The sequence below is a fragment of the Streptomyces sp. CAI-85 genome (genome assembly GCF_013363615.1).
GTDB classification, from domain to species: domain Bacteria; phylum Actinomycetota; class Actinomycetes; order Streptomycetales; family Streptomycetaceae; genus Streptomyces; species Streptomyces antibioticus_B.
Genome location: NZ_JAANNX010000046.1, coordinates 1 through 40,371 on the forward strand (window position 1 = coordinate 1; position 40,371 = coordinate 40,371).

General features: G+C 71.8%; 35 protein-coding genes, 1 pseudogene and 1 riboswitch. Of the genes and pseudogenes, 19 read left to right on the forward strand and 17 right to left on the reverse strand.

Annotation, left to right across the window (positions count from 1 at the left end; genetic code table 11):
* Together G6W55_RS29320 and G6W55_RS29325 are read right to left on the reverse strand one after the other, a co-directional pair.
* On the reverse strand, positions 1 to 568 hold a 568-nt coding region (locus tag G6W55_RS29320; RefSeq protein WP_175523787.1), incomplete at its 3' end, for a HAMP domain-containing protein.
* 5 nt (positions 569 to 573) lie between these two features.
* Positions 574 to 1,227 (reverse strand): response regulator transcription factor, encoded by a 654-nt coding sequence (locus G6W55_RS29325; protein ID WP_003993508.1) that lies wholly within the window; start codon positions 1,225 to 1,227, stop codon positions 574 to 576.
* A gap of 421 nt (positions 1,228 to 1,648) precedes the next feature.
* Between G6W55_RS29325 and G6W55_RS29330 the strand changes: the two genes are divergently transcribed.
* Positions 1,649 to 1,822: a hypothetical protein gene (locus G6W55_RS29330; RefSeq protein WP_167797272.1), complete on the forward strand. Its 174-nt coding sequence runs from the start codon at positions 1,649 to 1,651 to the stop codon at positions 1,820 to 1,822.
* Between the two features lie 94 nt (positions 1,823 to 1,916).
* On the opposite strand, the gene G6W55_RS29335 is transcribed toward G6W55_RS29330, so the two are convergent.
* Together G6W55_RS29335 and G6W55_RS29340 are read right to left on the reverse strand one after the other, a co-directional pair.
* A complete protein-coding gene (locus tag G6W55_RS29335) occupies positions 1,917 to 2,732 on the reverse strand; it encodes an inositol monophosphatase family protein (protein ID WP_175523812.1) in 816 nt (271 codons plus the stop codon).
* Positions 2,733 to 2,740: 8 nt separating this feature from the next.
* Positions 2,741 to 3,868 carry a ferrochelatase gene (locus tag G6W55_RS29340; RefSeq protein ID WP_175523788.1) on the reverse strand — a complete coding sequence of 376 codons (1,128 nt, stop codon included), beginning with the start codon at positions 3,866 to 3,868 and terminating at the stop codon, positions 2,741 to 2,743.
* A 231-nt stretch (positions 3,869 to 4,099) separates the two neighbouring features.
* On the opposite strand from G6W55_RS29340, the gene G6W55_RS29345 reads away from it, so the two are divergent.
* The 3 genes from G6W55_RS29345 (at position 4,100) to sepH (ending at position 8,073) form a co-directional block, all read left to right on the forward strand.
* On the forward strand, positions 4,100 to 5,338 hold the full coding sequence (locus G6W55_RS29345) for an MFS transporter (protein WP_175523789.1): 1,239 nt from the start codon (positions 4,100 to 4,102) through the stop codon (positions 5,336 to 5,338).
* Positions 5,298 to 6,617 carry a D-arabinono-1,4-lactone oxidase gene (locus G6W55_RS29350; protein ID WP_175523790.1) on the forward strand — a complete coding sequence of 440 codons (1,320 nt, stop codon included), beginning with the start codon at positions 5,298 to 5,300 and terminating at the stop codon, positions 6,615 to 6,617. The genes G6W55_RS29345 and G6W55_RS29350 overlap by 41 nt, the downstream gene beginning before the upstream one ends.
* Positions 6,618 to 7,032: 415 nt before the next feature.
* Entirely contained in the window at positions 7,033 to 8,073 is a 1,041-nt protein-coding gene (gene sepH / locus G6W55_RS29355; protein ID WP_175523791.1) for a septation protein SepH, read from the forward strand.
* Between the two features lie 125 nt (positions 8,074 to 8,198).
* Here sepH and G6W55_RS29360 read toward each other — a convergent pair whose 3' ends face one another.
* The gene (locus tag G6W55_RS29360; RefSeq protein WP_175523792.1) at positions 8,199 to 9,050 is read right to left on the reverse strand and encodes a sulfurtransferase; all 852 of its coding nucleotides are present in this window, start codon (positions 9,048 to 9,050) and stop codon (positions 8,199 to 8,201) included.
* A gap of 218 nt (positions 9,051 to 9,268) precedes the next feature.
* Here G6W55_RS29360 and G6W55_RS29365 point away from each other — a divergent pair, with 218 nt between their 5' ends.
* Positions 9,269 to 10,066, forward strand: a complete 798-nt coding sequence (locus G6W55_RS29365) for a VOC family protein (RefSeq protein WP_175523793.1) — start codon at positions 9,269 to 9,271, stop codon at positions 10,064 to 10,066.
* 191 nt (positions 10,067 to 10,257) lie between these two features.
* A complete protein-coding gene (locus G6W55_RS29370) occupies positions 10,258 to 11,502 on the forward strand; it encodes a PQQ-binding-like beta-propeller repeat protein (RefSeq protein ID WP_175523794.1) in 1,245 nt (414 codons plus the stop codon).
* Positions 11,503 to 11,518: 16 nt separating this feature from the next.
* Here the strand turns inward: G6W55_RS29370 and G6W55_RS29375 are convergent, their stop codons facing one another.
* From G6W55_RS29375 to G6W55_RS29395, 5 genes are all read right to left on the reverse strand, one after another.
* Positions 11,519 to 12,166 (reverse strand): thymidine kinase, encoded by a 648-nt coding sequence (locus tag G6W55_RS29375; protein ID WP_030789964.1) that lies wholly within the window; start codon positions 12,164 to 12,166, stop codon positions 11,519 to 11,521.
* 47 nt (positions 12,167 to 12,213) lie between these two features.
* Positions 12,214 to 13,401: an alkaline phosphatase family protein gene (locus G6W55_RS29380; protein WP_175523795.1), complete on the reverse strand. Its 1,188-nt coding sequence runs from the start codon at positions 13,399 to 13,401 to the stop codon at positions 12,214 to 12,216.
* Positions 13,401 to 13,997 (reverse strand): DUF5998 family protein, encoded by a 597-nt coding sequence (locus tag G6W55_RS29385; RefSeq protein WP_030789970.1) that lies wholly within the window; start codon positions 13,995 to 13,997, stop codon positions 13,401 to 13,403. The genes G6W55_RS29380 and G6W55_RS29385 overlap by 1 nt, the downstream gene beginning before the upstream one ends.
* A 73-nt stretch (positions 13,998 to 14,070) precedes the next feature.
* Positions 14,071 to 14,496, reverse strand: a complete 426-nt coding sequence (locus G6W55_RS29390) for a hypothetical protein (protein ID WP_175523796.1) — start codon at positions 14,494 to 14,496, stop codon at positions 14,071 to 14,073.
* 9 nt (positions 14,497 to 14,505) lie between these two features.
* Positions 14,506 to 17,322, reverse strand: a complete 2,817-nt coding sequence (locus tag G6W55_RS29395) for a bifunctional GNAT family N-acetyltransferase/acetate--CoA ligase family protein (RefSeq protein ID WP_175523797.1) — start codon at positions 17,320 to 17,322, stop codon at positions 14,506 to 14,508.
* A gap of 177 nt (positions 17,323 to 17,499) precedes the next feature.
* On the opposite strand from G6W55_RS29395, the gene G6W55_RS29400 reads away from it, so the two are divergent.
* Positions 17,500 to 17,781: an HPr family phosphocarrier protein gene (locus G6W55_RS29400; protein ID WP_030789975.1), complete on the forward strand. Its 282-nt coding sequence runs from the start codon at positions 17,500 to 17,502 to the stop codon at positions 17,779 to 17,781.
* A gap of 241 nt (positions 17,782 to 18,022) precedes the next feature.
* On the opposite strand, the gene G6W55_RS29405 is transcribed toward G6W55_RS29400, so the two are convergent.
* The 4 genes from G6W55_RS29405 to G6W55_RS29420 form a co-directional block, all read right to left on the reverse strand.
* Positions 18,023 to 18,718, reverse strand: coding sequence for a GntR family transcriptional regulator (locus G6W55_RS29405; RefSeq protein ID WP_175523798.1), 696 nt, complete (start codon positions 18,716 to 18,718; stop codon positions 18,023 to 18,025).
* Between the two features lie 207 nt (positions 18,719 to 18,925).
* Entirely contained in the window at positions 18,926 to 19,678 is a 753-nt protein-coding gene (locus G6W55_RS29410; RefSeq protein WP_078635179.1) for a M23 family metallopeptidase, read from the reverse strand.
* A 14-nt stretch (positions 19,679 to 19,692) separates the two neighbouring features.
* Positions 19,693 to 19,859: riboswitch (cyclic di-AMP (ydaO/yuaA leader) on the reverse strand.
* Positions 19,860 to 20,144: 285 nt separating this feature from the next.
* A complete protein-coding gene (locus G6W55_RS29415) occupies positions 20,145 to 21,533 on the reverse strand; it encodes a pitrilysin family protein (protein WP_175523799.1) in 1,389 nt (462 codons plus the stop codon).
* A complete protein-coding gene (locus G6W55_RS29420) occupies positions 21,530 to 22,879 on the reverse strand; it encodes a pitrilysin family protein (protein WP_175523800.1) in 1,350 nt (449 codons plus the stop codon). The genes G6W55_RS29415 and G6W55_RS29420 overlap by 4 nt, the downstream gene beginning before the upstream one ends.
* A 642-nt stretch (positions 22,880 to 23,521) precedes the next feature.
* Between G6W55_RS29420 and G6W55_RS29425 the strand changes: the two genes are divergently transcribed.
* Positions 23,522 to 25,978 (forward strand): DNA topoisomerase (ATP-hydrolyzing) subunit A, encoded by a 2,457-nt coding sequence (locus G6W55_RS29425; protein WP_175523801.1) that lies wholly within the window; start codon positions 23,522 to 23,524, stop codon positions 25,976 to 25,978.
* Here G6W55_RS29425 and G6W55_RS29430 read toward each other — a convergent pair.
* Entirely contained in the window at positions 25,975 to 27,087 is a 1,113-nt protein-coding gene (locus G6W55_RS29430) for a GTP-binding protein (protein ID WP_309243843.1), read from the reverse strand. The genes G6W55_RS29425 and G6W55_RS29430 overlap by 4 nt on opposite strands.
* Positions 27,088 to 27,481: 394 nt before the next feature.
* On the opposite strand from G6W55_RS29430, the gene G6W55_RS29435 reads away from it, so the two are divergent.
* The 9 genes and pseudogenes from G6W55_RS29435 to G6W55_RS29475 all read left to right on the forward strand — a co-directional run bounded on the left by G6W55_RS29435 (position 27,482) and on the right by G6W55_RS29475 (position 36,217).
* The gene (locus tag G6W55_RS29435; RefSeq protein ID WP_175523802.1) at positions 27,482 to 28,039 is read left to right on the forward strand and encodes a DUF6082 family protein; all 558 of its coding nucleotides are present in this window, start codon (positions 27,482 to 27,484) and stop codon (positions 28,037 to 28,039) included.
* Positions 28,040 to 28,233: 194 nt separating this feature from the next.
* Positions 28,234 to 28,473 carry a hypothetical protein gene (locus tag G6W55_RS29440; protein ID WP_175523803.1) on the forward strand — a complete coding sequence of 80 codons (240 nt, stop codon included), beginning with the start codon at positions 28,234 to 28,236 and terminating at the stop codon, positions 28,471 to 28,473.
* Between the two features lie 237 nt (positions 28,474 to 28,710).
* Positions 28,711 to 29,319 (forward strand): DUF6082 family protein, encoded by a 609-nt coding sequence (locus G6W55_RS29445; protein WP_309243844.1) that lies wholly within the window; start codon positions 28,711 to 28,713, stop codon positions 29,317 to 29,319.
* 180 nt (positions 29,320 to 29,499) lie between these two features.
* Positions 29,500 to 30,120: a hypothetical protein gene (locus tag G6W55_RS39025; protein WP_375372483.1), complete on the forward strand. Its 621-nt coding sequence runs from the start codon at positions 29,500 to 29,502 to the stop codon at positions 30,118 to 30,120.
* Between the two features lie 242 nt (positions 30,121 to 30,362).
* Positions 30,363 to 31,307, forward strand: a complete 945-nt coding sequence (locus G6W55_RS29455) for a sucrase ferredoxin (RefSeq protein WP_175523805.1) — start codon at positions 30,363 to 30,365, stop codon at positions 31,305 to 31,307.
* Between the two features lie 84 nt (positions 31,308 to 31,391).
* Positions 31,392 to 32,360 (forward strand): annotated as a pseudogene (locus G6W55_RS29460) (histidine kinase); the annotation flags it as partial.
* Positions 32,361 to 32,511: 151 nt separating this feature from the next.
* Positions 32,512 to 33,633 carry a site-specific integrase gene (locus G6W55_RS29465; protein ID WP_309243845.1) on the forward strand — a complete coding sequence of 374 codons (1,122 nt, stop codon included), beginning with the start codon at positions 32,512 to 32,514 and terminating at the stop codon, positions 33,631 to 33,633.
* Positions 33,630 to 33,953: a helix-turn-helix transcriptional regulator gene (locus tag G6W55_RS29470; protein ID WP_030587639.1), complete on the forward strand. Its 324-nt coding sequence runs from the start codon at positions 33,630 to 33,632 to the stop codon at positions 33,951 to 33,953. The genes G6W55_RS29465 and G6W55_RS29470 overlap by 4 nt, the downstream gene beginning before the upstream one ends.
* A gap of 992 nt (positions 33,954 to 34,945) precedes the next feature.
* Complete coding sequence (locus G6W55_RS29475; protein ID WP_175523807.1) at positions 34,946 to 36,217, forward strand: hypothetical protein; 1,272 nt, start codon at positions 34,946 to 34,948, stop codon at positions 36,215 to 36,217.
* Here the strand turns inward: G6W55_RS29475 and G6W55_RS29480 are convergent.
* Complete coding sequence (locus tag G6W55_RS29480; protein WP_175523808.1) at positions 36,185 to 37,480, reverse strand: MFS transporter; 1,296 nt, start codon at positions 37,478 to 37,480, stop codon at positions 36,185 to 36,187. The two genes, G6W55_RS29475 and G6W55_RS29480, sit on opposite strands and share 33 nt — an antisense overlap.
* Complete coding sequence (locus G6W55_RS29485) at positions 37,477 to 38,883, reverse strand: NAD(P)-binding domain-containing protein (protein ID WP_175523809.1); 1,407 nt, start codon at positions 38,881 to 38,883, stop codon at positions 37,477 to 37,479. The genes G6W55_RS29480 and G6W55_RS29485 overlap by 4 nt, the downstream gene beginning before the upstream one ends.
* 110 nt (positions 38,884 to 38,993) lie before the next feature.
* Here G6W55_RS29485 and G6W55_RS29490 point away from each other — a divergent pair, with 110 nt between their 5' ends.
* Both G6W55_RS29490 and G6W55_RS29495 read left to right on the forward strand, forming a co-directional pair.
* Complete coding sequence (locus G6W55_RS29490; protein WP_175523810.1) at positions 38,994 to 40,052, forward strand: NAD(P)/FAD-dependent oxidoreductase; 1,059 nt, start codon at positions 38,994 to 38,996, stop codon at positions 40,050 to 40,052.
* 42 nt (positions 40,053 to 40,094) lie between these two features.
* On the forward strand, positions 40,095 to 40,371 hold a 277-nt coding region (locus G6W55_RS29495), incomplete at its 3' end, for a helix-turn-helix transcriptional regulator (RefSeq protein ID WP_175523811.1).

Here is a 40,371-nt window from a genome sequence, read left to right on the forward strand (position 1 = left end):
CGAAGGTGTCGGCCAGCTCCTTCAGCTCGTCGTCCGGGCCGTCCAGCTCGATCCGGCGGGAGAGGTCCGAGCCCGCCACCGCGCGCGCGGTGCGGGTGATCCGGCCGAGCGGGGACAGCACGCGTCCCGCCATCGCGTAGCCGAACGCGAAGGCGATCACGGCGAGGCCGAGCAGGGCCAGCAGCGAGCGGCTGAGCAGGTTGTCCAGCGCGACCTGGCGCTGATGGTCGATGCAGGCGCTGATCGCGGTGTTGAACTGGGTGAGCGTGAGGCTGGTGGCGTTGGCCTGGTTGACCGCGGGACAGTCGGCGCTGGCGACCTTGATCTCGTCGCTGACACCGAGGTTCACGATCTTGAACGGCGGCTGGTTGCCGGTGCTGATGGCCTGCGCGGCGAGCAGATAGATGATCGACAGCAGCAGGATGCCGGCGATCAGGAACATGCCGCCGTACAGCAGGGTGAGGCGTATCCGGATGGTCGGGCGCAGCCAGGGGAGGTTGGGCTGCGGTCTGCGGGGGTCCCAGGTGGGCTTCGGAGGCGCTTGCGGCGGCGCGGGCGTGGCGGCCACCGGGATCAGATCCGGTAGCCGGAGCCGGGCACCGTGACGATCACCGGGGGTTCGCCCAGCTTGCGGCGGAGCGTCATGACGGTCACGCGGACGACGTTGGTGAAGGGATCCGTGTTCTCGTCCCACGCCTTCTCCAGGAGCTGTTCGGCGGAGACGACGGCGCCCTCGCTGCGCATCAGCACCTCCAGGACGGCGAACTCCTTGGGGGCGAGCTGGACCTCCTTGCCGTCACGGAAGACCTCGCGGCGGTTGGGGTCGAGCTTGATGCCGGCCCGCTCCAGGACGGGCGGCAGCGGCACGCTGGTGCGGCGGCCGAGGGCACGCACGCGTGCGATCAGCTCGCTGAAGGCGAAGGGCTTGGGGAGATAGTCGTCGGCGCCGATCTCCAGGCCCTCGACGCGGTCGCTGACGTCGCCGGACGCCGTGAGCATCAGCACACGCGTGGGCATGCCGAGTTCGACGATCTTGCGGCAGACGTCGTCGCCGTGGACGAGGGGCAGGTCGCGGTCGAGGACGACCACGTCGTAGTCGTTGACCCCGATGCGCTCCAGGGCGGCCGCGCCGTCGTACACGACGTCGACGGCCATGGCCTCCCGGCGCAGTCCGGTGGCCACCGCATCGGCGAGCAGTTGCTCGTCCTCGACGACGAGTACGCGCACGGCGCTTGTCCTTCCTGTGTCCACCCGCGTAGCGCTCCACGGGAGCGCGCGGGCAGGGGTGCTGGTGAGTGTGCGTCCCATCCTGCCCTTTTCGGCCATAAGTCGGCGGTAAGACGGGTGAGGGCGCACGAAGGACGGGTGCGGGGCCCGGGAATGCGAGATTTTCTCGTGCGGTTGAGGTTTCCGCGGAAGGGAGCGGGGGGAGGACGGCTTTACACCCCGCGATCACGCTCCGCATGTGCCGCAGCACCATGTGGTACCTCGCGGTCCGCTTGCCGCAGAGCGGGCGTGGGTGTCCGGCACCGTCGCCGCCCGGCAGGGGGGTGGGCCGGGCATCCGCCGGAGACGTGATCGCCCTTTCCTTCCCGACGGCACACCCCCGTGCCACCGACCCACCGACCCAAGGACGAGGGGGCGCAGCATGGACGCATTCACCGCAGGACTTCTGCAGCGCATAAGGGCGACCGAGTCCGACCTGACCCGGGCTCAGGACGAGGGCGACGACTTCCTCGCCGATGTCGAGCAGGCAGAGCTGGAGGATCTCCGCCGCCTCGCCGCCGAACACGGCGTGGAGGTCGGCGCGACGAGCGTCTGAGCGGTCGCGCGACAACGTTCGCGCGGCAGGAAGGGCCCCGGCGAATCCAGCGCCGGGGCCCTTTCGCATGCGCGGTGTTCCGGGGCGCCGGCGCTCAGTCGTGCCAGGCGCCGAAGTCCTCCAGGAGCCGCTGGAGGGGCTCGAAGACTGCCGGGGTGGCGGCGATCGCCAGATCGCGTGCCGGGCGCTCTCCGGGCCGCCCACCCGTCAGCGCGCCCGCCTCCCGGGCGATGAGGTCGCCCGCCGCGAGGTCCCAGGGGTGCAGCCCGCGCTCGTAGTAGCCGTCGAGCCGGCCGGCGGCCACGTCGCACAGGTCGACGGCGGCCGAGCCGCCGCGCCGGATGTCGCGCAGCAGCGGGATCAGCCGCCGGGCCACGTCGGCCTGGTGGTCGCGGACCTCGGTGACGTAGTTGAAGCCGGTGGAGACCAGCGCCTGGTCCAGCGGCGCCGGGGGACGGCAGGCCAGGACCCGCTCGCCCTCCCAGGCGCCGGTCGCCCGGGCCCCGCCGCCGCGCACCGCGTGGTACGTCTCGCCGCGCATCGGGATCTCGACGACGCCGACGACGGTCTCGCCGTCCTGCTCGGCCGCGACGGAGACGGACCAGGTGGGCAGCCCGTACAGGTAGTTCACCGTGCCGTCGAGCGGGTCGATCACCCAGCGGACGCCGGTGCTGCCCTCGCTGGAGGCGCCCTCCTCGCCGAGGAAGCCGTCGTCGGGGCGGTGCTCGGAGATCAGGCCGGTGATCAGCTTCTCGGCGGCGATGTCCATCTCGGTGACCACGTCGATGGGGCTCGACTTGGTGGCGGCCACCGCGAGGTCGGCCGGGCGGCCGTCGCGCAGCAGTTCGGCGGCCCGGCGGGCGGCCTCCCGGGCGAGGGCGAGCAGGTCCGTGTGGAAGGGGTCGGTCACGGTGTTCCTCACGCGTAGGGGCTGTCGGCGCCCGCGGCGGCGGGCCGGGGTGCCCGCGCGGGGCAGCAGCCGACGGGGCAGAGGTCGTGGCTCGCGCCGAGCGTGCCCAGGGCGCAGGGGGTGACGGGCCGGCCGCTCTCGGCGGCGGCGCGCTCCAGGATCAGCTCGCGGACGGCGGCGGCGAAGCGGGGGTCGGCGCCGACGGTGGCCGAGCGGCGCACCGGCAGGCCCAGCTCCCCCGCCCTGGCCGTCGCCTCGGTGTCGAGGTCGTAGAGGACCTCCATGTGGTCGGAGACGAAGCCGATCGGGGCCATCACGACCGCCGGGGCGCCGGCCGCGTGCCGCTCCTCCAGGTGGTCGCAGATGTCGGGCTCCAGCCAGGGGATGTGCGGGGCGCCGGAGCGGGACTGGTAGACGAGCTGCCAGGGGTGGTCGACGCCGGTGCGCTCGCGGACGGCGTCGGCGATCAGCGCGGCGACGTCCAGGTGCTGGCGTACGTACGCGCCGCCGTCGCCGTGGTCCTCGACGGGTCCCGAGGTGTCGGCCGCGGCGGTGGGGATCGAGTGGGTGGTGAAGGCGATGTGGGCGCCGTCTCGCACGTCCTCGGGGAGGTCGGCGAGGGCGCGCAGGACGCCGTCGGTCATCGGCTCCACGAAGCCGGGGTGGTTGAAGTAGTGCCGCAGCTTGTCGATCCCCGGCAGCGGCAGGCCCTCGGCGTCCAGGGCGGCCAGCGCGTCGGCGAGGTTCTCGCGGTACTGGCGGCAGCCCGAGTAGGAGGCGTAGGCGCTGGTGGCGAGGACCAGGATGCGGCGGTGCCCGGCGGTGACCATCTCGCGCAGGGTGTCCGTGAGGTACGGGGCCCAGTTGCGGTTGCCCCAGTGGACCGGCAGGTCGAGGCCGTGGTCGGCGAAGTCCTTGCGCAGGGCGTCCAGCAGGGCGCGGTTCTGCTCGTTGATGGGGCTGACCCCGCCGAACAGGAAGTAGTGCTGCCCGACCTCCTTGAGGCGTTCCGTGGGGATGCCGCGCCCTCGCGTCACGTTCTCCAGGAAGGGGACCACGTCGTCCGGGCCTTCCGGGCCGCCGAAGGAGAGCAGGAGCAGGGCGTCGTAGGGGGTGGCTTCGAGCGCGTCTGGCATGGGTCCGATCCTGCCACCCGGCACCGACGGCCGGGAAACGGCGGGGTGTCGACGGCGGCCTCGCGGCCCGCGGCGGACGGTGCCCGGACCGGTGCGTTAGGGTGACCTCACTCGTAAGCTGTATAGGCCACCTTTACGCCTTACCCGGCGTGACCGTGACCCCACGAGCCACCCTTCCTTCATGCCGCGCGAAGCCGCACGCGCGCGTGACCGGACTTCCGGAGAGCCGCCGTGCCCAGCCCCTACCGCGCCCTGTTCGACGCCCCCGGCTCCAAGGGCTTCGCCGCCGCGGGGTTCCTCGGCCGGATGCCGCTGTCGATGATGGGCATCGGCGTGGTCACGATGATCTCCCAGCTCACCGGGCGCTACGGCCTCGCGGGCGCCCTGTCGGCGACCATCGCGCTGTCGGCCGCGCTCGTCGGACCGCAGATCTCCCGCATGGTCGACCAGTACGGGCAGCGCCGGGTGCTGCGCCCCGCCACGCTGGTGGCGCTGACGGCGGCGGCCGGGCTGCTGCTGACCGCGCACTTCCGGTGGCCGGACTGGCTGCTGTTCGTGTGCTCCGCGGGCATCGGCGCCGTCCCGAGCCTCGGCGCGATGGTCCGGGCCCGCTGGGCCGCCCTGTACCGGGGCACCCCGAAACTGCACACCGCGTACTCGTTCGAGTCGGTGGTGGACGAGGTCTGCTTCATCTTCGGTCCGATCGTGTCGATCGGTCTGTCGACCGCCTGGTTCCCGGAGGCGGGGCCACTGCTGGCGGGCTGCTTCCTCGCGGCCGGTGTGTTCTGGCTGACCGCCCAGCGCGGCACCGAGCCCGTCCCGCACCCGCGCGAGCGGCGCGGCACCGGCAGCGCGCTGCGCTCCCCCGGTCTCCAGGTCCTGGTGGTCACCTTCGTAGCTACGGGAACGATCTTCGGGGCGGTCGACGTCGTCACCGTCGCGTTCGCCGACGAGCAGGGCCACAAGGGCGCCGCGAGCGTCGTCCTCGCGCTCTACGCGGCCGGCTCCTGTCTCGCCGGACTGGTGTTCGGACTGCTGCGTCCGCGGGGTGTGCCGGAGCGGCGCTGGCTGCTGGGTGTGTTCCTGATGGCCGTGAGTATGATCCCCCTCCTACTGGTCGGAAACTTGCCGTTTCTGGCCGTGGCGCTGTTCGTTGCGGGACTGGCCATCGCTCCGACGATGATCACCACCATGTCCCTCATCGAAGAGCACGTACCACGCGCACAGCTCACCGAGGGCATGACCTGGATCAGCACCGGGCTCGCGGTCGGGGTGGCGCTCGGCTCCTCCATCGCCGGCTGGGTCATCGACGCGGCCGGGGCACGGGCCGGGTACGGGGTTCCGGCGGTCGCCGGTGCCGTCGCGGTCGCGGTCGGATTCCTGGGGTACCGCCGGCTCGTCAGGCCGGCGCCGGGTCGGGGAGGCACCGTTGAGCAGCACAACGAGCGCGAAGAACGGCACGTGGCGTAACTGGGGCGGCAATGTGACCGCCCGTCCCGCGCGGGAGGTCACGCCCGCCTCCGTCGACGAGCTGGCGGAGGCCGTGCGCCGGGCCGCCGAGGACGGGCTGAAGGTGAAGGCGGTCGGCACCGGCCACTCCTTCACGTCGATCGCCGCGACGGACGGGGTGCTGGTCCGCCCTCAGCTCCTGACCGGCATCCGTGACATCGACCGGGACGCCATGACCGTCACGGTGGAGGCCGGCACCCCGCTCAAGCGCCTCAATCTCGCACTCGCGCGGGAGGGCCTGTCGCTCACCAACATGGGCGACATCATGGAGCAGACGGTGTCGGGGGCCACCAGCACCGGCACCCACGGCACGGGCCGTGAGTCCGCCTCGATCGCCGCGCAGATCAAGGGCCTGGAGCTGGTCACGGCCGACGGCTCGGTGCTCACCTGCTCGGAGAAGGAGAACCCCGAGGTCTTCGCGGCCGCCCGGATAGGACTCGGCGCGCTGGGCATCGTCACCGCGATCACCTTCGCCGTGGAGCCGCTGTTCCTGCTCACCGCGCGCGAGGAGCCGATGCCGTTCGACCGGGTGCTCGCCGACTTCGACGAACTCTGGGCCGAGAACGAGCACTTCGAGTTCTACTGGTTCCCGCACACCGGCAGCACCAACACCAAGCGCAACAACCGCAGCGCGGGGCCGCGCCGCCCGGTGGGCCGGGCGGCGGGCTGGATCGAGGACGAGTTCCTCTCCAACGGCGTCTTCCAGGTGGCCCAGTGGGTCGGCCGTGCGGCGCCCGCGACGGTCCCGACGATCGCGCGCGTCTCCAGCAAGGCGCTCTCCGCGCGCACCTACACGGACATCCCCTTCAAGGTCTTCACCTCCCCGCGCCGGGTGCGGTTCGTGGAGATGGAGTACGCGGTCCCGCGCGCGGCCGTCACCGAGACGCTGCGTGAACTGCGGACGACGATCGAGCGGTCCGGGCTGCGGATCAGTTTCCCGGTGGAGGTGCGCACCGCGCCGGCCGACGACATCACCCTGTCGACCGCCTCGGGCCGGGACAGCGCGTACATAGCCGTACACATGGTCAGGGGGACGCCCTTTCAGGCGTACTTCACCGCCGCCGAGCGCATCTTCACCGCGCACGAGGGACGGCCGCACTGGGGCAAGGTGCACACGCGGGACGCCGAGTACTTCGCCGGGGTCTACCCGCGGTTCGGCGAGTTCACCGCGCTGCGGGACCGGCTGGACCCCGACCGGCGGTTCCAGAACGACTACCTGCGCAGGGTGTTGGGGTCGTAGCGGACACTCGGGTGATTCCGGAGAAAGGGTGAAGCGGGGGGTGAAGTGCGCCACTTACACGATCACCGGAAGCCCTTCAGCACGGCCAAGTCGCGGTTCTTGCCAGAAGTTGGGCGGCGTGCCAATCCACGCACGTGGCCCAAATGGAGTACTGTTGCGAGCCCTGGGCCCGGCCTCCCTTCGGGGTGTCCGGGGCCATGCTGGACCGCCGGGAGGGGCTCGTTGCACAGGGTGACGATGTTGGTGACTTAGCGTGGCGAAATAGGTAACCGTGCCATAACGGCGATCCCGGGCCCGTGCCCGACACGCCGGGCAACTCGGCAAGGTTGTGGCAGGCTGCACCCGGGCAGGCCACACTCGACTAGCGGAAGCAGCGACGCACGTGACGTCGGCAGGCACCACCCGGGAGGTCCCCATGCCCGAACTGCGTGTCGTGGCCGTCTCGAATGACGGCACACGGCTGGTGCTGAAGGCTGCGGACAGCACGGAGTACACGCTTCCGATCGATGAGCGTCTGCGCGCCGCCGTTCGCGGCGACCGTCCCCGCCTCGGCCAGATCGAGATCGAGGTGGAGAGCCATCTCCGCCCCCGTGACATCCAGGCGCGTATACGTGCCGGCGCGACCGCGGAAGAGGTCGCCCAGATGGCGGGCATCCCCGTCGACCGCGTACGCCGGTTCGAGGGCCCCGTGCTGGCCGAGCGCGCCTTCATGGCCGAGCGCGCCCGCAAGACACCCGTCCGCCGCCCCGGTGAGAACGCCGCGGGTCCCCAGCTCGGCGAGGCCGTCCAGGAGCGACTGCTGCTGCGCGGCGCCGAGAAGGACACCGTGCAGTGGGACTCCTGGCGCCGTGACGACGGCACCTGGGAGGTCCTGCTCGTCTACCGGGTCGCGGGCGAACCGCACTCCGCGAGCTGGACGTACGACCCGCCCCGCCGGCTCGTCCAGGCCGTCGACGACGAGGCGCGCTCGCTGATCGGCGAGTCCGACGACCTCGCCGTGCCGGAGCCCAGCTTTCCGTTCGTCCCCCGGATCGCCCGGCTGCCGCGCGACCGTTCGATGGACCGGGCGCTGGAGCGGCCGAGCCTGCCCGCCCAGCCGTCCGAGCCGCCCGAGGAGACCATCGGGGAGCGCGAGCGGGACTCGCTGACCAGCCTGCTGGAGGCGGTGCCGAGCTTCCGGGGCGACCTGGTGGTCCCGGAGCGCCCGGTGGAGACCCCCGAGGAGCCCGAGGAGCAGGAGCCCGAGGCCGAGGAGCCGCCGGCGCCGGCCGCCTCCGCGGGTTCCGCCTACGCGGACGTCCTCATGCCGCGCTCGGTGGGCAGCCACCGGGACCGGCTGATCGGTGCCACCGACCGTCAGGCCGAGGCGGACGGCGTCCGTCCCGGCCGCCGCGCCGCGGTGCCGAGCTGGGACGAGATCGTCTTCGGCACCCGGCGCAAGAAGTCCCAGGAGTAACGGGAGTCGTAAGGCGGCTCGGCACAGGAGCCGCCCGAGGAGAACGCTTCGCACGCCCCTCTATACGTACGGGAGGGCCGCACCTGTTCGGTGCGGCCCTCCCGTACGCGCGTGTGCGAGGAAGGTCACTGCGGGTCGGGACCGACGGCCACCGGCCGGGACGGGTCCGAGGACCACTCCGACCAGGACCCCACGTACAGGGCGGCCGGGATGCCCGCCACGGCCAGCGCCAGCACCTCGTGGGCGCCCGAGACGCCCGAACCGCAGTACACGCCCACCTCGGCGCCGTCGGACGCCCCCAGCGCCTTGAAACGGTCGTGCAGTTCCTCCGCCGGCAGGAACCGGCCGTCCGGGCCCACGTTCTCGTTCGTCGGCGCGGAGACGGCGCCCGGGATGTGCCCGCCGACCCGGTCGATCGGCTCGACCTCGCCTCGGTACCGCTCCCCCGCGCGCGCGTCGAACAGCACACCGGAGCGGGCCAGCGCCGCGGCGGCGTCCGCGTCGAGCACACCGTCGGCACCCGGAACCGGCTCGAAGTCGCCCTCCCCGCGCGCGGGTACGTCGGTCGACAGGGCGCCGGTCCACTGCGGCAGCCCGCCGTCCAGGACCCGCACGTCCGGGTGGCCCGCCCAGCGCAGCAGCCACCAGGCGCGGGCCGCGGCCCAGCCCTGACCGCCGTCGTAGACGACGACCGGGCGGGCCGCCGAGACGCCCGCGCGGCGCATCGCGGCGCCGAACTCCGCGAGGCCGGGCAGCGGATGACGGCCGGCGGCACCGGCCGCGCCCGCCAGTTCACGGTCCAGGTCGACGTAGACCGCGCCGGGCACGTGCCCGGCCTCGTAGGCGGCCCGGCCGTCGAACGGCGGCTCGCCCGCCGCCTTGGCCACGCTGAGCTGCCAGCGGACGTCGAGCACCACCGGCGGGCGCTCTCCCGCCAGTTCGCTCGCGAGTTCGGATGCGGAGATGATGGCGTTCATGCCCCCCATCCTCGCGCACGGGGTGGCCCCCACGTCCATGTCCGGCTACTCTGCTCCGCCGGACAGCCTCGGTCACGAGGCGTACGGGTTCGAGCACATGCCGTACAGGCGATCGACATACGGCGACAACCGCGCGTGAACCGACGAGAACCCTCCACCAGGCATCCTCCGAGGGCGGAAGCGACACGGCCACCACCAGGGCCGAGGAGAAGGTGACGATGACCGAGGCACGTGGGTCGGCCGGCTCGGGAGGAAGGGCGCACACCCGGTACGCGTCCGGCACACCCTGCTGGGTGAGTCTGATGGCGCACGGGTTGACGGCGACGCAGGACTTCTACAGCGCGTTGTTCGGCTGGGAGTTCCGACCCGGTCCGCACCAGCTCGGTCCCTACGCGCGTGCCCTGCTCCACGGCGAGGAGGTCGCCGGAATCGGCCAACTTCCGCCCGACCGGCACCTCCCGGTCGCCTGGACGCCGTATCTCGCCTCGGACGACGTCGACTCCACCGCCGAATCGGTGCGGCTGTGCGGCGGCACGATCGGCGTCGGCCCGCTGGACGCCGGGGACGCCGGACGCCTGGCGATCGGCTCGGACCCCGCCGGAGCGGTCTTCGGCCTCTGGCAGGCGGCGCGCCACCTCGGCACGGGCGTCACCGGCGTCCCCGGCACACCCGCGTGGAACGAACTGCGGACCTTCGAGGCCGCCGGTGTCGTCAAGTTCTACGAGACGGTGTTCGGCCACGAGCGCGACACCGGCGCCGACGCCGACCGCATCACCCTGAAGCTCGCCGGACGCCCGGTGGCCGGCATCCGGGGCATGGGCAACACCCTTCCCCGGGACCGGGGTTCGCACTGGCTGACGTCCTTCCAGGTGGCCGACGCCGACGACGCGCTGCGCCGGGTCCGCGACCTCGGCGGCCGGATCCTGACACCCGTCCAGGACGACCCGCGCGGGCGCGTGGCGACGGTGGCGGATCCGGAGGGCGCGGTCTTCTCGGTGGTCGAGCTGCGCGGCTGACGGGGTCCGCCCGACCGCCGGTCATACCGTCGCGATCAATGTCTCGGTTGGTTCACGGTGCTGTCCCGGTCGGATGCCCGCCGCTCTTCCCGTCGGCTGTGGTGGCTAAGGTGCCTGGTCGCAGGGGGTGCACATCAGCGCGATCACCTGCCGAGCCTTCCACCGACGCGACTTCACGGGGGTACGACGACATGGCCCAGGGGACCACCTCGACGACCGGCAGAACGTCCCGGCGACACCTGCTGCGACTGACCGGCGGCGCGCTCGCACTCGGCGCGCTCGCGGCCGGGGCGACCGGCTGCCGCAACGACACGCAGGACACCACCGGCGGCACGGGCAAGGGCAAGGGCGGCGCGGACACCGGCGGCAAGGGATCCGGCGGCGCGACCGACGCGGGGGGCGCGCCGAAGCCGCTGTGGACCAAGTCCGTCTCCGCCGAGACCTACGGCAACAACGACGAACTCGTGGCCGTCGCCGGTGTGGTGATCGCGAGCGGCGCGCCGCTGGACGCCCTCGACGGCAAAACCGGCCGGCCGCGCTGGACGCTGAAGAACGGCGCCACCCCCGGTGCCCCGCTCCTCATCGGCGACGACACGCTGTACCTGGCCAGCAGCGCCTACGACGGCACCGTCAGCGGGCACGACCCCGCCACCGGCAAGGAGACCTGGCGCGGCCGTCTCGGCAAGGAGTACCGGCAGCCGCGGCCGGTCGCGGTGGACGACAAGCAGGTGTACGTCATCGCCGAGATCCTGGAGGCGGACGGCTCCTCGCACACCAACGTGATCGCCGCGCTGGACAGCGGCACGGGCCGGGTGGCCTGGAAGGAACAGCGGGACCTCGGCACCGAGCAGACCGGTGTGCACACCGCAGTGCGGGATCGTTTCCTCGTCTACACCGACCTCAAGAAGAACCTCACCGTCCGTGACACCGCCACCGGCCGCCAGGTGTGGACCCACAAGACGACCAGCACCAACTACGGCGTCTTCGCCCTGCACGGCGACCTGGTGATCGTCCCGCAGGGGCGGGTCCTCCAGGCGTTCGCCCTGGCCGACGGCGCCGAGAAGTGGTCCCTGAAGACGGACGAGTTCGCCACCTTCAAGGAGCCGACCGTCCTGGGCGACACGCTGTACATCGCGGACAGCGACCGCACGCTCCGGTCCGTCGACCCGCGGACCGGCAAGGAGAACTGGCGCTCCGAGGACCTCTCGAAGAAGGGTGCCCAGCCGCCCCGGCAGTTCCTGGAGGCGGGCGGCACGCTCTACGGCGCGACGGCCCTGGACGAGGGCGGTGGCATCCACGCCTTCGACCCGAAGACCGGCACCCTGCGCTGGACGTTCAACGACAAGTCCGGCGACTTCCACGCCTGGCTGATGGCCACCGACGGCACGCACGTCTTCGCCCTGCACGGCACGAAGCTGCACGCGCTGCCGGCCTAGGGCAGCACAGCGCGTCCTACGCCGGCGGGACCGGCAGGACGTCCGGGGAGAGGGCCGCCGCACGGGCCGTCGCCGCTGTCATGCGGCGGCGGTGGTGGCGGCGGCACAGGACCTCGTAGCCGATGGTGTCGGCCTGGTCGACGTCGCCGACGACGACCTGCGCGCCCTCCACGACCATGACGCCGCCCACCGTGCGGGCGTTGTGCGTGGCGCGCGCCCCGCACCAGCACAGGGCCTCGACCTGGAGGACCTCGACCCGGTCGGCGAGTTCCACGAGCCGCTGGGAGCCGGGGAACAGCTTGGAGCGGAAGTCGGTGGTGATCCCGAAGGCGTAGACGTCGATGTCGAGATCGTCGACCACGCGCGCGAGCTGGTCGATCTGGTCCTCGGCGAGGAACTGTGCCTCGTCCGCGATCACATAGTCCGCGCGGCCGCCCTGGGAGAGGTGGTCGACCAGGTAGGCGTACAGATCCTGCCCGTCCTCGACCTCGACCGCGTCGGTGACCAGGCCGAGGCGGGAGGAGAGCTTCCCCTCGCCGGCGCGGTCGTCACGGGTGAAGATCATGCCCTGGAGGCCGCGCGCGGAGCGGTTGTGCTCGATCTGGAGAGCCAGTGTCGACTTCCCGCAGTCCATGGTTCCGGAGAAGAACACCAGCTCGGGCATGGGGAGTTGAGCACCTTTCGGTGGAGAGTCGGAGAGAGGGCGGGGCGTCAGGAGCGTACTTCGAGCAGCGGGACGAGCTGCTCGGCAGGGGTCATGGAACCGTGGTTGCCGACCATCAGCGACTCCTTGGGCTCCCGCTCCGAGGCGATGAGCAGGACGTCGTCCCGGGCCGCCGCGATCACGTCGCCGAGCCGGTCGTACACCCGCTCGTCGATCCGGGGCCCGAACCAGCCCGCGGCGATCGCCTCGTCGCGCGAGGCCACCCAGAACTGCTCGCCGAGGACCTCGCGCCAGCAGGTCAGGACGTCGTCCGCGGCACCCGGTACGGCGTAGACGTGGCGCGCGCGGCCCTCGCCGCCCAGCAGGGCGACCCCGGCACGCAGCTCCCAGTCCTCGTCGAAGTCGATGCGGTGCTCCTCGTCGAAGGGCACGTCGACCATGCCGTGGTCGGCGGTGACGTACAGCGCGCTGCGCGGCGGCAGTTGCTCGGCGAGGCGCTGGACGAGCCGGTCGACGTACATGAGCTGGCCGCGCCAGGTGTCGGAGGCGACGCCGTAGCGGTGGCCGGCGCCGTCGAGTTCGGCGTAGTACGTGTAGACCAGGGAGCGGTCGCCTGCGGCGAGCTGCTCGGCGGCGAGGTCCATGCGTTCCTCGCCGGTCAGCCGCCCGTGGAAGGTGCCGCCGCTGAGCGCCACCTTGGTCAGCGGGGTGTTCTGGAAGGTGGGCGAGGACACCTGGGCGGCGTGCACGCCCGCCCGGTCGGCGAGCTGGAAGATCGTGGGGTACGGCTGCCAGGCGCCGGGCGAGGTCCAGGGCTGCCAGCGGAGCTGGTTCATCAGCTCGCCGGTGGCCGGGTTGCGCACGGTGTAGCCGGGCAGGCCGTGGGCGCCGGGCGGGAGGCCGGTGCCGACGGAGGCGAGGGAGGTCGCGGTGGTCGCCGGGTAGCCGGCGGTGAGGGGGCGTCCGGTGCCGCCGCGGGAGCCGGCGAGGAGGGCGTGGAGGTAGGGCGCCTCGTCCGCGTGGTCCTTGATCTGCTCCCAGCCGAGGCCGTCGATCAGGAAGACGCAGTTGCGGTCGGCCGGGGCCAGCTCGGGGATCGCCGCGGTGGTGCCGGGGACGCCCATGCCCGCGGCCAGGGTGGGCAGCAGGTCGGCGAGGGAGCCGCTGCCGTACTCGGGTACGGGTGCGGAGTCGACGGTGAGGGGCTCGGGGTGGTCCCAGGCTGGCTGCGCCATCAGCGGGTCAGATCCGCGGTGGCCTCGGAGAGCGACTGGGCGAAGGCGAGCGCCTGGCGCACGGTCTCCGGGCCGTCGCCCGCCTCGCTGACGCGCAGGCTGAGGTCGTCCGCCGTCGAGTTGCCGGTGTAGCCGTGGTCGGCGTCGCAGTTGGGGTCGCCGCAGGCGGCGGGCTCCAGGTCGATGCGGGAGACGGCGCCCCAGCCGATGGTCAGCACGACCTCGCGGGGCAGGGTGCCCGGGGTGTACGACTCGGGGTTGGCGACCACCCGGCTGACCACGACCGACGAGATCCGGCCGAGCTTCACGGACTCGGTGGAGGTGGTGGCGTACGGCGTCGGGGAGGTGGTGTCGGCGGCCTGCTCGTCGGTGTGGCTGACGATGAAGCGGTTGCCGGTGAGGACCAGCACCGTCACATGCCGGCGGACCTCGTTCTGGTCGAACGTGGTCTCCTGGTGGACCAGGAACGACGTGATGGGCTCGCCGCCCACGGCGGCCTCCACCGCCTCGGCCACGAGGGCCGGGTAGTAGCCGCTGCGCTCGATCGCCGCGCGCAGCCCCTGGGTCGTCGTACTGGTCTTGGCCATGCCGTCCATCCTAATCCGTGGGTAAGGGCGGTCCGGGCCAGTCAAGGGCAACCCCGCCCCTCACGACAGGCCCGAACCCCTCTCACCTCCCCGGAGGCCCCACCCAGGGCGCGAATCGCCGCCCGGGCGCCAGGTCCCCGCTCCAGTACCGCAGCACCTGCCCTTGAACGACTTCCAGCCGCTGGGCGGCGACGAGGCACGGCGCGGGTTCGGTGCCGCCGGCGTCGGCCTCGAAGGCGATCACGACGGGCGGTGCCTCGCCGAGCCGGCGGGCCAACGCCCGCAGCTCGTCGGGGGTGGGGACCCGGAAGACCGGGTCCTGGAAGGCGGCCGGGCACCGGACGAAGGCGGGATCGCCGAAGACCAGTTCGAGGCCGTGGTGGTAGGTGAGGTCGTGGCCGGCCGCCAGCCGGAGTTCCGCCGGGTTCCAGGCGATCACGTCCCAGTCCCACCAGGAGCCGTCGGGCAGCGTGAGAGGGCCGGGCGCCTCAAGGTCGGGAGGGTTCACCGCAGCCCCTCAGTAGGCCGGGAGCGTGCGGGGGCCGAGGTCGTCTCGGGCCGGGGGTGGGGCCAGGCGGACCGAGGCGCCGAGGACGCTCAGGCCCTGGGGGGCGACGACGACCGGTTCCAGGGTGACGGCGACGACCTCGGGGTGGTCGTCGACCAGCCGGGAGACGCGCAGCAGCAGCTCCTCCAGCGCCGGGGTGTCGACAGGCGTCGAGCCGCGCCAGCCGAAGAGCAGGGGTGCCGTGCGGATCGAGCGGATCAGTGAGGTCGCGTCGCGGTCGGTGACCGGGACCAGGCGGTGCGCCATGTCGCCGAGGAGCTGGGAGGCGGCCCCGGCGAGCCCGAAGGACAGCACCGCCCCGGCGGCCGGGTCGATGACCGCGCGGACGACCGTGTCGACCCCGCGCGGGGCCATCGCCTGGACGACCGGACGCACCTCCTCCGGATTGCCGAACTGGTCGGTCAACTCGGCGTACGAGCGTCGCAGTTGCTCCTCGTCGGCGAGGTCGAGGCGGACGCCGCCCAGGTCGGCGCGGTGACGCAGATGCGGGGCGGTGGCCTTGAGGGCGACGGGGTAACCGAGGGCGGCGGCCGCCGCGGCCGCTTCGTCGGGGGTGGGCGCGGGGATCGCGCGGCGGGGGTGGATGCCGTAGCGGCCGAGCAGCTCGCATGTGTCGTCGGGGCCCAGGGTGAGGCCCTGTCCGCGCGCGAGGAGGCCCTCGATGAGCCGGGCGGCGCCCTTCTCGTCGATGTCGTCGTACTCGGGGACCCGCCCGGGTTCGGCGACCTCGCGGCGCCACTGGGCGTACTTCACGACCTCGGCGAGGGCCCGCACCGCGCGTTCGGCGGCGGGGTAGGCCGGGATGAGGTGGGCGCCCTCGGGGGCCGCGGCGGCGGGCGGGCGGGGGCCGCCGTCCTCCGACGCGGCGGCACGCGCGCGGGCGGCCGCTTCCGGGCGGGGCGGCGCGGTGCTGGTGGCGGCCGACAGGGCGGCGGCGAGGCCGCCGAGTTCCACGTGGACGACGAGGACCGGCTTCGCGGGCGCCGCGGCCGCGGCGGAGCGCAGCGCCTCGGCCAGCGCCGCGTCCCCGGTGGACGTCTCCCCGATCGCCGGTATCGCCGTCACCACGACCGCGTCGCACGAGGCGTCGTCCAGCGCGCGGGCGAGGGCGGCGTGGAAGTCCTCGGCCGAGGCTTCCGTCGTGAGGTCCAGCGGGGGCAGCGGCCGCAGCCCCTCGGCGAGGCACGCGTCGTAGGTCAGCAGCCCGAGGGACTCGGAGTTGCCGAGGATGGCCACGCGGGCGCCGGTCGGCAGCGGCTGGCGGGCCAGCAGCAGCCCCGTGTCGACCAGTTCGGTGATGGTGTCGACGCGGATCACCCCGGCCTGGCGCAGCAGCGCGGAGACCGTGGCGTGCGGGAGCCGGGTCGCGCGGACCGCGTGTCCCTGCGGGGCGGATCCGGCGCCCTGGACGACCACCAGCGGCTTGGCGGCGGCCGTGCGCCGTGCGAGCCGGGTGAACTTGCGGGGGTTGCCGATGGACTCCAGGTACATCAGGACGACGTCGGTGTCGGGGTCGTCGTACCAGTACTGGAGGACGTCGTTGCCGGAGACGTCCGCGCGGTTGCCGGAGGCGACGAAGGTGGAGACGCCGGTGACCCCGGTGACGCCGCCGCCGCGCCGGTGCAGCCGGGAGAGCAGGGCGATGCCGATGGCGCCCGACTGGGCGAACAGGCCGATCCGGCCGGGGCGGGGCATCTCGGGGGCGAGGGAGGCGTTGAGCCGCACCTGCGGGGAGGTGTTGACGACGCCGAATGCGTTCGGGCCGATGATCCGCATGCCGTACGCGCGTGCCTGGCGGACCAGCGCGCGCTGGCGTTCGCGCCCCTCGGGGCCGCTCTCCGCGTAGCCGGCGGACAGTACGACGAGCCCTTGGACGCCGTGTTCACCGCACTCGGTGACGACCTCGGGCACATGGTCGGCGGGGACGGCGACCACCACGAGGTCGACGGGTTCGGCGATCTCGCGGACGGAGCGGTGCGCGGGCACGCCGTCGAGGTGCTTGAGGTCCTCGGGGAACGCCTTGTTGACGGCGTACAGGGAGCCCGTGAAGCCGGCCTCGCGCAGGTTGTCCAGGACGCTGCGGCCCACGCCGCCCGGGGTGCGTCCGGCGCCGACGACGGCGACCGAGCCGGGCACCAGCAGACGCCGCACCGAGTGGGCCTCGGCGCGCTGCTCCCGCGCGCGCTGCACGGCCAGGGAGCGTTCGGTGGGTTCGAGGCCGAACTCCAGGTGGACGACGCCGTCCTCGAAGCTGCGCTTCTGGGTGTAGCCGGCGTCCGTGAACACCTTGATCATCTTGTTGTTGGCGGGGAGCACCTCGGCGGCGAAGCGGCGGATGCCGCGCTCGCGCGCGACGGCCGCGATGTGTTCGAGGAGCGTGGAGGCGACGCCGCGGCCCTGGTGGGCGTCCTGCACGAGGAAGGCGACCTCGGCCTCGTCGGCCGGGGCGGAGGCGGCCATGCCGTCGGCGCCGATGCGGTCGTAGCGTACGGTGGCGATGAACTCGCCGCCGACCGTGGCCGCGAGTCCCACCCTGTCCACGAAGTCGTGGTGCGTGAAGCGGTGGACGTCCTTCGCGGACAGACGCGGGTAGGGCGCGAAGAAGCGGTAGTACTTCGACTCGTCCGACACCTGCTCGTAGAAGCTGACCAGGCGCTCGGCGTCATCGACGGTGATGGGGCGGATGCGCGCGGTGCCGCCGTCGCGCAGCACCACGTCGGCTTCCCAGTGGGCGGGGTACTCGTGCCGGTCCGAGGCGCTCTGCATGGGGCCCAGAGTACGGCTCGCGTACGACAACGGCGCGAGGCAGTCTGTGGAGGACGGAGGTCGGATCGAGGCCGCGATCCGACAGCCGCACGGGAACGGGACGCATGACCCGTTCCTCCCGTGCTTCACGTGTGGAACACTGGTCTAGACAACCTGAGAACCGAAGGGCAGCAACACATGGCTGAGCGCCGCGTCAACGTCGGCTGGGCCGAGGGCCTCCACGCCCGCCCCGCTTCCATCTTCGTCCGAGCCGCCACGGCCGCAGGCGTGCCCGTGACGATCGCCAAGGCCGACGGCAAGCCCGTCAACGCGGCCTCCATGCTGGCCGTCCTCGGCCTCGGCGCCCAGGGTGGCGAGGAGATCGTCCTCGCCACGGACGCCGAGGGTGCGGACGCCGCCCTCGACCGGCTGGCGAAGCTGGTCGCCGAGGGTCTCGAGGAGCTTCCCGAGACCGTCTGACGTCCGGTCACCGCGGTACGCGAGCCGCGTCGCCCTCCGGGGCGGCGCGGCTCCGCCGTTTCCGGCCTTTTCCGGGCGGCCGTACTCGCCCGCCCCACGGCAGAGGAATTACCGACGACACACCCGGAAAACATGTCCGGGCATACGAAGGGCTCGACACCGGAATTTCCGGGCGCGCGATGAAAAGGGCAGCGGAAATACAGCTCCGCCGAATACCTCTTCTTTGTATACGGCCACCGTGTTAATGCCGCAGACCCGTGATGTTTACGGGAGGTTGCGAAGTCCTCACACGATCGGCGCGCTCGGTCCCGCCGGAGAATCGCAGCCGGTGCGCGGCCGTCGCGCGCTCGGTGTGCAGCGCCGTGAGCGCCCGCGCGCGGTCTCCGTCGCCGCGCGCCACCGCGTCCACGATCGCGCCGTGCTGGACCCAGGACTCCACCGGGTCGGCCGGGGCGTCCACCGCGTACATCCAGGCGATCTTGTGCCGGAGCTGGGTGAGCATCGAGGTCAGGGCCTGGCTCCCGGAGGCCTGGGCGAGCGTCTCGTGGAACCAGCCGCCCAGGGAGCGCAGATCCTCGCTGTTGCCCCTCCTGGCGCGCTCCTGGCCCAGCCGGACGAGTCCGCGCAGCACCTTCAGATGGGCCTCGGTGCGGCGCTGGGCGGCGCGGGCGGCGCCGAGCGGTTCGAGGAGCATCCGCATCTCCAGCAGGTCGGCCGCCTCGTGCTCGGTGGGCTCGGCCACGCACGCGCCCGCGTGCCGGCGTGTGACCACGAAGCCCTCGGCCTCCAGGGTGCGCAGCGCCTCGCGGACGGGGACCCGGGAAACTCCGTAGCGGCGGGCGAGGAGTTCCTCGGTGAGGCGGCTGCCGCGCTCGTAGACACCGGCGACGATGTCGTCCCGGATCGCCGTGCACACCGAATGCGCCGGAATACGCATGACCGACCTCCGCCTTAATCCCCGTGAAACGTCGACGATTGACGTGTGTTCCGTGACTCTATTGCAATGAGCCGGAATTTCCGACGGCAGGCCGGAATCCAGGGATATTTTTTGGACAGCGGGTGCCCGAAAACGACGAAAGCCCCGGCCGTGGGGCCGGGGCCGGACGATGTGTCGCCGTCCGCCGTCAGAAGCTGTCGTGCGTCGTCAGAGGTTCACGCCGTGCGAGCGGAGGTAGGCGACCGGGTCCAGGTCGGAGCCGTACTCCGCCGTGGTGCGGGCCTCGAAGTGCAGGTGCGCGCCGGTGACGTTGCCGGTCGCGCCGGACAGGCCGATCTGCTGGCCCGGGGTGACCTGCTGGCCGACCGAGACACCGATGGAGGACAGGTGACCGTACTGGGTGTACGTGCCGTCGTTCATCTTGATGACGATCTGGTTGCCGTACGCGCCGCCCCAGCCGGCCTCCACGACGGTGCCCATGCCGACCGCGTGCACCGGGGTGCCGCTGGAGGCGTGGAAGTCGACGCCGGTGTGGCTGCCGGAGGACCACAGAGAGCTGCTGGCCTGGTAGCCGGTGGAGACGTAGGAGCCGCTGATCGGCATCACGAAGGTGTTGAGGCGCTTGCGCTCGGCCTCACGGGCGGCACGCGCGCGTGCCTCGCGCTCCTCGGCGGCCTTCTTGGCGGCGGCCTCGCGGGCGGCCTCCTCGAAGGCGGCTTCCTTCTGCGCCATGACCTGGTTGTCGATCTGGTCGGCGACGTCGTCGCCGGTGACCACGGGGATCAGCGCGGTCTGCGCGGGGGCGGGTTCCGCGGCGAAGGCCGGGGAGGAGGCGACAGTGGCCATCACGCCGGTGGTGGTGAGAGCCGCGACGCCGGCCGCGCGGGCGCTGGTGCGCTGCATCCGGCTGGGGCGACGGTGCTTCCCGGCCGGCTTCCCGGCGGCGTAGGTGAACGCCATGAAGTTGGGCGGTCCTTTCCTTCCTTCTCGCCTACCGGGTTAGCTGACGGGTTCGGAGCAGGAAGGTCTCCTACGGGCCCCCTCGCGTACGCGCGGGCGTCCGATTCACCCCAGGGACTGCACAGAGTGGGTCCCCGGCTCCCCTGGCTCGCGCCGTACGGGGACTCGGCGATGACTGTCCGGTGCCGCGGATGCGGCGCACTGCCTGACGAACAGCCCGACTGACGCTATGCGGCGCCGCTTTCAATCCTCAAACGGATCACGGTTTTTGTAGCGCACGCCACAGGGCAGACAGGCAGCCTCCGCATCAATTCGGACATCTGGCGGCCCTGGTGACGCTTCCGTCGCCCAGGGCCGCCCGACGCGTGTGGCGGACGTACGCGCGTACGCGGCCGCGCAGTTGTCCGTTTGCCGGCTACTCGGCGTGTCCGGCTACTCGGCGTGTCCGGCTACGCGGTGTGTCCGGCTACTCGGCCGCGACGACCGTCACCTCGCCGATCCCGAGGGCCGCCACGGCGTCCCGGATCTGCGAGGCGTCGCCCACGAGGACCGTGACCAGGCGGTCCACCGGGAAGGCGTTCACGGCCGCCGCGGTGGCCTCCACGGTGCCGGTCGCGGCCAACTGCTGGTACAGCGTGGCCTGGTAGTCGTCGGGCAGGTGCTGCTCGACCTGGTCGGCGAGCGTGCCCGCGACGGCGGCGGCGGTCTCGTACTTCAGCGGCGCCACACCGACGAGGTTCTGCACCGCGACGTCGCGCTCGGCGTCGGTGAGCCCCTCGGCCGCGAGGGTGCGCAGCACCTTCCACAGGTCGTCCAGGGCCGGCCCGGTGTTCGGGGTGTCCACGGAGCCGCTGATGGCGAGCAGCGCGGCGCCCGAGCCGTCCGGGGCGGAACGCAGGACCTGGCCGAACGCCCGCACGCCGTAGGTGTAGCCCTTCTCCTCGCGCAGGACGCGGTCCAGACGGGAGGTGAGGGTGCCGCCGAGGCAGTAGGTGCCGAGCACCTGCGCGGCCCACACGCGGTCGTGCCGGTCGGCGCCGATCCGGCCGATCAGGAGCTGCGTCTGGACGGCACCCGGGCGGTCCACGATGACGACCCGGCCGGCGTCGTCGGCGGTCACCGGAGCGACCGGCAGGGGCTGGGCCTGGGAACCCGTCCAGGCGCCCAGGGTGTCGCCGAGCAGCGCCTCCAGGTCGACACCGGTGAGGTCGCCGACGACCACGGCGGAGGCGGTGGCGGGCCGGACGTGCTTCTCGTAGAAGGCACGGACGGCCGCCGAGTCGATGTTCTCGACGGTCTCCGCGGTGCCCTGGCGGGGGCGCGACATGCGCGCGGTGGCCGGGAACAGCTCCTTGGACAGTTCCTTGGCCGCGCGGCGGGAGGGGTTGGCCAGCTCGTGCGGGATCTCGTCCAGGCGGTTGCGGACCAGGCGTTCGACCTCGCTGTCGGCGAACGCGGGCGCGCGCAGGGCGTCGGCGACCAGGCCGAGCGCCTTCGGCAGCCGGGAGACGGGCACCTCCAGGCTCAGCCGGACGCCGGGGTGGTCGGCGTGTGCGTCGAGGGTGGCGCCGCAGCGCTCCAGCTCGGCGGCGAACTCCTCGGCGGAGTGCTTGTCGGTGCCCTCGGAGAAGGCGCGCGCCATGATCGTGGCGACGCCGTCCAGACCGGCCGGCTCGGCGTCCAGGGGCGCGTCGAGGATGATCTCGACGGCGACGACCTGCTGGCCGGGGCGGTGGCAGTGCAGCACGGTGAGGCCGTTGGCCAGCGTGCCGCGCGCGGGTGCCGGGAAGGCCCACGGGGTGGCCTCGCCGGCCTGGGGCTGGGGGTGGAACTCCATCGCGGCGAGCTCGCTCACTGGGCCGCCTCCTCGTTCTCGTCCTGGTCGGCGGTGGCTTCGGGGGCGGCGGGCTCGTAGACGAGGACCGCGCGGTTGTCGGGCCGCAGGCGCGCTTCGGCGACCTGCCGCACCTCCTCCGGGGTGATGTCCAGCACGCGCTGTACGGCGGTCAGGGCGAGCTGCGGGTCGCCGAACAGGACGGCGAAGCGGCACAGTTCGTCCGCGCGCCCGGCGACCGTGCCGAGCCGGTCCAGCCACTCGCGCTCCAACTGGGCCTGGGCGCGCTCCATTTCCTCGTCCGTGGGGCCGTCCGCGGCGAACCGGGCGAGTTCCTCGTCGATGGCGGCCTCGATGACGGGCACCTCGACGTCCCCGGACGTCTTCACGTCCAGCCAGCCCAGGGAGGGTGCCCCGGCGAGCCGCAGCAGTCCGAAGCCGGCGGCGACGGCCGTACGGTCGCGGCGCACCAGCCGGTTGTAGAGGCGGGAGGACTCGCCGCCGCCGAGGACGGTGAGCGCGAGGTCGGCCGCGTCGCTCTCGCGCGTGCCGTCGTGCGGGAGCCGGTAGGCGGCCATCAGGGCGCGGGACGGCACCTCCTCCTCGATGACCTCGCGCAGCTCCTCGCCGATGACCTCGGGCAGCGCGCCGTCACGTGGGGTGGGCTTGCCGTCGTGGGCGGGGATGGAGCCGAAGTACTTCTCGATCCAGGCGAGCGTGCGCTCCGGGTCGATGTCGCCGACGACCGACAGCACGGCGTTGTTCGGCGCGTAGTACGTGCGGAAGAACGCGCGCGCGTCCTCCAGCGTCGCCGCGTCCAGGTCGGCCATCGAGCCGATCGGCGTGTGGTGGTAGGGGTGGCCGTCCGGGTAGGCGAGCGCGGTCAGCCGCTCGAACGCGGTGCCGTAGGGGACGTTGTCGTAGCGCTGGCGGCGTTCGTTCTTCACCACGTCGCGCTGGTTCTCCATGGACTCCTCGTCCAGGGCGGCCAGCAGGGAGCCCATGCGGTCGGCCTCCAGCCAGAGGGCGAGCTCGAGCTGGTGGGCGGGCATGGTCTCGAAGTAGTTGGTGCGCTCGAAGCTGGTGGTGCCGTTGAGCGAGCCGCCGGCGCCCTGGACCAGCTCGAAGTGGCCGTTGCCCTTGACCTGGCCGGAGCCCTGGAACATCAGGTGCTCGAAGAGGTGAGCCAGGCCGGTGCGGCCCTTGACTTCATGGCGCGAACCGACGTCGTACCAGAGGCACACCGCCGCGACAGGGGTCAGGTGGTCCTCGGAGAGCACCACCCGCAGCCCGTTCGCCAGGCGGTGCTCGGTCGCTGTCAGGCCCCCGGTGCCTGCCTGGTCTGTGGCCGTGTGACCCATGGGCATGTACGTCCTTCCGATCGCGGACGCGGTCGTGCGAACCGCGCGCTTCCTGCCGGTCCTGTCACTGTATGCAACCGCACGCTCGGGCGACGAAGTTCCCGGAGGACGTACGCCGAGAGCGAGATGTGGGGGGCGGGGGGTTGGTGGGGTGCGGGCGCGGGAGTGAGCCGGATCGGGTGTGGAAGGCGAGACGGGGAGCGAGAGCCGGATCGCGCGCGGGAGCGCAGCTCGGGACGAACGCCGGACGGGGTGCGGAAGCCGAGCCGGCACACGCGTCGGATCCGGCGCGGACGGCTAGCCGGGTTCAGCGCAGAACCGGGCGCGGAGGCCGAACCAGGATGGGCACGGATCTCGCGCACAGGACGAGTCGGACCGGACGCGGGGCTGAGCCGCACCGGACGCGGAACTGAGTCGCACCGAGCACCGGGCCGGGCACGGAAGGCGAGTCGGGGCCAGCTCAGGAAAGGGGTGGTCCGTGGGATGGCGTAGCCTGCGGGCAACCGTGGCAGGTGCGGTGACTTGCGTGGCGGGGCCCGGCACGGCGTCCCTCCGTGCGCACCGGGTCCTGGCCCGCCCTGTCAGTGCCACGGTCCACAATGGTCCGCGTCAGATCCCGTCACACGCCCCAGCAAGGAGCCGGCAGCGATGGCCCGCCGCAGCACGAAGACCCCGCCGCCCGACGACTCGTACGAGGAGCGGATCCTCGACATCGACGTCGTCGACGAGATGCAGGGCTCCTTCCTCGAGTACGCGTACTCGGTCATCTACTCCCGCGCCCTGCCGGACGCCCGTGACGGCCTCAAGCCGGTGCACCGCCGCATCGTCTACCAGATGAACGAGATGGGCCTGCGCCCCGACCGCGGCTATGTGAAGTGCGCGCGCGTGGTCGGCGAGGTGATGGGCAAGCTGCATCCGCACGGCGACGCGTCGATCTACGACGCCCTGGTGCGGATGGCCCAGCCCTTCTCCATGCGCGTGCCGCTGGTCGACGGCCACGGCAACTTCGGCTCGCTCGGCAACGACGACCCGCCCGCCGCCATGCGGTACACCGAGTGCCGTCAGGCCGAGGCGACGAGCCTGATGACGGAGTCGATCGACGAGGACACGGTCGACTTCGCCCCCAACTACGACGGCCAGGAGCGGGAGCCGGTCGCGCTGCCCGCCGCCTTCCCGAACCTGCTGGTCAACGGCGCGTCCGGGATCGCGGTCGGCATGGCCACCAACATGCCGCCGCACAACCTGGGCGAGGTGATCGCGGCCGCCCGCCATCTGATCCGCCACCCGAACGCGGATCTGGACGCGCTGATGAAGTTCGTCCCGGGCCCCGACCTGCCCACCGGCGGCCGCGTCGTCGGCCTCTCCGGCATCCGGGACGCGTACGAGTCCGGCCGCGGCACCTTCAAGATCCGCGCCACGGTGTCCGTGGAGACCGTGACCGCCCGCCGCAAGGGCCTGGTGATCACCGAACTGCCGTTCACCGTCGGCCCCGAGAAGGTCATCGCCAAGATCAAGGACCTGGTCGGCGCGAAGAAGATCCAGGGCATCGCCGACGTCAAGGACCTCACCGACCGCGCGCACGGCCTGCGCCTGGTCATCGAGATCAAGAACGGTTTCGTGCCCGAGGCCGTCCTGGAGCAGCTCTACAAGCTGACCCCCATGGAGGAGTCCTTCGGCATCAACAACGTGGCGCTGGTGGACGGCCAGCCGCTCACGCTGGGCCTGAAGGAGCTGCTGGAGGTCTACCTCGACCACCGGTTCAACGTGGTCCGCCGGCGCAGCGAGTTCCGCCGCGGCAAGCGCCGTGACCGTCTGCACCTGGTGGAGGGCCTGCTGACGGCGCTCGTCGACATCGACGAGGTCATCCGGCTGATCCGCTCCAGCGAGAACAGCGCGCAGGCCAAGGAGCGCCTGATCGAGCGCTTCTCGCTGTCGGACGTCCAGACCCAGTACATCCTGGACACACCGCTGCGCCGGCTCACCAAGTTCGACCGCATCGAGCTGGAGTCGGAGAAGGAGCGCCTCAACGCGGAGATCGCCGAACTGACCCGCATCCTGGAGTCGGACGCCGAGCTGCGCAAGCTGGTCTCCGCCGAACTGGCCGCGGTGGCCAAGAAGTTCGGCACCGAGCGCCGTACGGTCCTGATGGAGTCCTCGGGCAGCACCGCCTCCGCGGTGCCGCTCCAGGTCGCGGACGACCCCTGCCGGGTCCTGCTGTCCTCCACGGGTCTGCTGGCCCGCACGGCGAACGGCGACCCGTTCACGGCGGACGAGAACGCCAAGCGGACCAAGCACGACGTGATCGTCTCGGCGGTGCCGGCCACCGCGCGCGGGGAGATCGGCGCGGTCACCTCTGCGGGACGGTTGCTGCGGATCAACGTCGTGGACCTGCCGCAGCTCCCGGACACCGCCTCGGCGCCCAATCTGTCCGGCGGCGCCCCGCTGACGGAGTTCGTCTCCCTGGAGGGCGACGAGACGCTGGTCTGCCTGATCACGCTGGACGAGTCCTCGCCGGGCCTCGCCCTCGGCACCGAACAGGGCGTGGTCAAGCGGGTGGTGCCGGACTACCCGACCAACAAGGAGGAGCTGGAGGTCGTCACCCTCAAGGAGGGCGACCGGATCGTGGGCGCGGTCGAGCTGCGCACCGGCGAGGAGGACCTGGTCTTCATCACCGACGACGCCCAGCTCCTGCGCTACCAAGCCGCGCAGGTCCGGCCGCAGGGCCGCCCGGCGGGCGGTATGGCGGGCATCAAGCTCACCGAGGGCGCGAAGGTGATCTCGTTCACCGCGGTGGACCCGGCGGCGGACGCGGTGGTCTTCACGGTGGCGGGCTCGCGCGGCACCCTGGACGACTCCGTGCAGACGACGGCCAAGCTGACCCCGTTCGACCAGTACCCGCGCAAGGGCCGGGCCACCGGCGGGGTGCGCTGCCAGCGGTTCCTGAAGGGCGAGGACTGCCTGTCCTTCGCCTGGGCGGGCGCCGTCCCGGCGAAGGCGGCCCAGAAGAACGGCCTGCCCGTCGACCTCCCGGAGGCGGACCCGCGCCGTGACGGCTCGGGCGTGTCGCTGGGGAAGACGGTGGGCGTGGTGGCGGGGCCGCTCTAAGCCACGGGCTCCTGATCCTGCTCGAAGTGCTCCTGCTCCTGTACGAAGCGGAGGACGCCCCACATACCGTGCTCGTCGGCGGTGTGCGGGGCGTCGCTCACACAGGCGTCCAGTTCCCGGACGAGCGCGGGCGCGTCGATGCCGGCGCCGATGAGAACGAGCTGCGTGAGACGGCCCTCCCCGGCCGCGCCGTTCCAGGGCTCCGGATAGAAGCGCAGGAAGCGGCCGACGGCGTGCACCGCGTACCGGTTCCCGGTGTCGTGCGCGCCGAAGTCGACGTACCCCTTGATCCGGTAGAGCCCCTCCGGCCTGCTGTCGAGGAACCGCATCAGCCGACGCGGGTCGAGGGGGACGGCGGAGACGAAGGAGGCGCTGTCGTAGGCGGCGTGCAGATGGCCGTCGTGCGCGCCGTCCGGCCGATGCAGGTCGTCGAAGGACAGTTGCCCGATGCGCTCCTCGCTCGGCCGGCAGTCGAAAAGGAACTCCGGGTCGATCCGGCCGTAGGTGGCCGCTACGACGGCGGCCCGGTCGGCGAGCGCCCGGACGGCCCCGAGGACCCGCTCGGCGCCGGAGTCGTCGGCGACCCGGTCGAGCTTGTTCACGACGACGAGGTCGGCGAGCGCGAGATGCCGGTCGATCTCGGGGTGCTTCGCCCGGGTCGCGTCGAACTCGGCGGCGTCGACGACCTCGACGAGTCCGCCGTAGACGATCCCCGGGTGCTCGCTGGCGAGCAGCATCCGTACGAGTTCCTGGGGTTCGGCGAGACCGCTGGCCTCGATGACGATCACGTCGATGCCGGTCTCGGGGCGGGCGAGCCGCTCCAGGTAGACGTCGAGTTCGCTCGCGTCGACGGCACAGCACAGGCAGCCGTTGCCGAGGGAGACGGTGGAGTCGCCGAGCGCGCCGGCCACGGCCATGGCGTCGATCTCGATGGCCCCGAAGTCGTTGACGATCGCACCGATCCTGCTGCCGCCGCTGCGGTGCAGGAGATGGTTGAGCAGGGTCGTCTTGCCGGAACCGAGGAATCCGGCGAGCACGACGACCGGGATCTGCCGGGGACCGGGACCGTGCGACACCGCGGCCTCCTCCGGGCCGGGACCGTGCGACACCGTGCCTTCCTCCGGGCCGGAACCGTGCGACACCGGGACCTGCTGCGGACCAAGGCTCTGCTGTGACACCGTGCGACCTCTCTGACACCCGCGCGTGCACCGGCTCACGGCTCCGGCGCGCGTTCGGAAACGGAATGCGGGCCCAGGATACGAGCCGGGGGAAAGCCTCCCAGGTGAACGATTGTCGGCAGCGCGCGCGGGGCAGACGTCAGGCAAGGCGCTGGTGCGTGCGACCCTCGCTTCCCTCCGTGCGCCTCCTCTCCGCCTCCCCCGCCGATCAGAGCCGCTCGGCACCCTGGGAGACGGCACGCGCCGCCCACAGCTCGCCGGCCCCGGCCCGCCCACCCGCATCCCGCCGACCGGCGCAGGGCCGCCTGATTCGGGGGTTGTTGACATGGCCACAGAAAAAGCGTGGAAGCGTCGATTGGAATGCACCGTCACAGCCGGGCTGGGCATGGCAGGAGGTGCACTCCTGGCCCTGGCAGTACGACGCCAGTCGCTCACGGCTCTCCAAGCACGCCTTGAGCGACTGGAAGACACCGCGCGCTCCCAGCGGGACAGCAATCTGGCCAGCCAACAGCGTCTGCACTGGGAACTCCTGAGCAAGGCGATAGACGACCCCGAACTCGCCGAAGTCCTCGACCTCTACGAGGTTCCCGTGAATTCGAAGCAGCGGCGCCAATACATCTTCGCCAATGCCTTGTACACCAACCTGCTTTTCTACTATCGGATCGGCAATCTGAGTCACGAAGAGTTCTTCAAGCATGTTCGAGGCATCTTCCAGAGCCCGATCGTCAGAGAGTACTGGTACGCCACGAGGCATCAACGCGCCAGCATCACCGACACGGACGAGGCAGAACTCGGGCTGCTTGTCGACGACCTTCTGCGGCAACTGGAAGACGCGGACACCGAGGAGTGGTGGGTGGTGGGAGAACCACCAGACCACCCGTAACGGATCAATAAAGTTACCCGTTCTCTCAGATGCCAGTGGTTGACTGCTGCGCAACCGCGCAAGATTTCGACCGCCACGAGAGACCGTCACTTCCGCCGCCCGGTGGTTGAGGCATGCCCTACAGGGCCGCCGAACGGACCGCGCCGCAGCAGTGCGCAGGCACTCACGCCTTGAGATCAAAGGACAATCGCACAGTGAGTCAGATCATCCGCCGCCTCGGAGTCCCGCCGAGCGAGCGAGGCAGCACGTCCAGCGCCACTTGCCCGGACATTTTTGAGCTGAAAGACGGAAATTTCGCCGTCATCGGGACCGACATGACCGACTCACTCGACTCGCAGCTCCCGAAGGACGCCGCCCGGGCCGACTACGAGCGCATCGTGGTCATCAGCAGGGACACCCTGATCAAGGCAAAAGCAGACATCCCAGATATGTAAGAGAAAACGCCGCGCAGGGACACAGGCTCCCCCCGTCGGCACAGAGCTCCACCGCACCATCCGGCGGGCCCGGCACCGCGGTATCGCGCTGTCGGGCCCGTTCCCGATTTCCAGGTCGCACACACCATTGCCAAGGAGCGCAGCATGCCCTCTGTTCCGTCCTGGTACTCGACCGCCAAGTTCTGCGCGGCCTGACTCCTCACCTCACTCGGCATCGCTCTGGCCGGCGTCATATCCGTGGCAGTCGGAGGCTGGTTGATCGATGGAGCCGAATGGGCGGAAGGCGGCAGAAAGGCGGCAACCGAACGTAGCGCCGTCGGCGATTACTTTGGAGGCGTGAGCGCACTCTTCTCAGGCCTGGCACTCATCCTGCTGATCGCCACCCTGCTCTTCCAGAAGCGCGAGTTGCGTATGCAGCGCGAGGATCTCATTCTCCAGCGCCAGGAATTGACGGCATCGCGCGAGGAACTCCGTAGGAGCGCCGAGGCGGATCTGCGCGGACTGCACGTCCAACTGACCCAGATAGCCATGGCCGAGCCCGCCCTCGCGGAAGTATGGAACGACGTACCGGCGGATTCACCGCAGGAGTTGCGCCAAAGCCTCTTCGCCAATCTCACCTTCAGTCACTACGTCCTGGTGTACAGCTGGGGCGGGGTCACCGAGGGTGAACTCCTGCGCTATGCGAACAGCCTGCTGCGGAGTCCCGCGTTCCAGCGCTACTGGGAGGCGACTCGTCCGAGCAAGGTGAACCTGCCACCGGACAGCGCGGAGGCACGCGTCTTCCGCCTCTTCGAGCAAGCGCTGTCGGAATTGTCGGCGGCGGGCCCGCCCGGCAGCGCGCACTGACGCGCCCAGGCCATTAGGCCCCTGGCGAGGGCCGCGCCCCACGCCGTGAACCAGGACCAAGGGGCCGCCGAGGTGCTCCGGGTGAAGCCGCGACCGTGTACGCGTACGTCAGCCGTGGGCGGCGGGCTCAGCAGCCGGCGGGCGCCCGGTGGGCGGGGCCGTACGCTGGACGCCCGGGGGGTGGAGGCGCTCGCGTGCCGCGGTCGGCGGAAGGAGAGCTGGGACGCCGACCTGGCCGTATGCACCCGTCTCACCCTCATCGACCAGAACCAGTACTACTTCCGCAGCACCGACGCGACCGAGCTGGCCGCCCGGCTCGCGGTCGAGGCGCTGGCCGGTCACAGCAGCCCCGTCGACCGGGTGAAGGTGTCCGCCATCGCCGCCGCGGTGGCCGGTCTGCTGCGGTTCGGTCTCGTCGCCGCCCTGTCGACGAAGGAGCCCAAAGGCCCGCCGGACGTCTGTGAGCCCGGCTCAGCGAGTGCGCCGCCCTCCCCAGCTCCAGGCCCTGGGCACGGCGCTCGGTCTGCTCGGCGACTACATCTCACCGCCTCCACACGCGCGGTGTGCGGCGCGGCCGGCGGAGGCGCCCGCCGTCTGCTCCTCGGCGTGCTCGACGCCGGTCACGCCACCCCGGTGATCGCCGGGGAACTGCGGGCCGGACACCGTGTCCCGCGGCTGGGGCTCTACACCGGCAAGGATCCACGCGCGCGTGCCCCGTTCACCCTCCTGGCCGACATTCCCGAGGCGGCCCACGACATCGTGGCCACCACCACCCGCCAGACCTCGCGCTCGCCGTCCTGACCGCCTCCAGCGGCATGTCCCCCGCCCGACGAGACGATCTTCGCCGTCGCCCGAACGGCGGGCTGGACCGCCCACACTCGGGATGAGTACGGGGACCGGCCACTACCTGGGGCCGAAGCCGCCCCGCCCTCGCCGAGTGAGCGGCGCGACACTCCCCGAGTGATCAACGCGACGCCGAGCACACGGCGTCGTAGACATGACTCGGAAGTCGCTCCGCGTCAAGTCAGGTTAGGCTCACCTCTGTGAGTACGTGCGCGACCGTCTCGCGGGACCTCGACGAGCCCCTGTCCGGAACCGCGGCCACGGCATCGACCTGGCTCCTCCTGGAACAGCCGGGCCCCTGGGGTGCGAAAGCGCTGGTGCAGAGCCACCTGGACCCCGTCCTGGGCCGCGCCCTGGAAACGGCCGCCCAGGGCACGGGCGTGCGCGTCGCGCTCATCAGACGTCCCGGACGCCACGCGGACTTCGGCACCCCGCCGCTGCGCCAGGTGTACGCCGCGCACACCGTCCCGGGACGGGTCTGGCTGCGCAGCGCCTGGACCCACGACCCGGGCCGGCTGCTCGACCTGGACTTCGCCGCCCTCGGCCGGGGCGACCACCGCACCTTCGACACCGCGCTGCGGGGCGGCCCGCACACCGGCGACCCGCTGGCCCTCGTCTGCACCAACGGCAAGCGCGACCGGTGCTGCGCGCTCCTCGGCCGCCCCCTCGCCGCCGAACTGGCCGCGTCGGGTGTGGAGGGCGTCTGGGAGGTCACCCATCTGGGCGGCCACCGCTTCTCCCCCACCCTGCTCGTCCTGCCGTACGGATACGCGTACGGCCGCGCCGAGGCCCACACGGTCAAGGAAGTCCTGCACGGCGTCCAGGACGGCCGGATCGTCCTCGACGGATGCCGGGGCAGCTCGGCCTGGGAACGGCCCGGCCAGGCGGCGGAACTGGCCGTCCGGAGCGTGATCGGCGAGGACGCGGCGGAAGCGCTGACGGTCGTCGCCACGCATGGCGGCGCACCGCGCTGGGAGGTGACCGTCGCGCACACCGACGGCCGCCACTGGCGTGTCACCGTGGCCCAGACGGCCTCCCAGCCGCCCCGCGAGGAGAGCTGCGGCGCGTCGGTGCTCGGCGCGCCGGCCCGGATGGACGTGGTCGGGGTGCAGGAGCTGAGTACGGCGGGGGCCGGGGCGGCGTAGAGAGGAGGGGCCCGAGGTGGCTGAGGGCGGCCGAGAGGGCCGCACCCCTACGACCCCGCCGCCCGCCCACGTACCGTCTGGGGCATGAGTCCGCCCACGCCCAACCGCCGCCCCCTCCGCCTGGGCATGCCCCGGCGCATGTTCTCGCAGGTGCTGCTGATGCAGTTGGCGATCGCGGCGGGTGTCGCGGTGCTGGCGACCGGGCTGTTCCTGGCCCCGCTGGGTGATCAGCTCGACGACCAGGCGATGCGCCGCGCGCTCGCCATCGCGCAGACCACGGCGGCGATGCCGGGGCTCGCCGGGGAACTCCAGGACACCTCGCCCGCCGTCGACGGGCCGGTGCAGCGGGAGGCGGAGCGGATCCGCGAGGCCAGCGGCGCCGAGTACGTCGTCGTGATGGACGTCCACGGCACCCGCTGGTCGCACCCCGACCCGGGCCAGGTCGGCGGCCATGTCTCGACGGACCCCAGCCAGGCCCTGGCCGGCGAGGACGTCATGGAGATCGACGACGGCACCCTGGGCCGCTCGGCCCGCGGCAAGGTGCCCCTGCGCGACAGCGACGGCACGATCGTCGGGGCCGTCTCGGTCGGCATCGAGTACGACAGTGTCCGCGCGCGGCTGATCCACGCGATCCCAGGTCTGTTCGCCTACGCCGGCGGCGCCCTCGCGGTCGGTGCCCTGGCCGCCTGGCTGATCTCCCGCCGGGTCCAGCGGCAGACCCGTGACCTGGCCTTCTCCGACATATCGGCGCTGCTCGCGGAGCGCGAGGCGATGCTGCACGGCATCCGGGAGGGCGTCGTCGCCCTGGACCGCACCGGCCGTGTCCGTCTGCTCAACGACGAGGCCCGGCGCCTGCTGGACCTCGGCGACGAGGCCCTGGGCCGCTCGCCCGACGAGGCGCTCGGCGCGGGCCGCACGGCCGACGTCCTGGCCGGCCGGGTGACCGGCACCGACCTGATCGCCGTACGCGGACAGCGCGTCCTGGTCGCCAACCGCATGCCCACCGACGACGGCGGCGCTGTCGCCACCCTGCGCGACCGCACCGAATTCGAGCCGAGATGCATCCGATGCAAGTGCCGAAGTTCGGAGAACCGGACTAACCGTCAGCTGAAGGCGATGGTCCAGAAGCGACTCTAGCTATGCCGAGCTGGCTCTTCTTGGAAAGCCGCACCAAGATGCCTCGATGTTGTATTGAATGCAACACGTGGAAGAGAGAGTCAACCTGCCTGGCTCGGCGCGTATGGTCCTCGTCGACAACGTGGTGCCGTTCGATCCCGAGCCTCAGATCTTCGAGGCGATGCTGGAGGGATGGGCGCGGCAGCAACGCGTGCGTTTTTTGAAGAAGGAGACGATCGACCGGCGGCTGGCCCTGGTACGCCGGGCGTCTCGGTTCTCTGGGCAGTATCCCTGGCAGTGGAGTGCTGCCGAGATCGAGGCGTTCATCGACGGCCTGCGTTCAGGTAGCCGGCCGATCAAGGTGTCCACGGCACGGGGCCACCTGACCAACTTGCAGCTGTTCTTGGGCTTCGCGACCGACCCTCGATACGGGTGGGCGGCCGTGTGCACGGAGCGGTTCGGTCAGGCACCGCAGCAGGTGCTCGGCGAGTGGAACACGATCACGCACGCGAATGAGTACGAGGGGTCACCAGAGCGACGCCCTTTCACCTACGACGAAGTGCAGGCGCTCTTTGATGCGGCTGACGGGCTGGTGGAGTCCGTCCGGGCCCGGCGGCGGAAGGGGGCTCTCGCGGCTCAGCGCGATGCCGCGCTGTTGAAGATGTTCTACGCCTTCGGGCTGCGTCGGCGGGAGGCGTGGGGCTTGGATCTCGCAGACCTGCGCAGGAACCCGAAAATGCCGGCCCTGGGGCAGGTGGGCGTTGTGCAGGTGCGGTGGGGGAAGTCGTCGCGCGGCGGACCGCCGAAGCGGCGAACCGTTCTGTTGGTGCCGGAGATGGATTGGGTCGTCCCCGTCTTGCAGCAGTGGGTGGACGAAGTGCGGCCGCTGTTCTCGCCCGGGGCTCACCCGGCGTGGTGGGTGACCGAGCGCCGCGGTCGGATGTCGTGCCGGCGCATGGATGATGTCTTCGCTTCGGTTCGCGAAGCGGCGGGCCTGGACGAGGCGTTGGACCTCCACTGTCTGCGGCACTCCTACATCACGCACCTGATCGAGTTCGGATACCCGGAGCGGTTCGTCCAGGACCAGGTCGGTCATCGGTATGCATCGACGACGGCCATTTACACCGGTGTGTCGTTGGAGTTCCGCAATCGTCTGCTGACGCAGTCGCTGCGTGATCGTCACCCTGAACTGTGGGAGCCTGCTCTGTGATCAAGAAGATGGGAATCGTCTGGGGGCTGAGGCTGAGGATGGCCGAGCACGGACTGTTCCAGACCACGGATCTTGTGCCGCTGCTGGCTGAACGCGGCATCCACCTGTCCCGCGAGCAGGTGTACCGGCTGGTGACACAGCCTCCGCAGCGGCTGTCCATGGACACGCTGGCCGCGCTGTGCGACATCCTCGGCTGCACCCCTAACGATCTGATCGAAGTAGAGGTCGCAAACGCGCAGGTCCGCAAGACCGCGGAAGGTACGCCGACACCACCACCGCCAGTGCGGCGCAGCACTATCCGACGCCCCGATTCGACATGAGCCGGCCAGAGCCGCCAGCCGTGGTCCGTGCCCGCGTTGTCGCGCATCTGACGCGGGCGGTGCCCGAACTCGCTGTGGAGGAAGCCGAGCAGGCACTGGTCGCCGTCAATGCGCACCGCCACATCGGCCTCCACCGCTTGGATGACCATCTGCGTCAGCATCCCGACGCCTTGAGTTCGGGTGACGCGGATATGCCCCCTTCTCTACACCGGCTTCTGCGTCACCTGCACGCGGCCGGGCACCAGGTGACTGTTCCGGCATGCGCACGGTGCGGCAAGCAGCGCCGATTGCCGGAGCGGAGTCCGCAGGGACGCGTCTGTTCCAGCTGTGCTGCCGCAGGCCGAATGAGGGTCTGTGTCCGCTGCGATGTCGTGCGCGTCGTGGCTGCGGCGCTGCCGGAGGGGCCGTTGTGCAGCAGTTGCGTCGCTGCGGACCCGTCGCGGCACGAAGAGTGCAGCGTCTGCGAACGCCGGGCGCGCGTCAACCGCCGTCTGCCTGGCGGTCGGCCGGTGTGCGCGGCCTGCGCACACCGCCCTGCTGAATGCTGCAGTTCCTGCGGACGAACGGGTCTGGTGGCACGACGACTTGAGACCGGCCCCTTGTGTGACAGTTGCTACCGCGCTCACCGTCTGCCGCGGGAGTGCGGACTGTGCGGCAGGACAACCGTCATCCACGTCAGGGCACGCAACGGTGCTCCTGAACTTTGCCGGTCCTGTGCCAAGGGGCCAATGGCCGTGTGCATCGACTGCCGAAGGTTACGGCCCTGTACTGGTCTTCGGGCGGGAGTGCCGCGCTGCAGTTCCTGCCGGTCGCACCCTGTCGTTCCCTGCACGCGGTGCGGGCAGCACAAGCGGCGCCGGGCTCGATGGCCGTTAGGAGGCGTATGCGCTTCCTGCTACGGCTACATCCGCGCGCACCCGCGTCCGTGCGCCACGTGCGGTCGCACTCGGCCCTTGATCGGTCCGGGCCCGGGTGGACGGGGTACGTGCGGAGTGTGCTCCGGCGCCACCAACGCCTATCTGTGCTCGACCTGCGGTTCGGGCCGGGAAACCGAACGTGGTACCCGCTGCGCCCGCTGCGTGTTGCGTGACCGCCTCGCCACCGAATTCCTCAGCAGCCGCGGCGAAGTCCCCGCAGAAGTCCGGCCGCTGCTTGGGGCGTTGGTGCGCGTCCCCAGAGCGCGTTCGATCCTGGTCTGGCTGGACAAGCCACGCGGTGGAGCCGCATGCCTGCGTCGCCTGGTCGCCGACGATCTCCCGCTCACCCACAAGACGCTTGACTCGGCCGACCCCGGACAGGGGGCGGCGTCGCTGCGTGCCACCCTCGTCCACCTCGGTGTCCTTCCGCCACGCAATGAGTCCCTGGCAGGCTTGCAGCCCTGGCTGGAGCGCACGCTCACGCCGCTCCCCGCGCAACACCGCCGCACCCTGCACATCTACGCAGAATGGGCCCTCTTGCGACGGGCCCGGCGACGGGCGGCACGAGGTCGCTTCACGCCGGCCAGCGCGGCAGCGGTACGCAGCGCCATTCGCTGCACTGCCGCGTTTCTCACCTGGCTGGACACCCACGACATACCGCTCGCCGACCTGACTCAAGGTGACATCGACACGTGGCTGTCTGAGCACCGGGATCGCCGACATGTCCGGCTGTTCCTGCGCTGGGCCCACGAGCGTCGTCTCACCGGGAATCTTGAGATCAGCGACCGCCCCCGCGATGAACCCCACTGCTGGTGGAGCGAGTCCGAGCACTGGACGCACCTGCGACGCTGCCTGCATGACGAGGCGCTGCCCCTGGATGTGCGGGTGACCGGGGCCCTCATGCTGCTGTACGGAATGCCGATCACGCGAATCGTTGCTCTCACGCGTTCCGACCTCACAGGCGGCAGCCCGCCTCACCTGCGCATAGGCGAGCATCCCGTGGCGCTGCCCCCCGCTGTCCACCAGCTGCTGCAGCGTCAGGCCGACCACACCGAGCCGATCTCGGCGGTAGGTCGTATCACGCCGCGCCCCAGCTGGCTCATCCCCGGCTACGCCGCTGGGACCCACCACTCAGCCCCCGCACTCGCGCGCAAGATGCGTCTGCACGGCTTGCCCGCCCGCCCCAGCCGGAACACCGCTCTGCTCGCACTGGCCGCAGACCTGCCCGCGTCAGTGCTCAGCGACACCCTCGGCATCAGCATCAGCGCAGCCCTGCAGTGGACCCGGAGAGCCGCCCGCGACTGGAACAGCTACCTAGCGGCTCGTTCTACGGAAGACCGGGACTGAGCGCCGCTTCACGGACCGTTTGCGAGAGTCCCTCAGCAACGTTCGGGGGATGCCTGTCCATGGCGCGGTGAGGGCGGCGGCCACCGAGACGGAGGCGAGGAGGAGGAAGAGCGGTCCGTAGCCGCCCAGGGGTGTGGCGAGGGCGGCGCCCGCGAAGGGGGCGAGGGCTGCGGCTGTGGTTGCCGGTGCGGCGAGGACCCCGGAGAGGCGTCCGTAGTGGGTGGCGCCCCAGCGGTCGGTGATGGCGGTCGCCTGTAGCAGAGTGAGGTTGCCGCGGACCATGCCAGCCACGACCGACACGGCGATGAGCAGGGCGTACGGGCCGGGGACGGCGGCGAAGGCGGCGGTGGTCAGGCCGCCGAGGGCAATCAGGATCGTGGTGCGGGCGGTGGCGGCGGTGCGGCGGGCGAGGGCTGCGTACAGGGTGCGGCCGAGGGTCTGTCCGGCGCCACCGATGCCGAGGGCCCAGGCCGCCTGGCTGGTGGTGTACCCGCGTTCCAGCAGGAGGGGGACGAGGGCGACGACCACGGCGTACATCGCGAAGGCCGAGAGGGTGAAGGCAGTGGCGAGCAGGAGGAAGGGTCGGCTGCGCACGACCCCGGCAGCACCTGCGCTTGTGCCCGTGCGTGCCGGGGCGGTTGCGGGGTTGGGCCAGGGGGCGCGCAGGGCCAGGGCGTGGGCGGGGATGGTGACGGCGGCGAGGATGGCGGCGAGCACGAGGTAGGTGTGGCGCCAGGACAGGTGGTCGGCGAGGGCTGCGGTCAGGGGTGCGAAGGCGGTGGAGGCGAGCCCGCCGGCGAGGGTGACGATCGTCAGGGCCCGGATGTGGTCGGGGGCCCACCAGCGGGTCAGAGCAGCGAACGCCGGCTGGTAGAAGGTGGCTGCCATGGCGAGGCCGGCCAGCGTCCAACCGGCAATGAAGACCGGGATGTTCGGGGCCGCGGCCACGATCAGCAGGCTGACCACGCCGACCACAGACCCTGTGGTCATGACGGCGCGGGGGCCTCGCCGGTCGAGGATGCGCCCGACGCGGATCCCGGTGAGGGCGGAGACGACGAGGCCGAGGGAGAACGCCGCGGTGGTCGCCCCGGCCGGCCAGCCGGTTTCGCTGGTGATCTGGGGGTTGAGGACGGGAAAGGCGTAGTAGACGATGCCCCAGCTCACGATCTGCGTGGCGCACAGGGCGGGCAGAACTGCGCGGGGCCGCGACCGGTCCCCCGATCCGGTCGCGGCCCCGTGTGGAGGGGTGCCCAGGGTGGTCACGAGCCGCAGCAGCCGCCTGCCGGTGCCTCCTCGCCAGCCGTCGCCGCGGCCGTGGCGGGGGCTCCGAGCTGGACGAGCTGCGGAGCGGGCGCGCAGCAGCCACCACCGTCGGCCTCAGCGGCGTCGGGGGCGTCGAAGAGGCCGGCGCCGCCGCAGACTCCGGTCTCGGGCAGGGTCAGTTCCACGCGGTCGGCGGACTCGAGGTCACCGGCGATCGCGGCGGCCACGGAGCGGACCTGCTCGTAACCGGTCATCGCCAGGAACGTCGGGGCACGGCCGTAGGACTTCATCCCGACCAGATACACGCCCTGCTCGGGGTGGGAGAGCTCGCGGTGGCCGTGCGGGTAGACGGTGCCGCAGGAGTGCTGGTTGGGGTCGATCAGCGGCGCCAGGGCGACGGGTGCCTGGAGGCGCTCGTCGAGGCCGAGGCGGAGTTCGTCGAGGAAGGACAGGTCGGGGCGGAAGCCGGTCAGCACGATGACCTCGTCGACGGGGTCCAGGCGGCGGCCGTCCTCGCCGACCAGGACCAGGCGGCCGTCGTCGGCCCGCTCGATCGCCGCGGTGCGGAATCCGGTGACCGCGTCCGCGTGGCCGTTGTCGACGGCGGCCTTGGCTGCCAGGCCCAGGGCGCCGCGGGCGGGGAGCTGGTCGGCTTCGCCGCCGCCGAAGGTTGAGCCGGAGATGCCCCGGCGCAGGATCCACACGCCCTTCGTGCCCGCGCCGTCGTTGGACTTGGCGAGGTCGGCGAGGTAGGCGAGAGCGGTGAACGCGGAGGCGCCGGAGCCGATCACGGCGGTGCGCTTGCCCGCATACCGGCCGCGGACGGCGGGGTCCTTCAGGTCCGGGACGCGGTAGGTGATCCGGTCGGCTGCGGCCTTCTCACCGAGCGCGGCAAGGCCGCTGCCGCCGGCCGGGGACGGCGTGGTCCAGGTGCCGGAGGCGTCGATGACGGCGCGGGCGAAGAGACGCTCCTCCTGGCCGTCGGCGTGGGCGACGTGCACGACGAACGGCTGCTGCTCGCGGTCGGTGTCCACGATCCGGTCCCTGCCCGTCCGGGAGACGCCGGTGACGGTGGCTCCGGTGCGGACGCGTTCGCCGAGGACGTCGGCGAGCGGCTGCAGGTACTGCTCGGCCCAGTCGCCGCCGGAGGGATAGGTGGCGGGGTCGGGGCGCATCCAGCCGGTGGGGGCGAGGAGCTTCTCGGCGGCGGGGTCGACGACCTCGCCCCAGGTGGAGAACAGGCGCACGTGAGACCACTCGCGCACCGCGGCGCCGACGGCCGGGCCGGCTTCCAGGACCAGGGGTTCGATGCCCTGGTCGATGAGGTGGGCGGCGGCGGCCAGGCCGGCGGGTCCGGCTCCGATCACGACGACGGGCAGCTCGGTGGTGGCGGGCGCGTTCACGGCGACTCCTTGCGTGTTTCGACATCTGTCGATGGCTTGCGCGGCCCAGCATGGCACCTGTATTGATGAGCGTCAACATAGACATTCGTCGAACTCAGGGGGATTCGCTGATGGAGCACATCGACTTCGCCGTGATCGGCGGTGGTCAGTCCGGCCTCGCCACCGCCCACGCGCTGCTGCGCCGCGGGCTGCGGCCGGTGGTGCTGGAGGCGTCCGACCACGCGGCCGGGTCGTGGCCGCACTACTACGACAGCCTCACGCTGTTCTCGCCCGCCCGGTACAACTCCCTGCCCGGGATGCCGTTCCCCGGCGCTGACCGCGACCGCTACCCGCACCGCGACGAGGTCGTCACCTACCTCACCGCCTACGCCGACCGGCTGGACGCCGAGATCCGCACGGGCTGCCGCGTCACCGCGGTTCGCCGCACCGGCGACGGCTTCACAGCAGAGCTGGAGGGCGGCCGGCTGTCCGCGCGAGCCGTCGTGGCGGCCTCCGGGACGTTCGGGCGCCCGCACCGGCCCGCTCTGCCGGGCCTTCAGGAGTTCACCGGGCAGGTGCTGCATGCCGCCGACTACCGCAGTCCGGCCCCCTTCTCCGGCCGCCGGGTGGTTGTGGTGAGGGCCGGGAACTCCGCGGTGCAGATCGCCGCCGAGCTCGCGGAGACCGCCCACGTCACCCTCGCCACACGCGGGCCGGTGAAGTTCGCAGCCCAGCGCATCCTCGGCCGCGACCTGCACTTCTGGACGGTCCGTACCGGCCTGGACACGGCGCCCCTTGGCCGGTTCCTCGCGCGCCCGCCGGCCCAGCCGGTTCTCGACGACGGCCGTTACCGGGCCGCCCTGGCCGCAGGCCGGCCCGACCGGCGGGCGCTGTTCACCGGCGCGGTCGGGCCCAAGCTCCTCTGGCCGGACGGACAGCGGGAGGAGGTTGACGCAATCGTGCTCGCCACTGGCTACCGCCCCGACCTGCCCTACCTCGCCCCTCTCCACGGCACCCTGGACGACGAGGGAACCCCCCGGCACCGCGAGGGCCTCGCCACCGCTGTGCCGGGGCTGGCGTTCGTCGGGCTGGAATGGCAGCGCAGCCTGTCGTCGAACTCGCTGCGCGGCGTCGGCCGGGACGCGGACCGCGTCGCCCGGCGCCTCGCCGCCCATCTCGCGCGCCGCTGACGGAGCTCTCGGCACTGGTTCGATGTGTGTCAACATAGACGCATGTCGAATGCGAAGGTGCTGCCGCTGCACGAGCCCGCCGACGGCCAGGGCGTGGCGACCTGCTGCCCGCCGCTGACCGAACGCCCGATGACCGCCGACGAGGCCGAGACCGCCGCGCGGATGTTCAAGGCCCTCGGTGACCCGGTCCGCCTGCGGCTGTTCTCTGCCGTGGCCTCCCATGAGGGCGGCGAGGCGTGCGTGTGCGACATCTCAGACGTCGGCGTCTCCCAGCCCACCGTCTCCCACCACCTGAAGAAGCTCAAGGAAGCCGGGCTGC

What these genes read in the sequence shown, in the direction of transcription:
- G6W55_RS29395 (WP_175523797.1), bottom strand. Translation starts at nt 17,322, where the DNA reads ATGCAGAGCGCCTCGGACCGGCACGAGTACCCCGCCCACTGGGAAGCC.
- G6W55_RS29375 (WP_030789964.1), bottom strand. Translation starts at nt 12,166, where the DNA reads ATGCCCGAGCTGGTGTTCTTCTCCGGAACCATGGACTGCGGGAAGTCG.
- G6W55_RS29435 (WP_175523802.1), top strand. Translation starts at nt 27,482, where the DNA reads ATGGCCACAGAAAAAGCGTGGAAGCGTCGATTGGAATGCACCGTCACA.
- G6W55_RS29330 (WP_167797272.1), top strand. Translation starts at nt 1,649, where the DNA reads ATGGACGCATTCACCGCAGGACTTCTGCAGCGCATAAGGGCGACCGAG.
- sepH (WP_175523791.1), top strand. Translation starts at nt 7,033, where the DNA reads ATGCCCGAACTGCGTGTCGTGGCCGTCTCGAATGACGGCACACGGCTG.
- G6W55_RS29490 (WP_175523810.1), top strand. Translation starts at nt 38,994, where the DNA reads ATGGAGCACATCGACTTCGCCGTGATCGGCGGTGGTCAGTCCGGCCTC.
- G6W55_RS29340 (WP_175523788.1), bottom strand. Translation starts at nt 3,868, where the DNA reads ATGCCAGACGCGCTCGAAGCCACCCCCTACGACGCCCTGCTCCTGCTC.
- G6W55_RS29405 (WP_175523798.1), bottom strand. Translation starts at nt 18,718, where the DNA reads ATGCGTATTCCGGCGCATTCGGTGTGCACGGCGATCCGGGACGACATC.
- G6W55_RS29400 (WP_030789975.1), top strand. Translation starts at nt 17,500, where the DNA reads ATGGCTGAGCGCCGCGTCAACGTCGGCTGGGCCGAGGGCCTCCACGCC.
- G6W55_RS29360 (WP_175523792.1), bottom strand. Translation starts at nt 9,050, where the DNA reads ATGAACGCCATCATCTCCGCATCCGAACTCGCGAGCGAACTGGCGGGA.
- G6W55_RS29410 (WP_078635179.1), bottom strand. Translation starts at nt 19,678, where the DNA reads ATGGCGTTCACCTACGCCGCCGGGAAGCCGGCCGGGAAGCACCGTCGC.
- G6W55_RS29425 (WP_175523801.1), top strand. Translation starts at nt 23,522, where the DNA reads ATGGCCCGCCGCAGCACGAAGACCCCGCCGCCCGACGACTCGTACGAG.
- G6W55_RS29385 (WP_030789970.1), bottom strand. Translation starts at nt 13,997, where the DNA reads ATGGACGGCATGGCCAAGACCAGTACGACGACCCAGGGGCTGCGCGCG.
- G6W55_RS29365 (WP_175523793.1), top strand. Translation starts at nt 9,269, where the DNA reads ATGACCGAGGCACGTGGGTCGGCCGGCTCGGGAGGAAGGGCGCACACC.
- G6W55_RS29420 (WP_175523800.1), bottom strand. Translation starts at nt 22,879, where the DNA reads ATGCCCATGGGTCACACGGCCACAGACCAGGCAGGCACCGGGGGCCTG.
- G6W55_RS29370 (WP_175523794.1), top strand. Translation starts at nt 10,258, where the DNA reads ATGGCCCAGGGGACCACCTCGACGACCGGCAGAACGTCCCGGCGACAC.
- G6W55_RS29380 (WP_175523795.1), bottom strand. Translation starts at nt 13,401, where the DNA reads ATGGCGCAGCCAGCCTGGGACCACCCCGAGCCCCTCACCGTCGACTCC.